We start from the raw sequence: 55,156 nt of genomic DNA, 5'->3' as shown, positions 1-55,156 counted from the left end.
AGCAGGCTCAGGGCGTTGATCAGGTCGTCACGCCGGGCTTCCAAGGTGGGCAGGCGGGCCTCGATGGAGGCCACCTGGGCGCTGGCCTGGGCCACGTCCAGGCGCGTGGCGACGCCTTCGGCCTGGCGATCCTGGGAAAGCTTGAGGCTATGCTGGGCGACCTTGAGGTTGTCGTGGGTGATCTGCAAGGTGTGTTGCACCGCACGCAGCTGGATATAGTCACCAGCCGTTTCGGCCAGCAGCGCCAGCAGCACGCCACGACGATCGTTCTCGGCCACTTCCACCGTGGCATCGGCGGCCTCCACCTGTCGGCGCACCCGCCCCCAGAGGTCCAGCTCCCAGCCTGCCACCAGGTCGCCCTGCCACAGATTGAAGGCCGACTTGCCCGCTTTGCCGGACGGGTCGTTCAGGCCTTCGGCACTGTTGCGCGCACGGCTGTAGCCGGCATTCACGTCCACCGAGGGCACCTCGTCGGCAGCCACGGTACTGCGCAAGGCACGGCTTTGCAGCAGGCGTGCGCTGGCCATCTGCAGGTCGAGATTGCGCTCGGCCACGCGCTGGATCAGCGCGCTCAGCGGGGCATCGTGGAAGCTGTCCCACCAGCGCAGCTGCAGAGGGTCGGCAGTGGGCTGGCTGGCAGCGGCCTCGCCCTGCACCGGCGACCACGCCTGCGGTGCCTGACTGTCAGGGTGCAGGAAGTCCGGGCCCAGGGTGCAACCGGCCAGCAGCACCGCCAGCAACAACGGGCTCAAGCGGGATGCAGGTTTCATCGCGCGCTCACCTCTTTGCCTTCGAGCATGTCGCCGTGGGTGTCGATGGTCGCTACCACCGACATGCCCACCCGCAGACGTTCGAGCAGCGGCTGGCCGTCATCGAAGACGATCTTCACCGGAATGCGCTGGACCACCTTGGTGAAGTTGCCGGTGGCGTTGTCCGGCTTCACCGCAGCGAAGGTCACGCCGGTGGCTGGGGCAATGCTCTGGACGTGACCACGCAGTGTTTCGCCGGAGAAGGTATCGACACTGATGCTCACCGGCTGACCGGGTTGCACGTGGGTCAGCTGGGTTTCCTGGAAGTTGCCGACCACATAGGCCTGTTGCAGCGGCACCACCGACAGCAGGCGCGCGCCCGGGTTGACGTAGGCGCCCACGCGCAGGGCGCGCTCGCCGACCATGCCGTCCACCGGGGCGGTGATCTGGGTGTAGGAAAGGTCCAGCTGGGCTTTCTCCAGCCCTGCCTCTGCACGCTTGAGCTGGCCGTCGGCACTGGCCACCTGGGCACTGAGGATATCCACCTGTTTGCGCGTGGCCACCAGCGCCGCCTGGGCATTGGCCAGGCGTGCACGGGCCTGGTCGACCCGGCTGCGCGCCTGCTGGGCATTCTGCACGGTACCGGCGCCCTGCTCGGCCAGGCGGCTGTAGCGCTTGACCTCATGCTCGGCGAAGGCCATCTCGGCCTGCGCCGCCTTCACCGCAGCCTCGGCCTGGGCGATCAGCGAGCCCTGACGCTCCAGGGTGGCGCGGGCATCGGCGCTCTGTGCCTTGGCCACCAGCAGCTGGGCCTGGGCGGCATCCAGGGCGGCCTGGTAGTCACGGGCATCGATGGTCGCCAGCAACTGCCCGGCCTTGACCTGCTGGTTGTCCTCGACCAGTACTTGCTTGATGAAACCGGCAACCTTGGGCGCGACCACGGTGTAGTCGGCGGTCACGTAGGCGTCGTTGGTGCTCTGCTCGTGGTCGCTGCCCAGCATCCAGGGCATCACCAGGGCAGCGAGCACGGCCACGGCCAGTGCCGAGCCGATCACGAGGGTCTTGCGGCTGTTCGTCATTTCAGTGGTCTCGAATTTCATCCAGGGCTCAGGCCACCGCACGCGGTGGATAGACCCGGGTAGGCACGAAAGGAATCAGGCAGATCAGGGCCACGGCGATGCCGGCCAGGACCAGGTACAGGTCGGCCGAGGTCAGTACCAGGGCCTGTTCATGGATGCGCTTGGCCAGGCCGGCAGCGTTGTCGTCGACCAGCGGGGCGTTGCCCAGGCTGTCCACCAGGTGGTTGGAATGAAAATGCCGGCGCAGGGTGCCGAGGGCGTCCAGCAGGCCGGCAGCGACCACCGAGGCCAGGCCCTTGACGGTGTTGAACCAGCTCGAGGCGAACGGGCCTTCCTGCGGCGTCATGCCATTGGTGGACAGCATCAGCAGCGGCAGCACGGCCATCGGCTGGCCGAACACCTGCAGCAGGTAGAACGGATAGAAGTCGCCCCGGATCCATTGCGAGGTCAAAAGGCTGCTGCCCACGCAGCTCAGCGCCAGCATGCCCAGGCCCACGGCCAGTACCCAGCGGCAGTCCACCGCGCGGATGTTGCACAGCGCGGCCGTCAGCGGCAGGGCGATCAACTGCGGCATGGCCACCAGCAGCATCAATGGGCTGGTCTGCGCCGGGCGGTAACCCTGGATCTGCGCCAGGTACGCCGAAGGGATGCTGCCTACGCCCGACAGCACGATCAACACGCCGGCCAACGTGACCAAGGCAAAGCTCAGGTTGCGGCGCGACAACAGGCGCAGCTGGAAGAACGGCAGCGGCTCGGACCATTCGTTGTACATGAACAGCACCAGCAACAGCAGGCCACCGCCCAACAACCAGCAGATCAGCAGCGAGTCGAACCAGCCCCAGCGGTCACCCAGCGACAGGCCCAGGACGATGCAACTGATGGCCGGCAGGCCAAGCACCACGCCACGCCAGTCGAACTGCTTGAAGCGCTCCAGGCGCAGGGGGTCCTGGGGCAGGCCCCAGCCGACGCAGAACATGGCCAGGCCCGACGGCAGGATGATCTGCCAGAAGGCCCACTGCCAACCGACGTACTCGGTCCACAGGCCCGCCAAGGGCGTGCCCAGGTTGGGGCCGAAGGTGGCGGTCAGGGCGTAGCAGGCCAGGCCGTAGACTTTGATGCCCGGCGGCAGAAAACGCAGCGCCACGGTCATCAGCATCGGCGGCAGGGCGCCAGAGGCCAGGCCCTGGACGATACGCAGCAGCATCAGGCTGTGCAGGTTGGGAGCGAAAGGTTGTACCAGGCCAAGCACGGCGAACACGCCGATGGCGCACAAAGTGAAGCGACGCAGGGAAAACGTGCCGGCCATCCACGGCGCGAAGGCCATGGCCGAGACCGAGGCCGCCGAATACACCGCCAGCAGCCAGGCACCCTCGTCGGCGCCGATGCCCATGGCACCGCGGATATCGGCCAGGGAAATCTTCGTCACCGCCTCGTTGAGGCCGGCACAGAGCACCGCCAGCAGCACGCCGAACAGCCCGACCACCACCCGTAGGCCGAACGCCGTTTGCGCCGGGGCGGCTGGCGCAGGGGCAGCGGCGACCGCAGAAACAGGCGCGGACAGGGAACTCATGGGCAGACATCTCCAGCAACAATTTAGCGCAGAGGAGAAGTCTAAAAAGGTCGAATGCTGACGAAAACTGACTTATTGGCAGTTTTAAGTTGCGTCAGGCGCAATCCATGCCAAGCGCTTACCGCCCCCATCGCGGGACAAGCCCGCACACAGGGATTTCGCTAGTCTTGAGAGCGGCGCAATCTCGGTGGGAGCTGGCGACAGCCTGCGATGGGCTGCAAAGCAGCCCCAAGCCCTCAAACGCTGGAGCCCCTCCAGACTCAAGGGGCCGCTTTGCGACCCATCGCAGGCTCCGCCAGCTCCCACGAAGCAAGCGGAGCCTGGGCCGTATTTGCACGGCTGGCTTGTTTAGCACCATAGAATCACCCACAGGTACCGCGCCGTTTTAGAAAGCCGTAGAGAACCTGTAGGAGCGGGCTTGTCCCGCGATGGGCGCACAGCGCCCCCTCTTCACGGATCGACGCTGCAACAGGCCTTCAGCGTCTGGCGCAACCAACGATGCGCCGGGTCGTTCTGAAAGCGCGGGTGCCATGCCTGCATGACAGTCACCTGCTCGAGCGGCAATGGGATCTGGAACGAGCGCAGCGGCAGCCCCAGCTTGTTCACACTGTTGAGGATGTTGGCCGGCATCGGCAGGAGCAGGTCCGAATCGGGCAGCGAAAACATCGCCGAGTGGAAGCTTGGGGTGATCAACGCCACGCGCCGCTGCACCTTGTGGTTGGCAAGCTCCATATCGATCGGCCCGTTGGCCCGGCCACGTCGCGATACGCTGATCTGCGGGTAGGCGGCAAAGCGTTCAGGCGTGATTTCGGCGTCGAAGATCGGGTGGTCGCGCCGGGCCAGGCCGATGTAGACGGTCTGGAACAAGCTCTGCACCTTGATCTCTGGCCCCAGGTCGATGGTCGAGCTGATGATCAGGTCGGTGCGCCCATCCCGCAGTACGCTGTCGTCATCCCCGCCTGGGCTCTCCGGGACGAACCGGAGCACGGTACGTGGCGCCTGCTCGTGCATCATGCGCAGCAACTGCGCGCCATACAGTGCGATGAACAGGTCGTTGGTGCGGATGTTGAAGGCCCGCTCCAGATTCGGCAGGTCGACGTCGTCACCACTGCGAAATACCTGCCCGGCCTGCTCCACCAGGGCCGAGACCTGCTCGCGCAAGGCCTGCGCCCGGGGTGTGGGCACCAGGCCGCGACCGGCGCGGACCAGGATCGGGTCGCCCAGAGCATCGCGGATCCGGCCGAGGGTACGGCTCATCGCCGCCGGGCTCAGGTTCATGCGCCGGGCCGCACCGACCACACTGCCCTCGTCGAGCAGCGCATCAAGGGCGACGAGCAGGTTCATGTCTGGCAGTTGCATGGCCGTTTTCCGTGACAGCTGTAGGAAATGCGATGTTAGCAGGTTGGTGGATTGCGTCTGACGCAACGACGCCGTGCGTGGCAGGCCATTTATTCCCTGGCGCAAAGCTTGAACAATGGCCTGGCCCTCATCGCCGGCAAGCCGGCTCCCACAGGTGCTGCCCATGCAACGCAGGGCCGCTGGGAGCTGGCTTGCCAGCGGTTGGCCGGAACTGCCAACCCAGCCTTTGCAGCCTGAAGGAACCCCCATGCCCCGCCCGGTCCTGATCGCCATCGACGCCTCCCCCGCCAGCCACACCCTGCTCGACCTCGCCCACCGCTACTGCCGCCCCGGCGAGCATGAACTGCATGTGCTGTTGGCCATCGACACGACCTTCGCCGTGCATGAACGCCCGGCGAGCTACACCGAGCAGGAACAGGCGGAATACCCCGCCGCCTGCGAGGAGCAGCGCCTGGCCGAACAGGCCGTGGCCGGTGCCGTGCGCACCTTGCGCGAGGCAGGCTTCGATTGCCATGGCAGCGTGGTCGCCGCGGAGCCGGTCGATGCCATCGTCGAAAAAGCCCAGGCGCTGGCGTGCGAGTTGATCGTCATGGGCCACCGGCACCTGTCCAGGCTGGGGCGGTTGCTGGACCCTTCGGTCAGTGCGAAGGTGATCGATCGGGTGCAGGTGCCAGTGTTGGTGGGGGTGGCCTAACGATTGGGGACGCGTTGCGCCCCTTTCGCGGCGCAAGGCCGCTCCTACAGAACGCTCGGCTTGACCACCACCGTGCAGGTCGTGCCCGCAGCCAGCAGGAAGCCGTCGGGCACTTCGTCGATGTGAATCCGCACCGGCACCCGCTGGGCCAGACGCACCCAGTTGAAGGTCGGGTTCACATCGGCAACCAGTTCGCGGCTCTGCGGGTTGTCACGGTCGTAGATGCCCCGGGCGATACTCTCCACATGGCCCTTGATGCGCTCGCCGCTCATCATCTGCAGTTCGGCCTGGTCGCCCACTTTCACATGGGGCAGCTTGGTTTCCTCGAAGAAGCCGTACACCCAGAACGAGTGCTCGTCGACCACCGCCATCACCGCCTCGCCGGTGCGGGCGTAGTCCCCTTTGTGAACGTTCAGGTTGGTGACGTAGCCATCGACCGTGGCGATGATCCGCGTGCGCTCGAGGTTCAGCTCGGCGGCAGCCAGCTGGGCCTGGGCCTGCTGGTAGTCGGCCAGGGCGGCGCTGGCGATGTTGCTGGCGTCGTCGCGGTTTTCCTTGGAGATCACCAGGTTGTCCAGGTCGGCGCGGCGCTTGGCGTTGACCTTGCGCATCTCCCAGGTGGCCTTGCGCGAGGCGACCAGGGCCTTGGCCTGGTTCACCGCCAGCTGGTAATGCTCGGGGTCGATCTGGATCAGCAGGTCGCCCTTCTTCACCCGCTGGTTGTCCCGCACCGGCACGTCCACCACATAGCCCGGCACATCGGCGGCGACGTTGATGATGTCAGCGCGCACCCGGCCGTCGCGGGTCCAGGGCGTGGTCATGTAATGCAGCCACAACTGGCGGCCGATCACCACGGCGCCCGCCAGCACCAGCAAGGTGGCGATCAGGCTGAAGAACTTTTTCATCGAAGGTTTCTCACCAATACAAGGACAGCGCCATGGCGCCGAAGAGGCAGATGAACAGGCACAGGCGCAGCAACGCCGGGTGCCAGAAGAAGCGGTAGCCGTCGATGCTCGCGATGAAGCGGTCCAGGCCCCAGGCCAGGCCCGCGGCGAACAGGAACATCAAGGTCATGGAGGGCATGTACACGCCATGGAAGGCGATTTCGCGGGGCATGATTTCACGGAGCACGGTGCAGTCCTTTCGCCGGGGCCAACGGCGACTGTGGGTCGAGCAGGGAGGTACGGATGAAATGCAGGTAGCTCTGCACCCGGCGCAACACCGAGGTATCGAAGTGCCGGGCGAAGGGTTCGTCGGTGGCTTGCACGCGGCTGATGGCGTGGTCCACGGCCACCAGGGCGCGTTCGTGGTTGCTGGCGTTGGGCTGCAGGAACAACCGCGCCAGGGCCCGGCCCATGACGCGGATGGCCTGGCGCCAGGGCTGCGACTCGGCATAGGCCGGATGCACCGGCGCGCGCACCTGTTCCTTGCGCAACTCGATGATCGCGTGGCCGATCTCCAGCACGGTGAACATCCAGCGCATCAGTTCGCTCTGTACCTGGGGCTTGCCGGCGGCCAAGCCATAGGCCTGGTGCAGCAGGTCCCGGGTGCGGCTTTCGAAGGCCGAGCCGAGCCCGCGCAGGCGCCCGGTGATGGCGAACAGCACCTGCTCGCGCAGGTCCTGCTCCAGGCGGCTCCAGAGCCAGCGGCTGTTGGGCGGCAGGATGATCGCCCCGGCGGCGGCGCAGACCAGCATGCCGATGACCATGCCGATGTAGTCGTTGATGAAGGTGTACGGGTTGTAGATCGTCAGGTTGTTGGGCACCGAGCCGATGGCGAAGAACACCAGCAGGCCGATGCCATAGCCTGCGTAGGCCGGGCGTGAGGACAGGAACGCGCCCAGCACGAACACCGGCGCCAGCACGGCGCACAGCAGCGGGAAGCCGTCGATCCAGGGAAACACGAAGAAGGTTTCGAAAAAGCCGACGAAGGCGCCGATCATCGTCCCGCAGGCCATCTGGAACGACATGCGCTTGGGATTCGGCGAGGCGGCCGACAGGCCCACGGTCACCGTGGCGATCAGGCTCATCATGGCGCCGCTGGGCCAGTCGCTGAGCAACCAGTAGCTGCCCAGCAGCAACAGTACCGCCGAGGCCCGCACGCCGGCAGCCAGGGACACCAGCCAGTTGGTCTGGGCCACGTAGGGTTCGTCCCAGTGTTCGCGCTCATGGTTGTGCGCAGACAGCGAGGCGTGGGTCTGGACGTAGCTGTACATCTCGTCGACGAAGCGGTACAGCAGCTCGAAGGCGGTGTGGAAGTCGAGCAGGTCGGCCTCGCTGGGGTCGGTCTGGACATACTCGGCGCGCAGCGTACGCACCTGGGCTTGCAGGCCCTCCTTGTAGGCGGCCAGTTCCAGGGTCAGGCGCAGTGCATCGGCATCGGTCAATGCCCGCCCGACATAGGGCTCGAGCAGTTCGGCGAGCGTCGCCAGGCCCGGCTCGATGGCGCCGACGATCTGCAGCGGGCCGCGGGCGCGCAGGCGCTCGAGCAGGCGGTGCAAGGCGTTGAAGCGCGTGGTGATGGCCATGAACTCGCTGTTCATGCGCACCAGCCGGCCCGAACGCCTGCGCATGTGCGGGTCTTCGAACGCGGTGACGTTACGCAGGCTTTCAAGGCCCACGGCCTCGGCGATGAAGCGTACATTGCTGGTCTCGAAGCGATCACGCTGGCTGTCGCCGCGCAGGGCTTCGACCACCACCCCGGCGAACACGCCAAAGCGCTGGTACAGCGCGTTGCGCATGGCGGCGCTGGCCGACTGCGGCAGGATCGCGGCACTGACAGCGGTCGACACCAGAATCCCCAGGGAGATCTCCAGCACCCGCCATACCGCCGCCATGAACGCCTGCTCCGGGTGCTCGAGCACCGGCAGGCCGATCATCGCCGCGGTGTAGCCGGCCAGCACGAAGCCATAGGCGCGGAAGGTGCGATAGCGCATGGCACCGGCCGAACACAGGCCTACCCACAGGGCCAGGCTGGGCAGGAACAGCTCGGTGTTCTGCGGGAAGATCGCGATCAGCGCGACCATCATCGCCGAGCCGGCCAGGGTGCCGAGCACCCGGTAGAAACTCTTGGCGAACACATGCCCGCTTTGCGGCTGCATGACGATGAACACGGTGATCATGGCCGTGCGCGGCTGCGGCAGCTCCAGGCGCATGGCCAGCCACAAGGTGACGAAGGCGGCGACCAGGATCTTGAAGATGTAGACCCAGGTCACGCCGTCGGTGCGCGCCCAGGCGAAGAAGCCCCGGCGCCACTCCAGGCTTTGCAGCCAGCGCAGGGGTAGGCTCGTGGTACTCATTCGGCGTGGCCTGGCGTGTCGAAGATGGCCAGCGTGGCAGGCGTTTTCGGGGCCGCCTGGCGCTGTTCGTCGGGCACGTCCCGGCCGGCCTCCAGGCCCCCGCCCAGCGCGGTGACCAGCTCGGCATGGGCGGCCAGTTGCGCGGCCTGGACCTGCTGCTCGATCTGCTGCTGGCGGAACAGCAAGGTCTGGGCGTTGAGCACGTTGAGGTAGTCGGTCAGGCCACGCTGGAAAGCGACCATGGCGATGTCGTAGGTCTTCTGCGCAGCGGCCACCGACTCGGCGGCGAAGTGCGCCTGCTCCTTCATCGACTCGCGGCGGATCAGCTGGTCGGAGATGTTCTTCAGTGCACCGATCACGGTCTGGTTGTAACGGGCCACGGCGATGTCATAGCCCGCCGAGGCCACGCCCAATTGCGAGCGCAGGCGGCCACCATCGAAGATCGGCAAGCTGATCGCCGGGCCTACGTTGTAATTGAACTTACGCCCGGTGAGAAACTCCAGCGCGCCGCCACCGGTGGCCATGAAGCCCAGGCTGCCGACCAGGTCGACGTTGGGAAAGAAACCAGCATGGGCGACATCGATGCCACGGGCCTGCGCGGCCACCTGCCAGCGGCTGGCGACCACGTCGGGGCGCTGGCCGATCAATTCGGCGGGCAGGTTCGAGGGCAGCTTCAGCGGTGCGCCCAAGGCCAAGGTCGGGCGCTGGAGCTGCGCCCCCTCCCCTGGCCCCTTGCCGGCCAAGGCGGCCAGCTGGTTGCGGGTCAGGGCGATTTCTTCGTTGAGGCTGTCGAGCTGGCGATGGGTCTCAGGCAGCGGCGCCTCGGCCTGGCTGACTTCGAAATGGGTGCCCAGGCCGCTGTCCAGGCGACGCTGGGCCAGCGCCAGGATCTGCTCCTGCTGCTCCAGTTCGGCCTTGACGATATCGCGCCGGGCGAAATGCAGGCTCAGCTGGATATAGGCGCGCACCACGTTGTTCACCAGCTCGAGCTGGGCCTGGCGGGCCTCGGCGACGCTCATGTGCGCTTGGTCCACGGCCTGTTCGCTGGCATTGCGCTCGTGGCCCCAGAGGTCCAGGGCGTAGCTGAAGCCGATGGCGGCGTTGTTGTCCCAGGTGTTGGCCCCAGAGAGCGCGCCAGGGCCGTAGAATTGGTCCTCAGGCCAGTTATGGCGCTTGAGCGTGGCCTGGCCATCGGCTTGGAGCTTTTCCGCCGATTCCACCACACCCGCCATGGCCTTGGCCTCGCGCACTCGCGCCGCGGCCATGGCCAGGCTCGGGCTGCCGGCCAGGGCCAGCGTGACCCAGCGGTCCAGCTGCGGGTCGCCATAGGCGCGCCACCACTGCTGGGCCGGCCAATGGGCGTCGGTGGCCGCTTCGCGGATCGCATCGTCGGTGGTCAGGGTGTTGGCTTGCAGCGTCTTGCTTTGCGGGGCGATGCCCCAGGTTCCGATACAGCCGCTCAAGGTGAGGCTAAGGGCACAGGCACTGAGCGCATTCAGCGCTCTGATGATGCGACGCGGCACAGCTGCGATTTCCCGAGGAAGAGGTGGATGAGGCCGGGCAATTCTAGGGGGCGGTCGCACTGGCGATAAGCGTATATTCCTGCGAATCTTTGTTACCAAAACAGCGATAATCCGGCTTTAGTCTGAAGACCGCTTCGGTTACTTCATGTCACAATTTTGTCCTCTACCTTGAGAGTGACCCATGGACACCCTGCAAAACATGCGTGCTTTCAGTTGCGTGGCCCAGCTCGGCAGCTTCACTGCCGCCGCGGCGCAACTGGATACGACCACCGCGAACGTCTCGCGGGCGGTCTCCAACCTGGAAGCCCATCTGCAAACCCGGCTGCTCAACCGCACCACCCGGCGTATCGCCCTGACCGAGGCCGGCAAGCGCTACCTGATGCGCTGCGAACAGATCCTGACCTACGTCGAGGAGGCCGAGGCCGAGGCCAGCGACGCCCATGCCCGCCCCGCCGGCCAGCTGAAAGTGCACTCGATGACCGGCGTGGGCCAGCACTTCGTGGTCGATGCCATCGCCCGCTACCGCGACTCGCACCCGGACGTGACCTTCGACCTGACCATGGCCAACCGCGTGCCGGACCTGCTCGACGAAGGCTATGACGTGTCCATCGTGCTGGCCAGCGAACTGCCGGACTCCGGCTTCGTCTCCCAGCGCCTGGGCATTACCTACAGCATCGTCTGCGCATCGCCCGACTACGTGGCCAAGCATGGCACCGCGCACAAGCCCGCCGACCTGCTCAAGCATTCGTGCCTGCGCATGGTCAGCCCGGTGATCCCGCTGGAGAAATGGCTGTTCGACGGCCCGGAAGGCCAGGAAGTGGTCAACATCACCAGCTCGCCGTTCCAGGTGAACTCGGCCGATGCCATGAAGACCGCCATCCGCAGTGGCATGGGCGTGGGCGTGCTGCCGATCTATTCAGCCATCGACGGCCTGCGTGACGGCAGCATCGTACGGATCATGCCCGACTACCGCCTGCAGGAACTGAACCTGTATGCGATCTACCCGTCGCGCCAGTACCTGGATGCGAAGATCAAGACCTGGGTCGAGTACCTGCGCAACTCGTTGCCGGAGATCCTCGCGGCGCACGAGGCGGACCTCAAGACCCACGAGCTGTTGATCGCCAACTGAGAAAGCTGCTGCACGAGGACCAGAGACAATGGTAGGTTGCCGGTCACTCGTTCCAGGCAGGTGAACCTGGGGGGCTTTGCCCCCCATCGCGGCACAAGGCCGCTCCTACAGCTACAGCGCCCCCTGTAGGAGCTGCCTTGTGCCGCGAAAGGGCCGCAATGCGGCCTCGTCTTCCTGCCTGACTCCGTTCCCCTGCCTTGCAGAGAAGTTGCCGATGAAAAAGACCGTCCTGGCCTTCAGCCGCATCACCCCGGCCATGGCCGAACGCCTGCAGCAAGACTTCAACGTGATCGTGCCCAACCCCAAGCTCGGTGACGTTGCCGCCCAGTTCAACGAAGCCCTGCCCGAGGCCCACGGCCTGATCGGCGTCGGTCGCAAGCTCGGCCGCGCGCAACTTGAGGGCGCGGCCAAGCTGGAGGTGGTGTCCAGCGTCTCGGTCGGCTACGACAACTACGACCTGGACTACTTCAACGAACGCGGCATCGCCCTGACCAACACCCCGGACGTACTCACCGAGAGCACCGCGGACCTTGCCTTCGCCCTGATCATGGGGTGTGCTCGCCGGGTCGCCGAGCTGGACGCCTGGACCAAGGCCGGCCAGTGGCAGGCCACCGTCGGGCCGGCCCATTTCGGCAGCGATGTGTACGGCAAGACCCTGGGCATCGTCGGCCTGGGCAATATCGGTGCGGCCATTGCACGCCGCGGCCGCTTCGGCTTCAACATGCAGGTGCTGTACAGCGGCAACAACCGCAAGCCGGCGCTGGAGCAGGAGCTGGGTGCCCAATACCGTAGCCTGGAGCAACTGCTGGCTGAAGCCGACTTCGTGTGCCTGGTGGTGCCGCTGTCACAGGCCACGCGCAAATTGATCGGCGCCCGCGAGCTGAAGCTGATGAAGCCCAGTGCGTTCCTGGTCAATGTGTCCCGTGGGCCGGTGGTGGACGAGGCGGCGTTGGTCGAGGCGTTGCAGAGCGGCACGATTCGCGGTGCCGGGTTGGACGTGTACGAGAAGGAGCCGCTGGCAGACTCGCCGCTGTTCAAGCTGCCAAACGCCCTGACCCTGCCTCACGTAGGCTCGGCCACCGCCGAAACCCGCGAGGCCATGGCCAACCGGGCGATCGACAACCTACGGGCGGCGCTGCTGGGGGATCGACCGCGTGACCTGGTGAACCCGCAGGTCTGGAAGGGCTGAGGCCTCGCAGATCCTGTGGGAGATTACCCAGCCCTTCGGGCTGCGCTGTGGGAGCGGGCTTGTCCCGCGATCAAGGGCGAAGCCCTTGCCATGCCGCCGCGATGGCAGGGCCGGCCCAATCGCGGGACAAGCCCGCGCCCACCGGCCCCCGCTGAACCGACCCGTTATGTACCCTGCCCTCACCTGACAGCAACCGCATCGCCCACCTTGCTTGCCCTGGGCTTGCGAAACACCAGCACATTCCCCGCCATCACCGCCACCAGCCCCAACAGCGCCGGCGCCGTCCACTGGTACCCTTCGGCCACCGCCGACACGTTCAACGCCACCAGCGGGAACAGCACCGTGCAATATGCCGCCCGCTCCGGCCCCATACGCCCCACCAACGTCAGGTAGGCGGTAAAGCCGATCACCGAGCCCGGGATCACCAGGTACAGCAGCGAGCCGATATAGCGGGTGTTCCATTCCATGTCGAAGGGAATGCCGCTGGACAGGCAATAGACCGCCAGCATCGACGCACCGTATACCATGCCCCAGGCATTGGTGGTCATCGGCCTGAGGCCGGCCTTCTGCTGCAGGCTGGACAGCATGTTGCCTGCCGAGAAGCACAAGGTGCCAAGCAACGCCAAGCCCAGGCCATAGAGCGTCTGGCGGCTGGCACCATGGCTGGCCAGCTCCGGCCAGAACAGCAACCCCAGGCCCAGCAACCCCAGCGCGCCGCCACCCACTACGTTGGCGGCGATGCGCTGGCCGAAGAAGATTCGCGCATTCAGGGCGTTCCACAGGGTCGCGGTGGAGAACACCACGGCGATCAGCCCGCTGGCGATCCATTGGCTGGCGGTGAGGAAACACATGAAGTTGACGCAGAACAGGCACAGCCCCTGCGCCAGGCAGACCAGGTGCCCACGCTTACCCATCGGCTGCAGGCGGCGGCTGAGCACAAGGATGACGAATAGGATCAGGCCGGCCAGGGCGAAGCGGTAGACGATCGATACCGGGATGGCGACCACGCCCAACTGCAGTTTCAGGGCGATCCAGGTGGTGCCCCAGATCAGGACGGTGAGCAAATACAGCGACAGATTCATGAGGTTTCTCCAGGCTATCTGGACGGGGCCGCGCTGCAGCCCTCGCCGGGTACCAGTCTCTGCCCGCCTTCGATTGCCCCGCTTGCACAAACTTGCGCTTTTCCCGCCACGGGGGCTGCCAGCCACCCAGCGCCGCAGTAGGATGGCATCGAGAGGAATCGCCCATGACGCCACTGACCCAGCTGCAAGTCTTCAATGCCATGCACGCCTCGCCCCATGCCCGCCTGGAACTGAGCGCGCAGCTGGGTGACGGCCTGGCTGCAGCCTTGTGGAGCAACCGCAACGACGCCCGCGACTACCAGTCGCCCAGCCACCATACCCTGTCCTGCTACATCGCCGACGGCACCGGAATCTTCCGTCGCCAGCGCCCGTCGGACAAAGGCGCACCGGACAAGCTGTGCATCATGCCCGCCGGCCACGAATCCAACTGGGTAGTCAACGGTGCGGTCCGCCTGGCCCATCTGTACGTCAGCGAGGCACAGTTCGCCCTCGGCTGCATCCGCCTGCTCGACCGCGAACCCCGGGAGATGCAGTTGCAGGAGGCGACATTCCTCGACGACCCGCTACAGGCCCGACGCTTCCGCCAACTGGTAGCCATGGACTGGGACGAACCTGGCGAACGCCTGCTGGCCAGCAGCCTGGCCCATGAAATCATCGACCATGCCGTGCTCTGCCAGGCCGGGTTGCGCCAGGGGCTGCGCTTGAAAGGCGGGCTGGCCCCGCATCAACGTCGACAACTGGTCGATTACATCGAAGCGCACCTGGAGCAGCCCATCACCCTGGGGGAGCTGGCCCTGCGCTGCAACCTGTCCGAATACCATTTCGCCCGCATGTTCCGCGCAAGCTTCGGCCTGCCGCCGCACCAGTACCTGCTGGCGCGGCGCCTGCACCGGGCCTGCGGGCTGCTGCGACTGGGCCCGTTGCCGCTGGGCGAAGTGGCGCTGCTGTGTGGGTTCGCCAGTGCCAGCCATTTCAGCAACCGGTTTCGCCAGGCGTTGGGGGCGACGCCAGGGGAATACAGGGCGGCATTCACTCGCTAAAGGTGCGATCGCGGGGCAAGTCGGACCGCCGCTCCCACAAGGGATGCGTATCACCGGCTCGCGGGCTGGATTTGCAACAGGAAATTTATTTTCCGGAGGGGGTTGATTTCGCTTCGCCGTTGCCTGACTTTAGAGTCAAGAGGCGAAGAAATTCCAAGGGCCTCAGTGGCCTAGGCGCGCCTCTTGCGAGCAAGCTGAATAAGGATTGAATCATGCAAATCCAGGTCAACAGCAGCAACCACATCGAAAGCAACATCCGGCTCAATGAGTGGGTCCGCAGTACGCTGGAAAGCAGCCTCGAACGCTACGAGGACGACCTCACCCGCATCGAGGTCCACCTGCGCGACGAGAACGGCACCAAGCCCGGCCCGCATGACAAACGCTGCCAGATGGAGGCTCGCCCGAAAGGCCATCAACCGATTTCCGTGACCCATACCGCCACTTCGTTGGACCAGGCGGTCGATGGCGCCGCCAGCAAGCTGAACAATGCGCTGGAACACTTCTACGGCAAGTTGCGCAGCAAACGTGGCGTGCTGCAGCTGAGTGACCCCGAAGCCTGACCCCCTGTAGGGCACGGCAACGCCCGGCTACATGCCGGGCGTTTTCGTTTCCGCTGGTCAGCCTTCCTGAACCAACCTGGCGTTCACCCGGTCAACCCCTGCAGTCATTCTTCGCAGACAACGACCATGCACAATCCATTCGACCAGATCAGCGACGCCTTCGCCCCCGACTATCGGGTCAACCTGAGTATCGAAAGCCTGGATGGCAGCATCATGCTCACGCTCTCGGACGACAATGGGGTAGCGGCCAAGCGGTTGATCACCCCCGCCCAGCGCAACGACCCGCAGCGCCTGCAGCGTGTCATCGACAGCATCCGCCTGGGCCTGGCCACGGAGCACCACGGCAGCGCGGTTAAAATCCTGGCCAGCCTGCCACGCACACAGTCGCAGGCTGCCACGCATTCAGCGCGATAGCAGCAGGCTGTCTATGGCTCGCTCGAAGTCGGACAAGCGCAAGCCACGTACACGCGATGCCGGGTCGAAGGTGGCCGGTGCGTGGAAAAAGCCGACCAGCCCTTGGTCGTAGGTTGGGACTTCCTCGCGCTCGACCCAGTATTCAGCCTCCTCGACCAAGGTGCGGACACTCACCACTTCTTCGTCGATGACATCGGCGATTTCGTTGAGGTAGGTGGCGTCCGGGTCAATGCCCAGGGGGAGAAAGAACGCGCTCAGGTATTGGCGGATCTCGTCGGTCAGCAGGTAGTCGTCAAAGCTCATGTTGATATCCAGGGCGGCGCGCAAACCTCACGCCCCCTTGGCGTGATCCCAGGCCGCGGCCACGCCCCGGATTTCACAGCCCTGCCCGCCCCGACCGGCGTTAGCGGCATACCACCCTTACTTGCCGTCTTCCACTTCCTTGCCGTTGGCATCGAGCACCTTGGTGGAGGGATAGCGGTACGAGGCGTAACGCACCACCAGGATGGAAAATGCCAGCAACAGGATGCCACCGCACAGGTACAGCAGCCCAACGTCGGGCGCCTTGTGGTGCGAGACGTCGCCGATCAGCAGGCGGGTCAAGGCGGTGATCGCCACGTACAGCAGGAAGCGGATCGGCATGTGGTTGGTCTTGAAGTAAATCCCGACCATCGCCCCCAGCTCCAGGTAGATGAACAGTAGCAGGATGTCATCGACGCTGACCCCACCCTTGCCCAGCATGTCCAGGAAGGTCATCACCGCCGCGTAGGCCGTGATGGCACCGATGCCGAACAACGCCAGGTAGTGGAAACCCTCGACACACAGGTTGCCCAGCGAGTCGGCGGAGCCGTGCAGGCCCTTGCGCAGTTTTTCTGCCCATTTGATGTTCACGATGTTCGATTCCCCGATACGAGCTGAAGGATGATGCGTCACGCCTGTGACGCTTTTTGCATGCAGTTAAAAGGCCAGGCCCTTGGCTTGGAAGGCGACCGATTGCCGCAAGGCACGCTAGTGGAAAAAAGGCCATCACCGTGGTTGCATCTGCATGGCCTGACCGGATACTGTATATGCATACAGCAAACCGCAACCCACAGCAAAAAGGCACAGAGGTGATGAATGGCCGTCGAAGTGGTGTACCGCAGCAGCCGCGACCCGGAGCGCTTGTTCATGGATAAGGCCGAGGCAGATCGTCACGACAAGATGCTCGAACTGGCCGAGCGCCTGGCCGACGTGTTGCACAAGGCGGTGCCGTCGCTGACCGAGCAGCAGGTCGAGGAGGCCGGTATCTACATGGCCAAGAACCGCGATGTATTCGCCCGGGCGTTCAAGAACCAGCCGGATGCGTTGGCGGAACTGCTTGAGGGCGGTACGGAGTAGTAACTGGAGTGTACAATTGCGCCCGTACAGGCAACACCGGCTCACCCATACAGCAACCGCTCCGCCAGCATCTGCGCCACCCTGGCCGGCGAGCGTTTTTCCGCCTGGGCATGGGCGAACACTTCGGTCAGCCGCGTGGGGATGCGCGCCAGGTGCGAGGTGATCGTCCCCAGGTTCTCGCCTCGGTGGGTCAGCGCCACGTAGATCAGGCCTCCGGCATTGATCACATAGTCCGGGGCATAAAGGATGCCACGTTTTTCCAGTTGGTCGGCCACCTGCAGCGTGGTCAGCTGGTTGTTCGCTGCCCCGGCCACCGCCGCACAGCGCAACTGCATCACGCTCTGGCCGTTGAGCACCGGACCCACGCCGCACGGCGCGAAGATGTCGCAAGGGGTGTTGACCAACGCTTCGCTGGCGACCGGGTGGGCCCCCAACTGCTCCACGGCCAGGCGCACACGCCCAGGGTCCAGGTCGCTGACCAGCAACTCCGCACCCGCCGCATGCAGCTGTTCGGCCAGGGCATAGCCGACATTCCCCAGACCCTGCACCGCTATCCGTAAACCTTCGAGGTTGTCGCTGCCCAGGCGCGCCATGGATGTGGCGCGGATGCCGGCGAACACCCCCATGGCCGCGTGCGGTGAAGGGTCGCCCGAGGCGGTGGTGCTGGTGACGTGGGGGGTGCTCTGGGCGATGCAGTCCATGTCCAGGGTCGAGGTGCCGCTGTCCACGGCCGTGATGAAACGCCCTTGCAGGCTGTCGACGAAACGACCGAACGCCTCGAACAGCGCCGCACGGTTTTCCACATGGGGGTTGCGCACGATCACCGCCTTGCCGCCCCCCAACGGCAAGCCGGCCAATGCCGCCTTGTAGCTCATGCCCTGGGCCAGGCGGATGGCATCGATCATGGCACTTTCGTCATCGGCGTAAGGCAGGTAACGGCAGCCGCCCATGGCAGGCCCCAGTTGCTCACTGTGAATCACCACCACGGCCTTCAGGCCCGTGGGCGGATCGATGCACAGGTGCAGCGACTGGGTACGGGTGCTTTGCATGAGCGCGAACATCAACGGGCTCCCCAGAGAGGTGCTCCTACCAGTATAGGCAGCCCGCCAAGGCCTGATCCCCCGGCGGACCACTGGACGAAAGCACCCGCCAGGGCTAAAAGATAAGCGTATGTGGAGATGCCCATGAACCCACGCCAAGCCTGCCTGGCCTGCCTGGATCGCGAACCTGTCGCCCTGCTGGAAGCCACGCTGTGGATAGCTGCCGAACACGACCGGGCGCTGGACCCGGCGGCGAGCCTCGCCCATCTGCAGGACTTGCAACGGGAGATCAGCACGCAGTTGCCGCTCCTGCCCCTGCACGAGCTGGCCCAGCCGCTGCTGCGTCAACTCAGCGCCCTGGGTTTCCAACAGGACGAGTACCACCCCTTGCGGCCTCAGGTGGCGTTGATGGACAAGGTCCTGCAACGTCGTCGTGGCCAGCCGCTGACCCTGGCCATCCTCGCCCTGGAGCTGGCGCGACGCCTGTCGATACCCTTGGAAGGGGTGAACTTCCCGGGCCATTTCCTGCTCCGGGTGCCCGGTGCCGACCACCTGCTCGACCCCTGCGGCGGCCGGCGCCTGTACCCGGCGGACTGCCGTGAGCTGCTGGCCCGCCAGTTCGGCCCGCACATGCCGCTGACCGCCGAACACATGCGCAGCGCCACCCCCGCGCAGATGCTCCAACGCCTGTCGCGCAACCTGCGCCACCTGCACGGTAGCAACGACAATGCCCTGGCCGCGCTGGTCGATGCCGAACGGGTGATGCAGCTGGGCCCTGTGCTGGTCAGCGACTATTTGGCCCGGGCCACGCTCTATCAGCAACTGGACTGCCCCCAGGCCGAACGCTACGACCTGGAGCATGCCCTGCTACTGACCGACGACCCGGTACAGCGCCTGAAACTGAGTGAACGCCTTGGCCAACTGCCGTCGGCCAAGCGTTCGATTCACTGAACCGGCGTGTCCGGTTGGCGGGAAGGATGCGCCTTGGCAAAGGCCGGGTGCGCCTCGGCCAAGGCTTTCACCCGGCGAATCCGCGGGTAGCCCGCGAGGTCGACGTTGAAGCGCTCGGCAGCGTACAGCTGCGGGATCAGGTACACATCCGCCAGACCCGGCTGGTCGCCGAAGCAGAAGCCCTCGTCACCGATCAGTTGCTCCACCGCGGCAAGGCCCTGGCCGACCCAATGGGCGATCCATTGGTTGACCTGGGTTTCGTCATGCCCCAGCTGGCGTAGCTGGTTGAGCACGCTGACGTTGTGCAGCGGGTGGACATCGCAACCGATGATCGCCGCCACGCCACGCACCTTGGCCCGCGCCTCGGCCGCCGTGGGCAGCAACGGCACCTGTGGATAGGCCTCCTCCAGGTACTCGATGATGGCCGGCGACTGCACCAGCAGCTCGCCGCCGTCGGTGCGCAGGGCCGGCACGCGCCCTTGCGGGTTGAGTGCCAGGAAGTCTGCACCACGCTGTTCGCCCTTGAGCAGGTTGACTGGCAGGGCCTGGTAGTCCAGGCCCTTGAGCGCCAGGGCGATGCGTACCCGGTACGACGACGTGGAACGGAAATAGGTGAACAGCTCCATCGCCCTGCCCCTCAGTTGGCCGAGATGACTGTGCCGCGGCATTCGCCGAAGCCGATGCTCGCCACACCTTCACGGGTGCAGCGAGCGCGCAGGATGACCTCGTCGCCGTCCTCGAGGAACTTGCGCACCTCGCCGCTGGCCAGCTCCACCGGGTGCTTGCCGCCCTCGGTGATCTCCAGCAGGCTGCCGAACGAACCCGGCGCCGCGCCGGACAAGGTGCCCGAACCGAACAGGTCGCCTGGCTGCAGCTGGCAGCCGTTGACGCTGTGGTGGGCGACCATCTGCGCCACGGTCCAGTACATGCTGCGGGCGTTGCTCAGGGTCAGGCGATGGGCCGGCAGGCCCTGTTCGCGCATGCGCTCGGTGAGCAGCAGCACTTCCAGTTCGATGTCGAAGGCGCCAGCGGCCTGGTCACGCTCGTCCAGCAGGTAGGGCAGCGGCTGCGGGTCGCCTTCCGGACGCTTGGCCTGGGCACAGCGGAACGGCTCCAGCGCCTCGGCGGTGACCACCCATGGCGAGATAGTGGTGATGAAGCTCTTGGACAGGAACGGGCCCAGCGGCTGGTATTCCCAGGCCTGGATGTCGCGCGCCGACCAGTCGTTGAGCAGGCAGTAGCCGGCCACGTGCTCGGCGGCGTCGCCTACCGGAATGGACTGGCCCATGTCGTTGCCCTGGCCGATCCAGATACCCAGCTCCAGTTCGTAGTCCAGACGCGCGCAGGGACCGAAGCTCGGCTCGGCCTGCCCGGCCGGCAAGGTCTGGCCCTTGGGCCGGCGCACGTCGGCGCCGCTGGGGCGGATGGTCGAGGCGCGACCGTGGTAGCCGATAGGCACGTACTTGTAGTTGGGCAGCAGCGGGTTGTCGGGGCGGAACAGCTTGCCGACGTTCTTGGCGTGCTCGATGCCCACGTAGAAGTCGGTGTAGTCGCCGATCTTCGCCGGCAGGTGCAGTTGGCACTCGCTGGCCGGATGCAGCGCAGCCTTCAGCGCGTCCTGGTGTTCGCTGTGCTCGCCGAGCAGGGCCAGCAGGCGTTCGCGCAGGGCGACACGGGCTGGGCGGCCGAGTGCGAAGAAGGCGTTCAGCGCACCGCCACGGGTGGCCTCCACGGCAGCCTTGGCCTGGCCCTCGAACAGGCCGGCAGCCAGCACCGCTTCCAGGTCGAGGATGGCGTCGCCGATGGCCACACCGCAACGCGGTGCCTGGCCCGGGCGGCTGAAGATGCCCAGGGGCAGGTTCTGCAGCGGGAAGTCGCTGTGCCCATTGGCGTGCTCGACCCAGCTACGGGCGATGGCGGTCTGGTTCATGGGTTATCTCCGATTCGGGTTGAAGGTGCTCGGCAAGGTGGCCCAGCAACTATCGTAGTCGGCCTGCAACTGCGGGCACTCGAGGGCGTGCAGGCTCGGACGCAGCACCTGGCTGGTCTCGAACATGAAGGCCATGGTGTTGTCGATCTTGTGCGGCGCCAGGTCGGCGGCGATGGCCTTCTCACAGGTTTCCGCATCCGGCCCGTGAGCGCTCATCACGCCGTGCAGCGAGGCCCCACCGGGCAGGAAACCTTCTGCCTTGGCATCGTAGGCCCCCTGGATCAGGCCCATGAACTCGTTCATCAGGTTGCGGTGGAACCATGGTGGACGGAAGGTGTTCTCGGCCACCATCCAGCGTGGCGGGAAGATCACGAAGTCCATGTTGGCCAGGCCGTGGACGCTGGTCGGCGAGGTCAGCACGGTGAAGATGGACGGGTCCGGATGGTCGAAGCTGACCGTGCCGATGGTGTTGAAGCGGCGCAGGTCGTACTTGTAGGGCACGTTGTTGCCATGCCAGGCGACCACGTCCAGCGGCGAATGCTGCAGCTCACAGGCCCAGTGCTCGCCAAGGAACTTCTGCACCAGCTGCACGGGCCCTGTGGCCTCTTCGTAATGCGCTGCCGGGGTGAGGAAGTCGCGCGGGTTGGCCAGGCCGTTGCTGCCGATCGGGCCCAGGTCCGGGAGGCGCAGCGGTGCGCCATGGTTCTCGGCGATGTAGCCGCGGGCCTGGCCGTCGAGCAGCTCGACCCGGAACTTCATGCCACGCGGGATCACTGCGATCTCCAGCGGCTCGACCTGCATCACGCCCAGCTCGGTGGCGATGCGCAGGCGACCGTGCTCCGGCACCAGCAGCAGCTCGCCGTCGGCGTTGAAGAACACCCGCTCCATGGAGCGGTTGGCGCGATAGATGTAAATGCTCACGCCGGCCGGCTTCTCGGCGACCGAGTTGGCCACCATGGGCAGCCAGCCGTCGATGAAATCGGTGGGCTCGGCCGGGATCGGCTGCGGGCTCCAGCGCAGGCGGTTGGGCGTGGAGGCGCCCAACGGGCCGGCCAGCGGCTGGCGCTCGAGGCGCTCGAAGCGCGGGTGCAGCGCAGAGGGGCGGATGCGGTACAGCCAGGTACGACGCTGTTCGCTGCGGGCCATGGTGAACGCTGTGCCCGAAAGCAGTTCGGCGTACAGGCCGTAGGGCGCTTTCTGCGGAGAGTTCTGCCCGACCGGCAGTGCGCCGGGCAGCGCTTCACTGGCGAATTCGTTGCCGAAGCCGCTCAGGTACTGAAGGTCTGGGGAAGAGTCGCGGGTCATCGGTGCCTCCGGGCTCGATGGGAGCCGTTGTGGGCAGCTGGCTGTGGGCCTGCTGCTGCATTCGAGCGAGCGATCCAGGCATGGCAGCACGTCTGCATTGTTTTTATCGTAATCAGATTACGAATAACGTAATTTGATTGCCGAAAGGCGTCAAGCTATAAAGACGCCCACCTGTCTCCCTGGATACCCGCACCATGACCAAAGCCAGCTCCCCTGCCGACAACGGCAAGCAGAAGGTTCGCTCGGCGGAAGTCGGCACCGACATACTCAAGGCGCTTGCCGAGCTCTCCCCGTCCACCTCGCTGTCACGCCTGGCCGAACATGTGGGGATGCCGGCGAGCAAGGTGCACCGCTACCTGCAGGCCTTGATCGCCAGCGGCTTCGCCGAGCAGGACCCGGCAACCAACCACTACGGCCTGGGCCGTGAGGCGCTGCGGGTGGGCATGGCGGCGCTGGGCAGCATCGACGTACTGAAGGTGGCGGCACTGCCGCTGTCGCAACTGCGCGACGAGCTCAACGAAAGCTGCTTCATCGCCGTGTGGGGTAACCAGGGGGCGACGGTCGTGACCATCGAACCTGCAGTGCGGGCGGTGACGGTGGTGACCCAGATCGGCTCGGTGCTGCCGTTGCTGAGCTCGTCCACCGGCCTGGTATTCGCGGCCCACTTGCCGGAGCGGGAGACGGTGGAACTGCGCGAGCAGGAGTTGGCGGCGATGAACCAGGTGTATGGCGACTACGAGCCGTTGCTGGCGCAGATTCGCGAGCGCGGCCTGCACCACGTGCATGGCCTGCTGATGCCGGGCGTGGACGCCCTGTCAGCACCGGTGTTCAACGCCATGGGGCAGATTGCAGCGGTGATGACCGTGGTCGGCCCGACCTCGATCTTCCATGCCGATGAACACGGCCCGGCGGCCAAGCGGCTGCTGGCGGCGACCCAGGCCACCAGCTGGCGGATGGGTTATGCGCCCTGCCCTGTTAAACCGGCCAGCACTGCGTCCCTGTAGGAGCGGGCTCGCCCCGCGATCGGCTGCGCAGCAGCCGTAAAATCAGACATCCCGATATAACAGGCCGACCGAGCCCGGCGGAGTTTGCGGCTGCTTTGCAGCCGATCGCGGGACAAGCCCGCTCCTACAGGTAATCACTTTTACCCAAAACGTAAAGGTGAATGTCCGAAGCAGCTATTTTTCCTACGCCATCAAGCGCTTATTCTGATCTCACTGGCTGGCACGAAGGGCTCTACCCCCTGCCTTTCGCGCCTGCAAGGTTCACCGACGTTGATTTTGAAGCTCCTTGATCTAACGTCTCGATTGGCCGCTGCGTCTGCAGCGGCCTTTTTTATGCCCGCAAGAATCACCCCGCTACGACCAGGCGACCTTCTGCGGGGCATAACTCACAGGCTGCTCGCGAAACGCCAGGTAGTGCCGCAACACCTGGTGTGGTGCCTCGGTATGCGGGTAATGCCCGATACCCGGCAACGCTACGGTGTCCGCCGCCGGCACCAATTGCCGGTAGCGCTCGAGCATGCGCGCGCCGGAGATCGGGTCGGCCACACCGTTGATGAAGCGCAGCGGCACACAGCGGCGCAGCAACGCGCCGACCCAACGCTCGCGGTGCTGCCTGCGCTCGGGCAGATAGCCGATCAGCTTGTGCAGGATGCGCGTGCCCTGGTTGGCGACGATCAGGCTCCAGTAATCGTCCAAGGCGCTTTCGCTGGGGTGGGTGCACGGGCCATAGATATGGCTGACATTGCGCACCAGGTCGTCGCGCCCGAAGCTGCGGCCCACCAGCCAGCCCAACGGGCTGAGCAGCAGTTTCTGCACCAGCAGCACCTGGTAGCACTCCGGGAACAGGCCGCTGTTGAGGAACGCGCAACTGGCGATTTCGATGCGCAGCTCGCAGTGCCGCGCCAGCAGCTCCTGGGCGACGCTGCCGCCATAATCATGGGCCAGCAGGTGCACGGGCTGGTCGACGTCCAGGTAGGCGAGCAGTGCCTGTTGCAGGTCGGCCTGCTCCATGAGGCTGTAGTCATGGTCCAGAGGCTTGGCTGAATCGCCGAAGCCGAGCATGTCGCAGGCGATCACGCGAAAACGTTGGGTCAAGGGCGTCCACAGGTAATGCCAATCCCAGCTGGCCGTGGGGAAACCGTGTAGTAGCAGCAGTGGCTCTCCTTGCCCTGCGGTCCAATAGCGGATGGTCTGGCCCCGAAAGGCAAAATTCTGGGCTCGGGTACGCCAGACGCACAAAGGTATCTCTGCCAGTGGCATCAGAATTGTCCCGGTGGTTACGTGTTGGCGAAAAGGCAGGCGGCGTTCGCGGCCCGCCCTTGGGCACTTGGATGTGCGCTCTATGTAGAGCCTCAGTCTAGTCAGCCCACCGGGTGGCGGAACTTGCGTTGGCAGCCAGCTTGCTGGCTTTGCGGGTCAGGGGTACGAACGGTCAGAGCAGCATGGCCAACAATGGGGCGGCGAACAGGTTGAGCAGGCCGGTCAGGACCATGACCAGGCCGGCGACCGAGCCTTCCTCGCGCCCTACCTCCTGGGCCCGGCTGACGCCGGCGCCATGGGCCCCCACGCCAAACAGCGCACCGCGGGCCAGGGGCGTGCGCAGCGGCAGCACACGCAGCAGGATGCCGCCGAACATCGCGCCCAGCACGCCGGTGAACATGACGAACACGGCCGTCAGTTCCGGCACACCGCCCAGGTCCTGGGCCAGCGGCATGGCGAAAGGCGTGGTGATCGAGCGCGGCACCAACGACAGGCTGACCGCATCATCCAGCGCCAACAAGTGCGCCAGGCTCCAGGAGCTGCCGATCGAGGCCAGGCTGCCGGCGAGCATACCGACCAGCAAAGCTGGCCAATGGCGCGCCAGCATTGCCCGTTGCTGCCAGATCGGCACGGCGAAGGCCACGGTCGCCGGGCCCAGCACCCCCATCAGCCAGTGGGTGTTGCGGGCGTACTCGGCGTAGGCGGTGTGCAACGGCACAGCGACGGCCAACAGCACCGCCGGCACCAGGATCAGCGGTGACAATACGTAGCTCCCGCTGCGGCGGTACAACCAACGGCTGCCGAAGTAGGCAAGCACTGTCAGGGCAAGCCAGAACAGCGGCATGGGTTCAAGGCTCATGACGCAACCTCCAGCGGCATACCAGCTCCACCGTGACGGCCGTGACCACCATCACCAGCACGGTGCTCATGGCGATCACCAGCAGGATGCGCCAGCCCTCGCTGCGCAGCAGGCTGCCATAGTCGAGCAGGCTCATCAGGGCGGGAATGAAGAACAACAGCATCTCCGCCATCAGCCAGCCAGCACCCAGCTGGAGCATGGACGGCTTGAGCACGCCGAAGGCGAACAACAGCAACAGCAGCGCCAGCCCCATCACCCCACCGGGAATGGGCCAGCCAAGCCAGGTGGACAGCTGGCCGCCGAGCAGGAACAAGGCCAGTAACACCGCCAGTTCGGCGAGCAGGCGCAGGCTTTTTTTCAGTAACGCAGGGTTCATCAGACAGGTCCTCGAGAGGCTCCCATTCTAGATTTGCGCTGCCCAGGCCAGAAGCGAATTGTTAGACTTGCATCCATTCCAAAATGGAATTCGATCATGGAATTCAAACAGCTGCGTAGTTTCATCGAAGTGGTCCACCGCGGCGGCTTCACCCAGGCGGCAACGACCCTGCACATCAGCCAGTCTGCCGTGAGCAAGCAGGTCGCCCAGCTCGAACAGGACATCGGCCAGCCCTTGCTGGAACGCCAGGGCTCGCAATTGCACCTGACCGCGGCCGGGCGCATTGTCCTGGAGCGGGGGGAGGCCTTGTTACGCCAGCGTCAGGAACTGCAGAACGAACTCGACGACCTCAGCCACATGGCCCGCGGCGAGCTGCGCCTGGGCCTGCCCTTGCTGGGCAGCGATGCGTTGTTCGCAGGGCTGTTCGCCGAGTACCGCCGCCGGCACCCGAATATTGCGATCCAGCTGCTCGAAGGCGGCAGCCGTACCGTGGAACAGGCGGTGAAAAGCGGGGAACTGGAGCTGGGCGGCAGCCTTACGCCCAGCGACACGGCGTTCGACTACCAGCCGTTCTGCAACGAGCCGCTGGATGCGCTGCTGCCCCAGGGGCATGCCTTGGCAGGGGCTGCGCAGGTCGAGCTGCAGCAACTGGCCGATACGCCGTTTCTGCTGTACCAGCGCAGCTTCGTGCTCAATGATCGGCTGCTGAGCGCGTGCCAGCAGTTGGGGTTCACCCCGAAGGAAGGGGGGCGCAGTGGGCAGGCGGACTTCCTGGCGGCGCTGGTGGCCGCCGGGCAAGGGGTGGTGCTGTTGCCCAGGGTGGTGGCCCGGGCGCTGGAGCGGCCTGGGGTGGTGCGGGTGCCACTGGGCGCGCCGCGCCATTTGCGCTGGGACATTGCTTTCATCTGGCGGCGCGGGGCGTACCTGTCACGAGCGGCACAGGCGTGGTTGCAGTTGGTGCGCGAGCATCCGGCGATCAGTGACTAGCCTGGGCTCTGGAACATCGCCGCTCCTACAGGGAAGGCGGTGTAGGCCAGGCGTGCGATGGCTGGGGTCAGGCTCTGAGCGCGGCCATGAACTCCGCCAGCCAAGGCTCGGCATCGGCCTCGGGCGTCACGGTCTCGCTGGCATCCAGGCGCAGCATCGGCTGCACTTCCCGTACGCCCAACTCAGCGAACAGCTCGCGCATCTGCTCGCCGCCGCCGCAGAAGGTGTCGCCATAGCTGGAATCGCCCAGCCCGATCACCGCCCCCGGCAAGCCACGCCAGGCGGCCGGCAGGGTATCGCGAATGCTGCTGTACAGCGGCATCAGGTTGTCGGGCAGCTCGCCCATGCCGGTGGTCGAGGTCACGGCCAACAATGCCTCCGGGGCGAAGCCCTGCAGATCCTGCAAGGTGGCGCGGGCAGCATGCCAGGCTTGGAAACCGGCAGCCTTGAGCAGCGACTCGGCGTGACGGGCGACTTCTTCAGCGGTGCCGTACACGGAGCCGGAAATAATGGCGACTTTCATCGGGCAGAGGATTCCGAAACTGAGTGAAAACGTAGGATACTAGCATTCACCAGTGGCAAAAGGCCGCCTTCCACCAAAGTCCCCTCACGCCAATGGCCCGGACATGATCAACGCGCAACTGCTGCAATCGATGGTCGATGCCTCGAACGACGGTATCGTGGTCACCGAACGGGAAGGCGACGACACCATCCTGATCTACGTGAACGCAGCCTTCGAACGGCTGACCGGCTACACCCGCGACGACATCCTCTACCAGGACTGCCGCTTCCTCCAGGGCGACGACCGCGACCAGCTCGGCCGCGCCCGGATCCGCCGGGCCCTGGCCGAAGGGCTACCGTGCCGGGAAGTGCTGCGCAACTACCGCAAGGATGGCACCGCGTTCTGGAACGAGCTGTCGATCTCCCCGGTCTACAACGCCGCCGACCAACGCACCTATTTCATCGGGATCCAGAAGGACGTCAGCCGCCAGGTCGAGCTGGAACGGGAACTGGCCGAGGCCCGGGCGCGACTGGGCCGGCAGGAACCCGACGAACGTAGCTGAACGAAGCGCCTTGGACGCTGTCCATCACCTTGAAGAAATCACCGCCTTCGAGCCCGATCATGCAAGCCGACGCCCTCCTGACCCAGGACGAACTGGATTTCATCCAGGACATGCAGCATTCGCCCCAGTTGAACCTGGCCGACCCCATGTCGAGCCTGCTGGTCAATGGCGACCGTCGAATCCAGGCATTGCTGACCCGCCTGGTGGCCAACGAGCAGGTCCAGCTCCAGGCGCAATTCAACAACCAGCAGATCAGCTTCCCGCTGCAATTGGTCGAGGATGAATTCCATGCCCTGCACCTGCAGCTGGGCTCACCGGAAATCTACGAGAACGGCCCCAAGCCACGCCCATGGCGCATGACCTTGGAACAACCGGCAGCCCTGCTGGATGCACAAGACCAGGCCAGCGGCCTGTGGGTACGGGAAATTTCCTCAAAAGGCGTGCTGGTACAGATCCGCGACCTGCCCACGACCCCCGCTGATTTCGACTTGCGCTTCGCCCCCGAGGGCATCCCAGACATTCACCTGCATGGCACGTTGCGCCGTCGCATCGGCCCGGACCTGGCAGCCTACGACCTGGGCAACAGCCCGCAGGAAGAGATCGAACGCCTGCGCGAATACATTCTCCAGGCACACCGCCAGGCGCACCCGGAACTACACGTTCACGTATCCAACTGACCGGCCAGGTACTGTCGCAGGCGCCTGCGCATCAAGCTACCCTCAGCCCCCAGGCAGGCCACCGGGCTGCCCGCCAGGTTGTCCTGGGCCAGCTCCGCCGCCTCTCCCGCCAACAACACCGGGCACGCAACGCCCAGGCTCAGCTTGGCCAGGCACTTGCCCAGCTGTGCCGTGGGCTGCTGGTTGGAAAATACCACCAAGGCGTGGGGCCCCAGGCGCTCGCAAACCACCGTCAGCTCCTCCAGGGGCTGCCCGGCTGACAGCACCGTGACGCCCACTTCCTCGCTGCCCAGCAGCAGCCCAGCCACCAACAGCTCCAGTTCCTGGCACTGGCCCGACAAGGGCGCCAGCACCACGCGGCGGCTCAAAGGTTCCCGGCCCAGTTGCAGGCGCAACAACACCCGGGCCCGCAGAAACTGGTCGAGAAACAGCCATTCGCTGGCACGCCCGAAACCGTTCTGCCCCGCACGCAAAGCCTGCCAGGCAGGCATGAACACCTCACCGAACACCTGGTCCAGGGCATAGTTGGCGAATACCTGGTCGAACAGTCGCTCCAGCGCTGCACCATCGAAGCGCTGGGCCGCCTCCTGCACCTGCATGCGCCAGCGCACCCGCTCATTTTCACCGCCGATGCCCCGAGCCTCCTGCGCCAGCGCCTGGTCGCGCGCCAGGATGCTGCCGACCTTGCTCACCGCCACGCCACGCTCCAGCCACCCGAGTATGCTGCGGATACTGTCGATGTCGGCCTGGGAATACAGCCGATGGCCGCTGTCGGTGCGCGTCGGCTGGATCAGGCCGTAGCGACGCTCCCAGGCTCGCAAGGTCACGGGGTTGACGCCTGTCAGGCGGGCCACCTCACGAATTGGAAACAGCTCCTGGTGCTCCAGGCCCACGACGCCCAGAGGCGTTTGAAGCTGACTGATCATGTGCATGAGCACCCTGTCTCCTGATGATTGAACGCATTCTACGATGGCTTGGGTCGAGGTCCAGCACAGCCCGCCCACCGGTGGGCGGTCAGCGGACCACGCTCAGAGGCAATTGCAGCCCGATTCGTTCATAAAAAGTTGCGCACACAGGGTGCGGCCGCCTGGTTCCGGGCGCGAGCGCACAAGAGGGAAACAGTTCGGGTATGCTGGGGCCATCAATGCACGGACAGACAAGTTGACTGCCTCGAACATGAACAGCCCAATCCTCGTTACCGGCGCCAGCCAGCGCGTCGGGCTGGCCCTGGCCCTCGAACTGGCACAGGCCGGCCATACGGTGGTCAGTGCCAGCCGCAGCATCCACCCGCACACGCCACACCCGAACATCGTCCAGTTCCGGGCCGACCTCTGCCAGGAGGCCGACCGACAGGCCCTGATCGACTACCTGCAGGCCAATCACGATGGCCTGCGGGCGATCATCCACAACGCATCGCTGTGGCTCGACGATGGCCTGGACAACCTGCAGACCATGTTCCGCCTGCACGTCGAGGCGCCTTACCACCTCAACCTGGCCCTCGGCGAGCTGCTGGCCAAGGTGGAAAAGGCCGATATCATCCACATTTGCGACGAAACCTCCTCGCGAGGCAGCAAGAGCCATATCGGCTACGCCGCGACCAAGGCCGCGCTGCAGAACATGGTGCTCTCGTTCGCTGAAAAATACGCGCCGAAGGTGCGCGTCAACGGTATCCTTCCTGGCCTGCTGATCCTCAAGGAGGGCGGCGACGACGCCTACCGCCAGCAGACCTTGAAGAAAGCCTTGCTGGAATTCGAGCCCGGCGCCCGCCCGCTGATCGAGGCGGTGATGTTCCTGCTCGAAAGCCATTACAGCACCGGCAGCCAGGTGGTCATCAACGGTGGCCGCCACCTGAAGAACCGCATGACCTGAGGGAAGCCCCATGACCCCGCAACAACAGCTCGAACTCGAAGCCGCTGCGTTCCGACGCCTGGTCGAACACCTGCAAAAACGCACTGATGTGCAGAACATCGACCTGATGAACCTCTCCGGATTCTGCCGCAACTGCCTGTCCAAGTGGTACAAGGCCGCCGCCGACGAACGCCAGATCGAGGTGAGCCTGGATGACGCCCGCGAGCGCGTGTACGGCATGCCCTATGCCGACTGGAAGGCCCAGTACCAGAAAGAAGCCAGCGCCGAGCAACAAGCTACGTTCGAAAAAGGAAAGCCCCGTGACTGATCTCACCAGCCTGCGCGCCAGCCTCGCCAGCGGCGAGCATGTATTTGCCGATACCCTGGCCTTCGTTGCCACCCACTACAGCTACCAGCCACAGGCCTTCGACAATGGCGGCGTGGCCAACGCCGCCGGGCAGAACGAAGGGTCGTGCAAGACCCTGGGCCTGGCCTTGCTCGAAGGGTTGAGCGACCAGGAAGCGTTGCTGGCGTTTGGCGAACACTACCGCAGTGTGCTGGCCACCCCGGAGGGCAGCGACCATGCCAATATCCGTGCGCTGATCAAGCATGGGTTGGCCGGGGTGAAGTTCGCGGCGCAGCCACTGACCCGTAACGCCTGACATTACCGCCCGATCGCCGGCAAGCCGGCTCCCACTGGTCTTGTGGAGCGTGCCGGCGGTTGGGAGGGCACAGCCCTCCCCTGCCCCTTGGATAGACCTGCATGCAGACCGAGCACCCTATCCCCTTCCGCCAGGCCATGCTGTTCTGGCTCAAGCTGGGCTTCATCGGCTTCGGTGGCCCCGCCGGGCAGATCGCCCTGATGCACCGCGAGATCGTCGAGCGACGCCGCTGGCTCAGCGAGTCGCGCTTCCTTCACGCCCTCAACTACTGCATGTTGCTGCCCGGCCCCGAAGCCCAGCAGCTGGCCACGTACCTCGGCTGGCTGATGCACCGCACCTGGGGCGGCATCGTCGCCGGCGGGTTGTTCGTACTGCCGTCGCTGTTCATCCTCATTGGCCTGTCATGGATCTATGTCGTCCACGGCCAGCAGCCGGTGGTGGCCGGCCTGTTCTACGGGCTCAAGCCCGCGATCACCGCCATCGTACTGCAGGCTGCGTGGCGCATCGGCTCGCGTGTGCTGCACAACGCCGCGCTGTGGGCTATTGCCCTGGCGGCGTTCGTGGCCTTGTTCGGCCTGGGCCTGCCGTTCCCGGTGATCGTCATCGGTGCCGGGGTGTTCGGCTACCTGGGTGGGCGCTGGCAACCCCACCTGTTCCAGACCGTGCGCACCAGCGCCGGGCACCCACCGATGGCGGAGGAACCTTCGCAGCAGCCGGAGCACACCCGCTTCCGCTGGCCACGCCTGCTGTGGCTGGTGGCCTGTGGCGCTGCACTGTGGTGCCTGCCGATGGCCGCGCTGACGTTGCTGTTCGGCTGGGAGGGTACCTTCACGCAAATGGCCTGGTTCTTCACCAAGGCCGCCTTACTGACCTTTGGTGGCGCCTATGCGGTGTTGCCGTATGTGTATCAGGGAGCGGTGACCTACTACGGTTGGCTGACACCGACGCAGATGATCGATGGGCTGGCCTTGGGCGAAAGCACGCCGGGGCCGTTGATCATGCTGGTGGCCTTCGTCGGCTTCGTGGGCGGCTACGTGCAGGCACAGTTCGGCGCCGACCAGGCGTTCCTCGCCGGCGCCCTGGCGGCGTGCCTGGTGACCTGGTTCACCTTCCTGCCTTCGTTCCTGTTCATTCTGATCGGCGCGCCGCTGGTGGAAAGCACACGGCGGCAGCTGCGTTTCACCGCGCCGCTGACGGCGATCAGCGCGGCGGTGGTGGGGGTGATCCTCAACCTGGCGCTGTTCTTCGGCTATCACGTGTTCTGGCCCCATGGGTTCGGCGCGGGGGTCGATTGGCTGGCGTTGCTGATTGCGGTACTGGCGGCGGTGGGGTTGCTGCTGTTCCGCCGCGGGGTGCTGGAGGTGTTGATCGCCTGTGCGTTGGCGGGGTTGCTGGCGACGCTGTATGGGTATCACGTTTGAAGTCAGCAGGGCCGGCCCAATCGCGGGACAAGCCCGCTCCCACAGGGGCCGCAGCAACTCCGAAAATGTCGCAAGGCAGTTGCACGGCAAGTTGCAACCACGGGCCTCGTGGGAGCGGGCTTGTCCCGCGATTGGGCCGGATCAGGCCCCCTCAACCGATGACTCGTCCCGGCACCTGATCGGGCAGCCCGCCCTGCTGCAACCAGGCCAAGGCAATCGGCCACAGGCTTTCGCGGAAACGGTCGTGGAAGAAGGCGAAATGGCCGATCTCACCCGCCGCGATATCCCCAGGCGCCAGGCGCAGGTGCCGACGCTCGGCGCCTTGCAGGTACCCCAACAGACGCTCGGTGGCGGCCACGGTGCCGAACGGGTCGTCGGTCAGGCTGATCGCCAGGGTCGCCGCACGCACCCTGGCGAACGGCAGCTCGGCCAACGCCCGGCCACTGGGGCGATGCTCGTAGCGCGGCGTGCGGGTGGTCCAGTCGTGCACCACCCCGGCCGGGGTGTCTTCCATCCAGCCCAGGCGCTTGCCGGGAAAGTAGCCGCACAAGCGGGTCAGCAGCGGCATCACCAAGTGCCATTTGCCGAGCAGGCGCCAACGCTGGTCGGCTGCGTAGTCGCGCCAATAGGCGAACTGCGCGCCCACCATCACCACCCGCCGCAACCGGCTGCCGGACGGCGCCAGGCCCACCGCACAGCCGCCGAAACTGTGGCCTACCACATCCACCGGCTGGCCGGGGAAGGCTTCAGCGGCCAGGTGCAGCATGGCTTCGAAGTCCAGCCGCCCCCAGTCGCTCCAGGACGCCTGGAAGCCGCGCAGCGATGCCGGGCGTGATTCGCCGATGCCCCGGTAGTCGTAGGTCAGCACATCGAAGCCCTGGGCGAAAAGGTAGTCGGCAAAGCGCGCGTAGTAGCGGCAGCGCACCGAGGTGGCGGCGTTGATGATCACCAGCGGGCGCTGGGCGTCGGGTTCGGCATGGCGCCAGCAGAAACCGCCGAGGGTGTAGCCGTCGGCAGCGGTGTGGCGAAAGGCGGTGGCGGGTTGGATGAGGCTGCTCATGGCGCGCTTCCTGTGCTGGTGCGCCAACGCTAGCAAAAACAAGCGGCTCGTGTGGGGCTTTTCGGACCGCTCCACACGATCAAGGGTACGGTTGCACTTCACCTGTGGGAGCGGGCTTGCCCCGCGATCAAGGGCGAAGCCCTTGCCATGCAATCGCGTGGGTAGGGTCGGCCCAATCGCGGGACAAGCCCGCTCCTACAGGGACAGTGCGACCGGCGTCACAGCTCGATGCAGTCGAACTTCACGTCGGTGGCCACGTCTTCGTCGTAGTTGACGTCAGCGCGCTCGAAGCCGAACAGGTTGAGGAACTGCTTCTTGTAACCGGCATAGTCGGTCAGCTGGAACAGGTTCTCGGTGGTCACCTGCGGCCACAGGGCCTTGCAGGCGTCCTGTACGTCGTCGCGCAGCTCCCAGTCGTCCAGGCGCAGGCGGGCCTTCTCGTCCACCGGCATCGCAGCGCCATCGGCGCGGTACATGCGGTCGCGGAACATGCGGTCCAGCTGGTCCTGGGTGCCTTCGTGCACGCCCTTCTCCTGCATGATCTTGAAGACCATCGACAGGTACAGCGGCATCACTGGGATGGCCGAGCTGGCCTGGGTAACGACCGACTTGAGCACCGCCACGTTGGCGCCGCCCTTGACCTCGGCGGCCAGTTTCTTGTCCAGGCGCAGGGCGGTTTCGTCCAGGTCCTGCTTGGCCTGGCCCAGGGCACCGTGCCAGTAGATCGGCCAGGTGATTTCCGTGCCGATGTAGCTGAAGGCCACGGTACGCGCGCCTTCGGCCAGCACACCGGCGCCGGCCAGGGCGTCGATCCACAGTTGCCAGTCCTGGCCACCCATGACGGTGACGGTGTCCTGGATTTCCTGCTCGGTGGCCGGCTCGATGCTGGCCTCGATGATGGTGTCCTTGTTGGTGTCGATGGCGGTCGACTTGTACGGCTGGCCGATCGGCTTGAGCGCCGAGCGCACCAGTTCGCCGGTCTGCGGCAGCTTGCGCACCGGGGAGGCCAGGGAGTAGACCACCAAGTCGACCTTGCCGCCCATTTCGTTCTTGATCAGCTCGATGACCTTGGCGCGGGCTTCGTCGGAGAAGGCGTCACCGTTGATCGACTTGCTGTACAGGCCTTCGGCCTTGGCGAACTTGTCGAAGGCGGCAGCGTTGTACCAGCCGGCGGTACCGGCCTTGGTCTCGGTGCCCGGCTTTTCGAAGAATACGCCCAGGGTGTCGGCCTTGAAGCCGAACGCTGCGGTAATACGTGCAGCCAGGCCGTAGCCGCTGGATGCACCGATCACCAGGACTTTCTTCGGACCATCTTCGCGCACACCCTGCTTGCGGGTGGCTTCGATCTGGTCACGGACGTTGAGCTCGCAGCCCTTCGGGTGAGTCGTGGTGCAGATGAAACCGCGAACCTTGGGATGAATGATGGCCAATGTCTGTACCTCTTCAGGTTTGTGCCGAGGAAGCGCGCCGCAGGGGACGATTCCGTTTGATCAGAGGGTGAGACTACCCCCGCAGGTTATCCGACACATATTACGGAGGTGATTGGCGCGATTCAAAACAACCTGGGGGTCAGCGCTGGTCGTCCGGCAGGCGGCGACGGCCGGTGAGCATCGACAGCGGCAGGTTCTCCCGCAGGCGCACGCTCTCCACCACCGCGGCCAGCAGGTGCACGCAGACCAACGCCAGCAAAGTGTTGGCCAGCACGCTATGTACGTCCGTAGGCCAATCCACGCCCCACAGGGCATCGACCTCCTGGGACAGCCAGCCGGTCACGCCCAGCCCGACGACACAGGCAAGCATCAGCAGCATGACCAGCGCGCCGATCGGCGAATGGCCGAGGCGATGATAAGGCGCGCCCGTCATCAACGCCCTGGCGTGTGCCGCCAGCCGCGACGGCGTCGGCCAGAAGTCCGCCCAGCGCGCGCTGGGCGGCCCTACGAAGCCCCAGACCAGGCGCACGACCACGCAGGCCAGGGCGTAGTAGCCCAGCCATTGGTGCCAGTCGTCACCCTCTTCGTTGAAGAACGAGTTGGCGAAGAACACCAAGGCCAGGGACCAGTGGCAGCACCTGAGCAACGGGTCCCAGAGCCGCACGCTGGCCATCAGTCATGGATCTCGGTCTTGACCGCCTTGCCGGTCACTGGGTCGTGGTAGATCTCGACCTTGCGGCCGTCCTTGTCGAAGCCGTAGATCTCGTAGCAGTTGCCCTTGGTGACCTTGAACTTGTTGATGCGATAGCCCTGCTCCTTGAGCTGGGCCTGGAATTTCTCCTGGTCTTGCCAGGTGCTTTTGTCGGCAGTGGTGCATTCGGTGGTGGCGAAGGCGGCGCTGCTTGCGAGCAGCAGGCCGACGGCGATCAGGGTCCGCATGGTGGTTGGCTCCAGTGGAAAGCAATGAACAGAACAAGCTTAGCCAGCCGCGGCGCATTTGCCCGAGGGCCTGGGCATTCTCCACGCCCGCCGGCCATTCATTTGCTTTTCGGATCAATCGTAAAGAAAAACAAACTTAACAAATGAACCCAACCCGCCGATGCTGGTGCAATCCGCCGACCTGGCGCCCACCCCTTGCACGGAGAACAACAAGATGAACGACGTGGTCATCGTCGCCGCAACCCGTACCGCCATCGGCAGCTTCCAGGGGGCCCTGGCCACTGTGCCGGCCGTGGACCTGGGCGCTGCGGTCATCAAGCGCCTGCTGGAACAGACCCAGCTGGACCCGGCCCAGGTCGACGAAGTGATCCTCGGCCAGGTGCTAACCGCAGGTGCCGGCCAGAACCCGGCGCGCCAGGCCGCGATCAAGGCCGGCCTGCCCTACAGCGTGCCCGCCCTGACCCTGAACAAAGTGTGCGGCTCGGGCCTGAAGGCCTTGCACCTGGCGGCCCAGGCCATCCGCTGCGGCGACGCCGAGGTGGTGATCGCCGGCGGCCAGGAGAACATGAGCCTGGCGCCCTATGTGCTGCCCTCGGCCCGCACCGGCCAGCGCATGGGCCATGGCCAGATGGTCGACACCATGATCAGCGACGGCCTGTGGGACGCCTTCAACGACTACCACATGGGCATCACCGCCGAGAACCTGGTGGAAAAATACGCCCTCACCCGCGAACAGCAGGATGCCTTCGCCGCCGAATCCCAGCGCAAGGCCGTAGCCGCCATCGAGGCCGGCCGCTTCAAGGATGAGATCACCCCGATCGTGATGCCGCAGAAAAAAGGCGAACCGCTGGTGTTCGACACCGACGAACAGCCACGCCCCGGCACCACCGCCGAGGCCCTGGGCAAGCTGCGTGCGGCCTTCAAGAAAGACGGCAGCGTCACCGCCGGCAACGCCTCGAGCCTGAACGACGGCGCCGCCGCCGTGCTGCTGATGAACGCCTCCAAGGCCAAGGCCTTGGGCCTGCCGGTACTGGCGAAGGTCGCGTCCTATGCCAGCGCGGGCGTGGACCCGGCGATCATGGGCATCGGCCCGGTGTCCGCTACCCAGCGCTGCCTGGACAAGGCCGGCTGGCAACTGGCGGATGTGGACCTGATCGAAGCCAACGAGGCCTTCGCCGCCCAGGCCCTGGCAGTGGGCAAGGCGCTGGAGTGGGATGCTGCGCGCGTCAACGTCAACGGCGGCGCCATCGCCCTCGGCCACCCTATCGGCGCCTCTGGCTGCCGCGTGCTGGTGACCCTGCTGCACGAGATGATCAAACGCGATGCCAAGAAAGGGTTGGCGACCCTGTGCATTGGCGGTGGGCAGGGCGTAGCGCTGGCGATCGAGCGCTGATCTCAAGGCCCAATCGCGATCCGCGCTTGTCCCGCGATTGGGCCAGAACAGGCAACACCGGCCCCGGCGCCTTACACCTTCGCCCCACCAACCAAGCCAGCACCACGCAACTCCCGGGCGGCCGCCACCATGTTCACCAACGCCGCCTCGGTCTCCGGCCACCCGCGGGTCTTCAACCCGCAATCCGGGTTGACCCACAGCCGCTCGGCCGGAATACGCTGGGCCGCTTTGCGCAACAGCTGGACCATCGCCTCCTTGCCCGGCACCCGTGGCGAGTGGATGTCATACACCCCAGGGCCGATCTCGTTGGGGTAGTTGAAGCGCTCGAAGGCCGCCAACAGCTCCATGTCCGAACGCGAAGTCTCGAGGGTGATCACATCAGCGTCCATCGCCGCGATCGACTCGATCACATCGTTGAACTCGCTGTAGCACATGTGGGTGTGCACCTGGGTTTCATCGCGCACACCCGAGGCGCACAAGCGGAACGCTTCGGTGGCCCAGTCCAGGTAGTGCGGCCAGCCGCTGCGACGCAAGGGCAGGCCTTCGCGGAACGCGGCTTCGTCGATCTGCACGATGCGGATACCCGCCGCCTCGAGGTCCAGCACTTCGTCACGAATGGCCAACGCCAGTTGCCGAGCCTGGGCCTCGCGGCTCACATCCTCACGCGGGAAGGACCACATCAGCATGGTCACCGGGCCCGTCAGCATGCCCTTCATCGGTTTGTCGGTCAGGCCCTGGGCATAGGTGCTCCAGCCTACTGTCATGGCCTTCGGGCGGCTCAGGTCACCGACGATCACCGCCGGCTTCACGCAGCGCGAACCGTAGCTCTGCACCCAACCGAAACGCGTGAAGGCATAGCCGTCGAGCTGCTCGGCGAAATACTCGACCATGTCGTTGCGCTCGGCCTCGCCATGCACCAGCACATCCAGGCCCAGCTGCTCCTGGATCTGCACCGCCTGGCGGATTTCGTTCTGCATCGCCTCGATGTAGTCGGCCTCGGCCAGCGTGCCTTGCTTGAACGCCTGCCGCGCCAGGCGGATCGCCGGGGTTTGTGGGAACGAGCCGATCGTCGTGGTCGGAAACGCGGGCAAATTCAGCCCAGCACGCTGCTTGACGATGCGCTGGGCAAAAGGCGACAGACGCTGGCTGTCCGCCGGCTGGATCGCCGCCACCCGGGCCTGCACGGCCGGCTTGTGGATACGTGGCGAGGCGGCGCGGCTGGCCTGCACGGCGCGGCTTTGCGCCAGGGCCACGAGCACCTCCGGGGCCTGCGGCGCATCGATGGCCTTGGCCAGCACAGCCACTTCCTGGCATTTCTGCACAGCGAAGGCCAGCCAGCTTTGCAGCTCGGCGTCGAGCTGGTCTTCACGGGCCACGTCCACCGGGCTGTGCAGCAGCGAGCAGGACGGCGCGACCCACAGCCGGTCGCCCAGGCGCTCGGCAGCGTGACGCAACACGTCCAGGGCCTTTTCCAGGTCGCAGCGCCACACGTTGCGGCCATTGACCACGCCCAGGGACAGGACTTTGTAGGCCGGCAGGCGATCGAGAATCGTTGGGAACTGCTCCGGCGCACGCACCAGGTCGATGTGCAGGCCATCGACCGGCAGGTTGGCGGCCAAGCCCAGGTTGTCTTCCAGGCCGCCGAAATAGGTGGCGACCAGCTTCTTCAGCGGCGCGCGCTGCAGGATGTTGTAGACGCGCTCGTAGGCGTTCTTCCAATCCTGAGGCAGGTCCAGCGCCAGGATCGGTTCGTCGATCTGCACCCATTCCACGCCTTGGGCGGCCAAGCGGTTGAAGATGGTGTCGTAGAGCGGCAGCAGGCGCTCGACCAGCTCCAGCTTGTCGAAGTCGGCGCCCTTGGCCTTGCCCAGCCATAGGTAGGTCAGCGGGCCGATCACCACCGGCTTGACCGCATGGCCCAGGGCCCTGGCCTCGTCCACTTCCTCGAACAGCTGTTCCCAGCTCAGGGTGAAGGCCTGGTCAGCCGTGAATTCCGGGACCAGGTAGTGGTAGTTGGTATCAAACCACTTGGTCATTTCCTGGGCATGAGCACCGCAGCAAGTATCGCTGACGCCCCGGGCCATGGCGAAGAGGGTGTGCAGGCTGGGCTTGGCATCCTGTTCTGCGCGAAAACGTGCCGGAATCACGCCGAAAGTCAGCGAATGGGTGAGCACTTGGTCGTACCACGCGAAGTCGCCGACCGGCAGCAGCTCGATACCCGCGTCCTTCTGCACCTGCCAGTGCGCGGCGCGCAACTCGCGGCCCACCGCGCGCAGGCCGGCTTCATCCAGCTCGCCCTTCCAGAAGGCCTCCTGGGCCTTCTTCAGCTCGCGGTCCCGGCCGATACGCGGAAAGCCCAGGTTGTGCGCCAGTGCCATGTCTTGTCCCTCAGAAACGTAAAAATGAATGAGGGGGATTTTCCTAGGCACGCATCCGTGAGACAAACTCATTTAATTTAAGGACAACTCAAGATTTTCTCATGATGCCCCACCCTATGGGCGCAGGCTTGCCCCCGCGATAGGACCCTCAAGACCAACCCCATGTCTCATTCAAAGCAATTCCCTACGCATCCGGACATCCCCCAACCTCCGCCCTGCCCCACAATGCCACGGTGCCCAAACCAGATACCCGACCGCCCATGAGCCAGCTGAAAACGGCGCTGCACGACAACACCTTCGTCTGCGTCATGGAGTTCGTCCCCAAGTCCTCCAGCGAGCGCTTCGCCAGCATCGAAGCCCTCATGGCGCGCAAGCACCTGTGCGGCTGGCCCATGACCGTGGCTATCGCCGACCGCGTCGGCAGCCCCTTCGAAATGTCGCCGCTGGACGCCTACAGCAGCTTCCGACAGCCCCATCCCACCCTACTGCACTTCTCCGGCAAGGACCGCGAACGCCATCACCTGCTCGACCAACTGCAGCAGATGGACGCCGCCGGCCTCGACCAGCTCTTGCTGCTGACCGGCGACCGCCTGCCCGGGCACGTCCCCGGCCAGCGCCCGGTGCGCTACCTCGAGTCGGTTTCCGCCCTGCAGATCGTCCGCCAGGCCCGCCCCGACTGGCTGCTGGGCGCTGGCATGCACCCGTTCAAGTACCGCGAGGAAGAAGGCGGCGCCCAGTACTTCAAGGCCGAAAAGAAACTCGCTGCCGGCGCGGACTTCCTCGCCCTGCAGCTAGGCTTCGACGCCAGCAAGCACCTTGAAGCCCTCCAGTGGATGCAGCGCCAGCCCAACCCCAAGCCCCTGATGGCCTGCGTGATGGGGCTGACCTTGGGCCGCGCGAAGATCTTCGAGCACGTCGCCGGCATCGTCGTCACCCCCTCCATGCACGACCTGCTCGCCGCCGAAGCCGCCGTCTCCAAGGCCCACGCCCAGGCCCGCAGCCTCGAGCGCCTGGCCCTGCAGATCATCGGCCTGCGCCTGATGGGCTATGCCGGCATCCACCTCTCCGGCATCCACGACCTGGAGCAACTGCAGGCCCTGGAAAACGCCATCAACGACTGGCAGGCCCGCCTCCAGTCACTCGAACAATGGGCCCCCGCCTGGCACGCCTGCTGGCAAATGCCTGGCCTGCCCGCCGTCACCTTCCACCCACCCGGCGCCAACTGGCGCCTGGGTGAGTCCCAGGTCACCGCCTCGCCCAAGGAAACAGCGCGTTACCACCTGCTGCACGGCGCGCATTCATTGCTGTTCAGCCGCACCCACTGGCTGAGCCAGGCCTTCGGCTGGGCCGTGCAACGCCCCCTCTGGGCAACGCCCACCGGCGCCCGCGTGCTCCATCGACTGGAGCGCAGCGTGAAAAGGCCATTGCTGGGCTGCGACACCTGCGGCCGCTGCCGCCTGGAAGACACCCTCTACATCTGCCCCGAAAACTGCCCCAAAGGCCTGGCCAACGGCCCCTGCGGCGGGACCACGCTCAACCGCTGCGAGTTCGGCGACCGCGAATGCGTGCACAGCGTGAAATACCGCACCGCCAAAGCCGTGCAACAAACCGCCGTGCTGACCGAACGCCTCATCCCCTGCATCGAAGAAAGCACCCGCCATCGCAGCTCATGGCCAACCTGGTTCGAAGCTCCGGCCGCTGCGCCCCTATGTGGGAGCGCGCTGGCCCCACGATCAGGCCCTCAGGCCGAACCCAAATCGCCAACCCAGCCGGCCAGCGACCGAGCAGGAACACTACCCCCTCCCCAAAAACAACGCTGCCCCCTGTAGGAGCGGGCTTGTCCCGCGATGGGCCGCACAGCGGCCCCATCTCCGCCAAACCCACTATTTCAGCGCCAACACCTACACCTTGTCCTCTGCCGGCTCCTCACCCAGCAGCTTCCCGCACTGCTCACCCGCCAAACGGCTAATGATCTTGATCGCCTGATGAATCCCCGCCGTGGCGCGGAAACTCAGTTGCGGCTGGTGATCACATTCCAATCGCTCGTCGTGATGCACCAGCGATTCGCCGAGCAGTTCGAGGGTCCAGACATAGCTCTGGAGGGTGGCAATGCGTTCGTGCTCAGTCATGAGACACCTGCCTTTGCGCAGGCTTTGGGTTGCCCTGGGTATGGATGGGGTAGAAACGGTGCGGTTCAGGTGCCGGCGAGGTTAGGCGGCGGAGAACGGATGCGAGGATCCGCGACGGACTTATGATGGTCATGCATGAGGTCCTTTTCAGTTAATGCACCACGCCAACCGTCGCCAAACGATTAGGGTGGCAGCTGTACGCAGGTTGGCGAACCGAGGAAAAGGAACTCGGCAGACCCGAAGGTCTCCCACGCACAGCCGCCATTACACGAGACTGCGGACACAAAAAAAGCGCCTGCAATCGTGATCTGGGCGCCGATGCGCCTTTTCGTTCGAGTCGCCAAACCCGGTCGCGGAATTGGCCGCGACCCGGGCAATTTATCCCTGTGTTTCAGCAAGCGCAAGGTCTAGCCTGTCTGAAAGGGTCGGGATCTATCGTAGGAAATGGCTCGATAGCATCTGGTTATGATCGCCGCCGTGCAAGGAGCAAACCTCGTCTCCTAGGTGCTTCTCGTATTGCCCAACAAAAATCAACAGAGTGGGTTGCTGTGCAGCCACTGCTAGTGAGAACAACACGGACAGCATCAAGCCGCTAATGAATCGACTAACGATGGCCACAATGAGGTCATAAAGAAATTTACGCATGGGGGAAGTCCCGTTTCGTTAAGGGACTCCCATTAAATTGTCACGCCCCACGTGCCAGAACCACCCGGGCGCATTTTTTTCGCCGTTCTGAAGGCCGCCAATGCAGATACCCTAGCGTGCCACCAGCGGGTTGTTCCAAGAGGCTTGTTACCCTTCATGACCAAGCAAGTCAGGGTGGCAGCAATACGCGGGTTGGCCGACCGGGACGAAAGGGGCCCGGCACACCGAAGGTGTCCCGCGTACCACCGCCATGACACGACCTTAGAGGCAGCGAAAGCGTCTGCTGGGGCGGGTTATACGATTTTGCAGGTCCATCGAAATGTATCGCCGAGGCGTAGGACGATCAAACAATAGGGTGACAGCCGGACGCAGATTGGCGAACCGAGGAAAAGAACCCGGCAGACTCAGTCTCCCGCGCCTGGCCGTCATCAACAGTCCCCAGCAGGCTATCGCGAGCAAATTGGGTAGCGGTTCAATGGCAAGATAACAGGCTTGCCCGTGGGGCCGCTTTGAATCAATGTAAAAAGCAATGTCTTTGCAGCGAGGCCTATTCCGTGGCATCAATCAAGGTTCGTATCGACGAGGATCTGATAAAGCTTGCCTATCCGAAGCTTCAAACGCTAGGGGTGACGCCATCTGAACTGATGCGTCAGGCGTTGCGATATGTGGCTGAACATGGGCAATTGCCTTTCGAGCTAGCTCAATCAACAAAGGAAGAAATTCAGCTTGCTAAGATCCGCGACCGCATCGCAACTCCTCAGCGAGTAAAGGTTTCACTGGAGGACTTATAAGGTACGTAGGTCGGCAGCGGAAAAACGGGCAAAAAAAACCGCACTAGGCGGGTTTCTTTCTTGGCGCCAGATAACAAAAGTTGTCACTGGCCAATCTGTATGGTGCCGGAGACAGTCGGACGGTTGTTGGTCGGGAGGGCCCGGTTTTCGCGGGGCTGGAATTTAGTGGATTTTTTGATGTACCTCATAGGGTATCTATAAAAAAATCAGCTATTTATGGCCTTCAGTGGAATCGAATCGAGATTTTTGGGACTTTAGTGAGAGCTACTACCACCCGTTTCAAATCCTATAGAACGGCAGAAAACGACCAATAAGCTGCCCCTCGTTATCTCCACAACGCCTCTGCGCTTTTTCTAAAGCTCAAATTACGCATAAATCCAAGCGCAACAACTTCCGTATCGTTGCGATGAGCAATCATCTCCAAGTTTAGAGATTGATCAATCTACTGCATGGTTTTCCAGAGCTTCAGCTTGCAACTATCTGGAATATCCATCGCGTCTCAACCATCCCCGTGTACTACTGGTTTGGGCAAAGGATAGAAATCCAATGGTGGGGGAGCGCAACGGCTGCCCTGCTAGGGCCTAGCTTTTGCCCTCCTGACACACCCCATTGGATTTCGGTTTTGCGGTGGGCTTGCCCTCAGAGCAAGGCTGCCGAGCCATCCTTCTGGTGCTTGAACGACTGTCCGTAACAGACCCCAGATTGGCATACCAAATCCGATGGGCCTTTCTCATGAAGCAACATGATGAGGATGAGAGCCAGTACCCTGCCTGCGTAGGCTGCCCAGGTTAGGAAGGAGAGGTAGCGCAGGTGGAACCATGACCCTCTGACACCGATGGACGGCATGTGGTGCCGTAAAAAAATTACGGCAGGCCGGTTAAGGCTACGATATGATGCAGGATAATTGTGTGTTGACTCGGAGATTTTAACATGTTGAAAAAATTCGCAGTCAAAGGTTTTAAGGGTTTTCGTGATCTCTTTACTTTTGATTTGACGCAAAAAAATGATTACCAGTTCAATGTAGATGCAGTTGAAAATGGGGTAATTAGAAACAGTATCGTTTATGGGAAAAATGGTTGCGGGAAAACCAACCTAAGTTATGCCTTATTTGACATAGTATATAATCTTGGCGCTAAGCAGACAAATACCAGGCAGTATTCAAAAAATTATTTAAATGCAGCCAACTCTGAGCGAAAGTCTTGGTTCAGCTACACATTCAAATTCGGGGACGACGAAGTAACTTATATCTACGAAAAAGAATCGGCGACAAAAATCCTGAAAGAAACTGTAGTAATCAATGACAAAACGTGCATCATCGCAGACCGAAGTGGTCCTGTGGAAATAATGATTGACTTGCCTGGCACTGAGACTCTGAACAAAAACATAGGCGAAATTACTGATCTTGCTGGCACCTCCGTTTCGATTGTCTCTTACATACGTTCCAATACAATCCTTCCAGACACAGGTAATTCGGCAATCTTCAAAAAGTTTACCGATTTTGTACATGGAATGTTAATGGTTCGATCAATCGAGGGAAATTTTTATGCTGGATTGGTCGAATCCGATAAAAGTATATGCGAAGATATTGCTGAGAGAGGAAAGACTGAAGAATTTGAAGAATTCCTCAACAAGAACGGCATAAAATGTAAGCTTGTCGAAATTTCCGATAATGACGGAAAAAACATTGCGTTCGACTTTGATGGAAGCCTCATCCCATTCGCCGAAATAGCATCTACTGGCACGCGCACATTAGGCCTGTTCTACTTCTGGTTTATACGAATTCAAGAAATTGGCCGAATCAGCTTGGTATGCATAGACGAATTTGACGCATTCTATCATCATGAGTTGTCGATCAATGTAGTAGAGCTACTTAAAAAATCTGGCATCCAAGTTATTTTGACCACCCACAACACTGCCATCATGAGCAATGACATTTTGCGAGCTGATTGTTATTTTGTGATGGATGAAACTCGTATCGTTTCTCTTGCAGATACTACTGACAAGGAAATAAGGCAAGCCCATAATCTTGAAAAAATCTACAAAGCTGGCGGCTTTAGTTTGGCGAATGGCAGAAAATGATTAGTTCAGAGCATATTCTATTTGTTTTCGAAGGTGAGAGAACAGAAAAAGATTTCACCCGAAAATTCATTGAATACTATTTTTCCGAACCCCAGGGAAAGGTAGTAACTACTGCATTCTGTGGCGAGATTTACCAACTCCTCGAAAAGATGACGGACGATTTCGGGCTTGGCAGTATCGACTTATTTCCGCTTTTGCAGGAGATTCCTCAAAATAAGTTTCTGCAAGATTTCAAACGAGATCAGTTCTCACAGATTTACTTGTTTTTCGATTATGACCCTCATGCCAGTACCGCGAACGATGACAAGCTGAGAGAGATGTTAGCGTTCTTTGACCAGGAGACTGGTAATGGAAAGCTGTTCGTTAGCTATCCTATGGTCGAAGCCACTCGTTGTCTACATGAGGATTGTAGCTACGATTGTTTCGCCAATTTGGCCGTGCCCCTGCAATATGGCCAAGCGTTTAAAGGCTTTTCGTCTGATTACGCTTCCCATACATTCAGGAGAGTTGTGTCATGGCCACGCCAATACTGGGATGAAATTATCATAAGACATTGTGAAAAAGCCAACTTTATATCCACGGGCCAAACAGGACTACCAGAGAAACCTATTGCTTCACAAAGCATCTTTGAAGGGCAGCTACGTCACATCGGAGGCAGCGGACATATATATGTATTGAGCTCTTTTCCAGTGATGTTTGCCGACTACTTTGGAATGGCTTACATTCGAGGGTTTGCTCGTGGAATAGCCAGTGGAAATAATTGCCCTCATCGCACCCTACTTGATAGTTTGATTTCATAATAGGCATGACTTCAGAAAGAGAACTGGTGGGGTTTTCGAGTCAAGCCCGATTCATTGCGACCGATTAACCCACCAATTCAGTTGAGGAAAGCTTGGATGCACATGCCTGCAGCGATTAAGCAAACCGGTGAATATCTGACTCAGGAATCTGAAGAAATGGATTTATTGGAACGAATTCTTTTTTATGATAATGGGTACGAAATTATTGCAAATTACGACGTAGGTCATGGCGTAAAAACACATCTAGATGATAAAGGGATTTGCCGATTTTGCGGACTGGCTCATCCCTATACTAAATTCAGCAATGAATCGCATGCAGCTCCTGAATTCTTGGGCAATCATCAGTTAATACTGAATTCGGAATGCGATAGCTGCAATAAGTACTTCTCAGACCATCTTGAAGACAGTCTTGATAAATACACTCGACATCACCGAACGATAGGCCAAATCAAAGGAAAAACTAGAAAAGTTCCCAGTTATAAATCCAAGGATTGTCGAGCTAGACTTGATGTAAAGAATGACGAAAACCCTAGGATTTTGGCTCGCCGGGATGAGCCTCATTTCTCGTTGAATACTGATACAAGAACCGCCACATTGAGATTTCAGATACCTGCATACATCCCTGTGGCTGTCTATAAAGGGCTTGTGAAAATCGCACTATCAATAATAGATAGAGAAGAATTGTTGGATTTTACTGGCGCCATTAAATGGATTAGGGAACCTGACCACACATATATCAAGGACCGTCCATTGCAACCACTGCAGATACTCAAGGGATATGTGCCTGGCCCACGCCCCTTCCCGAAACTTAAATTGATGATTTACAAGAAAAAGGACCTTGTTTCTTTACGCTTTAAATATATGTTCTTGATAGCATTCGGCAATGTCGTATACCAACTGATAATTCCGTCAAATGATGATCGTGCTTTACCGCTCAGAAATCTGGGTTTTGTAGCCATACCCATCCCTCAAGAAATGATATCGAAATATGGTCGTGTGGAGTGGAAAGTCATTGATTTGGAAAAAACGACAAGAACAAAAAGCTCCGAAGAAGAGATTAGCTTTTCCTTCGCACGAATTGAGGAAAAGCCTGAGTTTATTGGGATGAACCTAAAAGACCTAGGCTATAAATTTTCTACGCCCGAGTCTCATGATAATTCAAAGCATTGATTTTTGTACAGACCAACTAATATAGGGAATCTTTTTTAGGCTGATGATTCCCTTTGACGGATTGCTCAAGGCAGGCAGCAACTGTGAAAAACCACGTATGCGAAGAGCACACGAAGGTCAACGCTAAACGCAAAGTCTTGAAATGTTTAGATCCCCAAAAATGATCGGACAGACCCAGTATTTATATATCGACCAAGTTCTGATGATAGTTGGTATGACAGTCTTTTCGAGCTGATTACTGAAACGATCTAGACGGCCGTCTTAGCTTCTGTTGCTGGAGGGCATAACAGCTGTAACCAGCCCTGCCTAGTACCGTACACCTAACTCTGCCTAAGCACGCTCTTATTAGTATTCGATATCATTCGTCTGGACTAACATATCAGTCTTCTAATGCTCGACCCGACGACCGCTTCTCATTGCTGTCATCGACTTGGCCGCAAAACGCAAATTTCGTCGCTTGTGCGCAGCTGATCCTTGCGACGAGTACGCCCCTACTTTAAATTCAAACTATTTCTGGCCAAAAGCGCTTTATGCTTGAATTTAGGATCAAGATATGAAGCCTCGTTAAGCACACCAGCTAGTTTTTCCATTAGTTTCTGTTCGCTAAAACCGTATCGATCAATTTCCCCATTGATGGCGGCCTCCAACCTTCTTACTGATACAATCCTTGCGTATGGCACGTGAACTTTATTGTTGATAATTACTGTTCCAGTCACGTGCTTAGGCTGTTTTTCAGTAAAAATCCGGGTTTTCTTATCATTGATAACATGACCATGTCGCCTGACCACTGACTTCACCTCTCTCTCAAGAGATCGCGGAATTAAGTCACCAGAGAATGTCAGATCGTCCACATAGCACGTAAATATTAGGCCATGCTTTTCTGCGAGAGTATTTAACTCATCATACATCGGACGAGATGAATGAAGTGCAAGTAGCGGACTGAGCGGACTTCCAGTTGGCAAACAATTTCGAAAAGTTGTCAGCGCGGTAAGGATTCCCGATACGTCGCCCACGCAATTCATTTGAGTTGAAAAAAATTCGTTAACATGAAAGCTTTTGACCTGACCGTAAAAATTACTCAAGTCAAAAGTTGCTACAGTCTTCGATTTTTCATGAGCTAGTGCATTTGACCGATAGGAGCGCTTTTTGACTCCAGCGTGTGCGTAACCTGGATGTTCCATTCGTTGCAAAAGCTTAAGTATACGCTCATGGATAGCCCGCAGCTTACGAGCAGGCGTCTGTACAAGCCGTCTCTTGGTTACCTTTTGTGAAAAAGGATTATAATCTTCCAATAGAGTAAATTCCCGGTAGTTTTCATTACTACCAAGAATAGAGTCTATTTCCTCTTGCTCGCTATCAAGCACATGATATAACTTACCTGGAGATGTTAGCTTGTACAGTGCGCTCTGATTTATTGGGTAAAGCTTAGAAGATTTTCGCTTTCTTACCGAAATTTTTAGCGGTCTCATTCCTAGCCTGATTCCATTCAAATATTGATACTATTTTTTTTGCGACATGCATCCTGAACTTGTCACTTGGCTTAGCACCCTCTAAGTTCTCCGAAAAAAACAATATCGATGAGAGAGGAATGTCAAACTGCTCGCTGTATCTGGACAATATGTCCATGGTTGGTTGTTTTTTTCCTGACTCTATCTCGGATAAATAGGAGTTGGAAATTCCAAGCCGGGCAGAAAGGTCTGATTGAGAAACGTCGTAAAACGTACGGATCAGCTTAAGCGCTTTATTTAACATGGCGAATGCCTATAGTAGAGCTGGTGAAAACAGCGGGGTAGGTCTTATTCAGAATCGATTCCGAGGAAGCTAAGGATTTTCGGCCCGTATTTATCGATCAGCGTGCAGAGGTTTACGAAAAACCGTACTACCTGCCAACCAGCCATGAAAACCTTTACAACGCTCCACTTCTTCTTTTCTGGACTGACCAGACATTGCTCTGCGGTTTTTTCTTCACTCTTGTGCATCTTTCGAAGCTCCTATCTAGGTTATGACACACTTATGTGTGCCTCTCGGGCATAACCAGATAGCAAGTAGTGAAACGGGTTGAGCAATGCTTTTCCCCCTCCGATACACCGGCTTCGTCGCTCTCGACGAAGCCGCTTTTGTCCTTGAAGGTGTGGAGGCGCCTGACGCGGCATTCCGCCTTCTCCGGCCAAGGGTTAGAGACCTAGGTCTCCACGGTGCTTTGGCACCAACAGCAACGAGATGAGTCTCCGTCCGCCGGACAAATATGCGAAATAAATTCGCAGGTGTCAAACATTTTTCGCTGACAGCGAAAAATAATCGCTAGATACGAAACATTTATTTCTATAAATATCAATAAAATCAATCTGATAGATCAAAAAACCTCTTTTGGATCTGTCCCTGTGAGGGTGTATTGGTGTACAACCTAAGGATCTAGGCAGTACCTGCAGGCATTCCCACTCAGCCTCAACCTAACGGTTCAAGCGATCTGCTTAGTGGGTTCACGGTCGCGGCCTTGCGGCATGAATTTCGAACCTCTGCGCGCTGCATACCTACGCCTTACTCGGACTTCGGCAATTTCATGCACCGATCAACACGAAGCTTCGCCATGATTCTGTTGGCGCTGAACAATCTGTTTTTGCAGTAATGGCAGCTAGATCACCGCGCCTAACCACGTCGCGCAGGCATTCCGCGCATTATTGATGCCAGGCCACTCATTCGGATGGCACCACTTCACGAGTGCCTGCCACCTGTCACAGTGCGCCTTGACCGTGCCGTAGTGGCCACCGCCGAACATGTCTTTCAGCGCCTGAGGTCCTGCGTAACTCAATTGCCTGCCGTAGCCGAAATTACGGCCATCACGTCTACCACCAATGCCATGTCGGTCACCTCATCTTCCGATCTCCGATCCTCGCCCCACGTCATCCCGCCAAGGATGCTGAGTGTTATCAGGGATCAAGGCCCCTGCGACCTGTGGGGATGTCCTCTACGCGGGACTGGCGGCTCCTTACGTCCGGGAGCAAGGGCATCTCATGATCTGGCCTCCTGAGCACCGTTACCGGTAGGCGGGTGGAGGCTGCATTGGCTGACGAGACCAGCGCCTGTAGATCCTGAGCCAGGTGCAAGCAGCAATGCGATGACCGGGGCATGCCTGACTGTCAGTCAGGTGCAGTCCATTCCTTGGTCTGCGGCACCATCATCTACATGGCTGTTGCGGGTGACATCGGCGTTTGTCACGCCGATTGTCACGAGGGGGTTGCCGCAAAACCAAGTGGGATGAGGGGTGCAGCAGTGTTAAAAGCGCCCGGTTATGCACAGGAGAGAGACAGCGCAGGCTGGCGTATTTGAACAAGGCTGCGTGTCCGACAGTAGGGATCAGACAAGTTGGAAACCTAAAGCGCGCCAGCTCTTCTAGAAAAATGACGGCGAACGTGAGGCTTTTTATCTGCGAGGAAAGCTGAGTGGGCTGCCTGTAAGGCGTAATCAGACACATGGGAGTCAACCGAGAACACCAACGCTTTCATAAGAATGCGCTCTGGAAAATGCATCAGCGGTCTTCCCTTCCAGATTGAGGTTCTGAGTCATAAATGTGCTTGGCCAGATGCTCAGGGTTCGGCCAGTCATTTTTAGATTTTGGCAGCGTAATCTTAACTCCTTCATACTGCCAGTAGTCGGTACCTCTCATGTCACTGGCAAGACGAACAGTCATGGTATCGGGGTCAATCCACAGTCGCCCAAGATCAAATAGTGTGTGGATGTCAGATCTTAGAAGCAGGCCATTATCAACGCGGTTTGTATGGATACCCCTATAAGGAACGATGTGGGCTGCCTCAAGCACATCGACCGTAGAGCATCCTGTGACTGCGCATGTCTCTCCATACGCAATCAGCATCAGCGAACGGAAATTAAATTGCCCTTGGCGCATCGCAACCTGCATCAAAACCCGCTTCCGACCATCTAGCTCGCTATCAATCGGTGTCAGCTCGATCGCATCGGCCTCTCGACGAGCTAATACCGCAGCATGTGCGATCAGGGTTTGCGGCACCTCGTACACCCTGCCAACGCCTGAAGAGTCATACTCCAACATCCAAACTCCATGAGCCTCGGGAACATAGGGCTCATACCGAACAGTTGTCCCAGATGACGTTTTAAAAAGCCGGTCGGCAGGATGGCCAGAATCACTCCGGCGTCCTTTTTTTACACCTTGATAGTGAGCCCTGATATCGCTGTTGACTGACATTTTCTCTAGGTCGGGCCTGATATTTTCTGGATTGAACTGCGGATCTCTCATGCTGATCAGGGCTCTGACCTCTGCCACAGAAACAGGACGTCCTAGATCAAAAGCTGCCTCTCTGACAAGCTCCCATCTCAACCTTCCATGCCTGCCTTGCCGCCCCCCTGAGCGTGCCTGGATCTTACCAATGATTTTCTCAGCCTGCGCCTCCGAGGCGACGCTCTCTTTGGTTTGACGGGGTTGCTGCCGATCAGCTTCATGGATGCTGACTGCATCATTTACATCCTGCACAAAATATCGCCAGTCGACGGCACGTTCGTGCCGATGGTCCGACAGGGAACCATCAGGAAGCTCCGGGTGTAGCCGATAAGTCTCACCGCCCAGAATAACCCCCGCCCCCACATAACCATGTTGGTTGACATAGGCGATGACCCAATCGCCTGCAGCAAGTTGATTCAGGATTACATCACCACGATCCCCCGGTAGCCCTTTGAAGCCTGCTGTGATGACTTTACGATCCAGATTTTGCAACCACCATTCGGAGGTTGCGGGCAGGCCGATGTTGAAGACGTAATATGCCAATTTCTGACTCCACTCGGATTCCAATTTCTGAAACGACGCAAGAAAGATCTCAAGCCGAGCCATCTTTCCAATTCGCTACTGAGATACGTATCACATCAACGGCAGTGGTCCAACCCACCGCGCCGTATGTCACCACCACCATCGTTGGCGTGGGTTTGAGAATTCGGTACCACGCGTTAGCTAGCTAAGTTGCACTTCCACCGTTTTTCTTATGCACTCAAGCCGGGCCAGTTTTGTAGTGGATGGCACGGGCTCCGCCCGTGTTCGCGGGCGCGCCCGCTCCCACAGGGATCACGCTATCCATTTTCGTATTGAGCACGACAGTTGCCTTTGCAGGTATGGCATGCCCCTTGGCCTGAGGCTATCCCTGGAGGACTGGGTTATCCGGGAAGAAAGCGCCTCAGTGAATGGCACCGGCTTCGCCGGTGTTTGCGGGTGAACCCGCTCCCACAGGGTAATGCGGAGTGTCTGCTGGCTATGGTGACCAGGCAGGCCATCTGAGATATCTCTAACCGGTGAAAACACTATCTAAAAAAATTTTGCCCAACACCCTGAAAACACGGGGCGAAAGCCAAATGCCACTAACCCATTATCTTGAAACCCGTACAACCGGAAGTGAAAAACCGCTGACTATTCACTCTGCCGAGATGCGGGGCTGAAGGTGGCCTGATCGGCCAAAAGCAGAACACGGAAGAAACAAAAATGCCCGCACAAGGCGGGCATTTTAGAGGAGCCGAAACCAGGAAAACCTGCATCGTGCCAACAAGATCTGGTGCCGGAGACAGGAACCAAACAGCAGCACTATTAGCCAATGAAATTGGGGAATATAGCGAGAGCATTTCGAAACGTATCCCTAAACGTACCCCTAAAACTAAAACCACCGCTCTCGTACCGAAGGCAGCGCATCAGCGCTGCCTTCGGCTATCTCATGAGGATTTAGCTTGTGTGGCACGGACGGCAGCAGTAGTAACACCCATTGATCCTTGCATTGGGCCAGTTCTGCTTAGCCTGACGAACAGCGCTTGCGCAGTCGGTATGGATACCCAACGCAATCTGGTTGGCGACCTGAGGCATGAAGCTACACCCGGTCGTGGTGTTGTGGACCTCATAATCCCCGTTCTGCTGCTGGTTTTTGTTGATGATGAAAGAAGGCAAGCTCTTACTCCCTGTGTCGTGACGTTGGCCGCTACGACCTAATGGCTTAATGATGGCCATCAGGGCCTAGCGACGAAAGTGTAGACACTCCCCGTGATAATGCTTACAAGCAGGACATCAGGGCAGCCTGCACCGAACCGGTTCACTCAGTTTACTAGTTCACTAAGCTGGTGAACCGTCCGCTAACAAAGAGCCGCGGGTTTCCTGCCCCGTATCTGGCCACATCTCTCAGGGTCCCCGGCGGCTCCTAGGATCCGGGAGGTGGGGAATGCCTCAGCCGCTGAAGGCACGACCAGATAGGGGGCATGGGGTCGCTAGATGACTACGAATCCAAAGCGGTGTAACAGGTGTAATGGGTGTAACGAATACGCGCAAACCATTGTTCTTAAAGGAAAAATAGCGTTACACGCTCAAATCTCCGCCTTGCCCAAGCAGTGTAACAACAGATCCGGTGTAACCATGGTAGACCGCTATCGACCCTTTGCAGCCGTTCGCGGTGTCTACGAAACCGAGGTCGATTCAGTTCGACATCTTTCGGGGGGCACAGGACTCGTTCCTGGGACACCTGAGAACGAACTCACTGACGTTCGTGGAGGCGAGTTACCTGTGGTGACTCCGAGGCCACACCAGCAAGCTCCTTCACCATGTAGACCGCTGACGCCGGGCAGAGACTTTTGAACTCCTCCGAACTGGAAATTGCCTTTGGGGCTTGGGATCGGTCTCTGTGCTCATATCCCCGAGCCTCGAAGAAGTCGGGTGCTGTAGTGGTCAGCAGATGAAGGCTCTGGGCTCCGTCAGCTTCCGCTATTCGCTCAAGTGCTCTGAGCAGCAGGGTACCGACCCCTGACTTCCGCTGGGCCGGGACGACAACCAGTGAGCGAATCAGACGAGTCCGACCACTTCCTTCAATGCCCCCGTATCCCAGCTCCGTTTCTCCCCGGTGAAAGGAATAGAACATTCGGTCGGGCTGCAAAAGGTCTTGGGTCGGCAAGCCCGCTGCAGTCAGATGCGCAGCCAGACCTTGGATTTGGTCGGTACCAAGCAATCGGACAGAGATATCAGACTGGTTCATTGGGGACTCTGGGGATGCTATCGAAGGCCAGTATAGGGCCCAGAGCACGGGCTTTTTCCAGTTTTATGACGTCCCGTAAGGCGAGGCGATTGTGAATATCTGCTTTACCACATATTTGAATCGGCATATATTCGGATTTCCAGATATTTGACGTACACGCATTCCCCAGGAGGTCACATGCGGCAAACACTGACTCCCCCCATCGTTTTCAAATGCCTGGCTGATGACACCCGGGCCCGGATGACCCTGCTGATCGCCCGTGAAGGCGAGCTCTGTGTCTGCGAACTTACCCACGCGCTGGAGCTGAGCCAGCCGAAGATCTCCCGGCATCTTGCCCAGTTGCGCGAGGCTGGAATCCTGATGGATCGCCGCAAGGGTCAATGGGTGTACTACCGACTGCACCCCGAACTGCCGCAGTGGGTGGACGGGATGCTGAAGGGAGTGGTCGATGCCAACCAGGAATGGTTGAGCTCTGATGCATTGCGCCTTGCCGAAATGGGCGAGCGGCCGCAGAGCCCTGTTGCTTGTGCTTGAGACTTCCCTTCGCTGATTGAGTTGTAGTCATGCTGATCGCATTTTTGATTTTCCTGGTGACGATCGTTCTCGTCATCTGGCAGCCCAAAGGCCTGGGTGTGGGCTGGAGCGCCGCACTGGGGGCCGTCGTGGCGCTGCTGGCGGGCGTCGTGAGCCTGTCCGATATCCCAGTGGTCTGGCAGATCGTCTGGAACGCTACCGCCACTTTCATCGCCGTAATCATCATCAGCCTGCTGCTGGATGAGGCGGGGTTCTTCGAGTGGGCGGCATTGCACGTGGCCCGCTGGGGCAATGGCAGCAGCCGCAAGCTGTTCGCCTTCATCATCCTGTTGGGCGCCG

Annotated in this window: 54 protein-coding genes and 1 pseudogene (2 of these 55 running past the window's edge); 24 read left to right on the top strand and 31 right to left on the bottom strand. The window is 61.6% G+C overall.

What is annotated here, in order from left to right:
• The 4 genes from ACXHGZ_RS02770 to ACXHGZ_RS02755 form a co-directional block, all read right to left on the bottom strand.
• Window positions 1-770, bottom strand: the 5' portion of a protein-coding gene (locus tag ACXHGZ_RS02770; RefSeq protein ID WP_480462274.1) for an efflux transporter outer membrane subunit. The gene continues 670 nt to the left of window position 1, outside the view; 770 of the gene's 1,440 nt are visible here — the first part of the coding sequence; the start codon lies at window positions 768-770; its stop codon lies beyond the left edge, outside the window.
• A complete protein-coding gene (locus tag ACXHGZ_RS02765) occupies window positions 767-1,828 on the bottom strand; it encodes an HlyD family secretion protein (RefSeq protein ID WP_480463983.1) in 1,062 nt (353 codons plus the stop codon). Before ACXHGZ_RS02765 ends, ACXHGZ_RS02770 begins: the two co-directional genes overlap by 4 nt.
• Window positions 1,829-1,856: 28 nt before the next feature.
• Window positions 1,857-3,398, bottom strand: coding sequence for an MFS transporter (locus ACXHGZ_RS02760; protein WP_084857147.1), 1,542 nt, complete (start codon window positions 3,396-3,398; stop codon window positions 1,857-1,859).
• Window positions 3,399-3,848: 450 nt separating this feature from the next.
• Complete coding sequence (locus ACXHGZ_RS02755) at window positions 3,849-4,757, bottom strand: LysR family transcriptional regulator (RefSeq protein WP_084857144.1); 909 nt, start codon at window positions 4,755-4,757, stop codon at window positions 3,849-3,851.
• 247 nt (window positions 4,758-5,004) lie between these two features.
• Here ACXHGZ_RS02755 and ACXHGZ_RS02750 point away from each other — a divergent pair, with 247 nt between their 5' ends.
• Complete coding sequence (locus ACXHGZ_RS02750) at window positions 5,005-5,451, top strand: universal stress protein (protein ID WP_480462273.1); 447 nt, start codon at window positions 5,005-5,007, stop codon at window positions 5,449-5,451.
• Window positions 5,452-5,495: 44 nt separating this feature from the next.
• Here ACXHGZ_RS02750 and ACXHGZ_RS02745 read toward each other — a convergent pair whose 3' ends face one another.
• From ACXHGZ_RS02745 to ACXHGZ_RS02730, 4 genes are read right to left on the bottom strand one after another with little or no spacing between them, the layout of a single operon-like run.
• Entirely contained in the window at window positions 5,496-6,356 is an 861-nt protein-coding gene (locus ACXHGZ_RS02745; protein WP_480462272.1) for an efflux RND transporter periplasmic adaptor subunit, read from the bottom strand.
• A 10-nt stretch (window positions 6,357-6,366) separates the two neighbouring features.
• The gene (locus tag ACXHGZ_RS02740) at window positions 6,367-6,567 is read right to left on the bottom strand and encodes a DUF1656 domain-containing protein (RefSeq protein WP_084857307.1); all 201 of its coding nucleotides are present in this window, start codon (window positions 6,565-6,567) and stop codon (window positions 6,367-6,369) included.
• 4 nt (window positions 6,568-6,571) lie between these two features.
• Window positions 6,572-8,749: an FUSC family protein gene (locus tag ACXHGZ_RS02735; RefSeq protein ID WP_480462271.1), complete on the bottom strand. Its 2,178-nt coding sequence runs from the start codon at window positions 8,747-8,749 to the stop codon at window positions 6,572-6,574.
• Complete coding sequence (locus ACXHGZ_RS02730; protein ID WP_480462270.1) at window positions 8,746-10,272, bottom strand: efflux transporter outer membrane subunit; 1,527 nt, start codon at window positions 10,270-10,272, stop codon at window positions 8,746-8,748. Before ACXHGZ_RS02730 ends, ACXHGZ_RS02735 begins: the two co-directional genes overlap by 4 nt.
• 181 nt (window positions 10,273-10,453) lie before the next feature.
• Here ACXHGZ_RS02730 and ACXHGZ_RS02725 point away from each other — a divergent pair, with 181 nt between their 5' ends.
• Window positions 10,454-11,401, top strand: a complete 948-nt coding sequence (locus tag ACXHGZ_RS02725) for a LysR family transcriptional regulator (protein ID WP_084857133.1) — start codon at window positions 10,454-10,456, stop codon at window positions 11,399-11,401.
• 214 nt (window positions 11,402-11,615) lie between these two features.
• The gene (locus ACXHGZ_RS02720) at window positions 11,616-12,590 is read left to right on the top strand and encodes a 2-hydroxyacid dehydrogenase (protein WP_480462269.1); all 975 of its coding nucleotides are present in this window, start codon (window positions 11,616-11,618) and stop codon (window positions 12,588-12,590) included.
• Window positions 12,591-12,769: 179 nt separating this feature from the next.
• Here ACXHGZ_RS02720 and ACXHGZ_RS02715 read toward each other — a convergent pair whose 3' ends face one another.
• Window positions 12,770-13,672, bottom strand: a complete 903-nt coding sequence (locus ACXHGZ_RS02715) for a DMT family transporter (protein WP_480462268.1) — start codon at window positions 13,670-13,672, stop codon at window positions 12,770-12,772.
• A 164-nt stretch (window positions 13,673-13,836) separates the two neighbouring features.
• On the opposite strand from ACXHGZ_RS02715, the gene ACXHGZ_RS02710 reads away from it, so the two are divergent.
• The 3 genes from ACXHGZ_RS02710 to ACXHGZ_RS02700 all read left to right on the top strand — a co-directional run bounded on the left by ACXHGZ_RS02710 (window position 13,837) and on the right by ACXHGZ_RS02700 (window position 15,686).
• Window positions 13,837-14,712, top strand: coding sequence for a helix-turn-helix domain-containing protein (locus tag ACXHGZ_RS02710; protein ID WP_480462267.1), 876 nt, complete (start codon window positions 13,837-13,839; stop codon window positions 14,710-14,712).
• Window positions 14,713-14,924: 212 nt separating this feature from the next.
• The gene (locus ACXHGZ_RS02705) at window positions 14,925-15,272 is read left to right on the top strand and encodes an HPF/RaiA family ribosome-associated protein (RefSeq protein WP_084857125.1); all 348 of its coding nucleotides are present in this window, start codon (window positions 14,925-14,927) and stop codon (window positions 15,270-15,272) included.
• A 126-nt stretch (window positions 15,273-15,398) separates the two neighbouring features.
• On the top strand, window positions 15,399-15,686 hold the full coding sequence (locus ACXHGZ_RS02700; protein ID WP_480462265.1) for a DUF3509 domain-containing protein: 288 nt from the start codon (window positions 15,399-15,401) through the stop codon (window positions 15,684-15,686).
• Here ACXHGZ_RS02700 and ACXHGZ_RS02695 read toward each other — a convergent pair.
• Together ACXHGZ_RS02695 and ACXHGZ_RS02690 are read right to left on the bottom strand one after the other, a co-directional pair.
• Window positions 15,675-15,989 (bottom strand): hypothetical protein, encoded by a 315-nt coding sequence (locus ACXHGZ_RS02695; protein ID WP_143515213.1) that lies wholly within the window; start codon window positions 15,987-15,989, stop codon window positions 15,675-15,677. The two genes, ACXHGZ_RS02700 and ACXHGZ_RS02695, sit on opposite strands and share 12 nt — an antisense overlap.
• 117 nt (window positions 15,990-16,106) lie before the next feature.
• Window positions 16,107-16,577, bottom strand: coding sequence for a phosphate-starvation-inducible protein PsiE (locus ACXHGZ_RS02690; protein ID WP_084857119.1), 471 nt, complete (start codon window positions 16,575-16,577; stop codon window positions 16,107-16,109).
• 225 nt (window positions 16,578-16,802) lie between these two features.
• Between ACXHGZ_RS02690 and ACXHGZ_RS02685 the strand changes: the two genes are divergently transcribed.
• The gene (locus tag ACXHGZ_RS02685) at window positions 16,803-17,063 is read left to right on the top strand and encodes a YebG family protein (RefSeq protein ID WP_224457978.1); all 261 of its coding nucleotides are present in this window, start codon (window positions 16,803-16,805) and stop codon (window positions 17,061-17,063) included.
• 41 nt (window positions 17,064-17,104) lie between these two features.
• On the opposite strand, the gene ACXHGZ_RS02680 is transcribed toward ACXHGZ_RS02685, so the two are convergent.
• On the bottom strand, window positions 17,105-18,124 hold the full coding sequence (locus tag ACXHGZ_RS02680) for a Leu/Phe/Val dehydrogenase (protein ID WP_480462262.1): 1,020 nt from the start codon (window positions 18,122-18,124) through the stop codon (window positions 17,105-17,107).
• A 123-nt stretch (window positions 18,125-18,247) separates the two neighbouring features.
• On the opposite strand from ACXHGZ_RS02680, the gene ACXHGZ_RS02675 reads away from it, so the two are divergent.
• A complete protein-coding gene (locus ACXHGZ_RS02675; RefSeq protein WP_480462261.1) occupies window positions 18,248-19,054 on the top strand; it encodes a SirB1 family protein in 807 nt (268 codons plus the stop codon).
• Here ACXHGZ_RS02675 and maiA read toward each other — a convergent pair.
• Genes maiA through hmgA form a run of 3 tightly spaced genes read right to left on the bottom strand, consistent with a single transcriptional unit; the run spans window position 19,048 to window position 22,289 of the window.
• Window positions 19,048-19,680, bottom strand: coding sequence for a maleylacetoacetate isomerase (gene maiA / locus ACXHGZ_RS02670; RefSeq protein ID WP_480462259.1), 633 nt, complete (start codon window positions 19,678-19,680; stop codon window positions 19,048-19,050). The genes ACXHGZ_RS02675 and maiA overlap by 7 nt on opposite strands.
• A gap of 11 nt (window positions 19,681-19,691) precedes the next feature.
• On the bottom strand, window positions 19,692-20,984 hold the full coding sequence (fahA, locus tag ACXHGZ_RS02665; protein WP_480462258.1) for a fumarylacetoacetase: 1,293 nt from the start codon (window positions 20,982-20,984) through the stop codon (window positions 19,692-19,694).
• Window positions 20,985-20,987: 3 nt separating this feature from the next.
• Window positions 20,988-22,289 (bottom strand): homogentisate 1,2-dioxygenase, encoded by a 1,302-nt coding sequence (gene hmgA / locus ACXHGZ_RS02660; protein WP_324816122.1) that lies wholly within the window; start codon window positions 22,287-22,289, stop codon window positions 20,988-20,990.
• 194 nt (window positions 22,290-22,483) lie between these two features.
• Here hmgA and ACXHGZ_RS02655 point away from each other — a divergent pair, with 194 nt between their 5' ends.
• Window positions 22,484-23,293: an IclR family transcriptional regulator gene (locus ACXHGZ_RS02655; RefSeq protein WP_084857105.1), complete on the top strand. Its 810-nt coding sequence runs from the start codon at window positions 22,484-22,486 to the stop codon at window positions 23,291-23,293.
• A gap of 354 nt (window positions 23,294-23,647) precedes the next feature.
• Here the strand turns inward: ACXHGZ_RS02655 and ACXHGZ_RS02650 are convergent, their stop codons facing one another.
• The 3 genes from ACXHGZ_RS02650 to ACXHGZ_RS02640 all read right to left on the bottom strand — a co-directional run bounded on the left by ACXHGZ_RS02650 (window position 23,648) and on the right by ACXHGZ_RS02640 (window position 25,788).
• Window positions 23,648-24,553, bottom strand: coding sequence for an alpha/beta fold hydrolase (locus tag ACXHGZ_RS02650; RefSeq protein ID WP_084857103.1), 906 nt, complete (start codon window positions 24,551-24,553; stop codon window positions 23,648-23,650).
• Window positions 24,554-24,725: 172 nt separating this feature from the next.
• Window positions 24,726-25,412, bottom strand: coding sequence for an LrgB family protein (locus ACXHGZ_RS02645; RefSeq protein ID WP_480462256.1), 687 nt, complete (start codon window positions 25,410-25,412; stop codon window positions 24,726-24,728).
• Window positions 25,402-25,788, bottom strand: coding sequence for a CidA/LrgA family protein (locus ACXHGZ_RS02640; protein WP_084857097.1), 387 nt, complete (start codon window positions 25,786-25,788; stop codon window positions 25,402-25,404). Before ACXHGZ_RS02640 ends, ACXHGZ_RS02645 begins: the two co-directional genes overlap by 11 nt.
• Window positions 25,789-25,884: 96 nt before the next feature.
• On the opposite strand from ACXHGZ_RS02640, the gene ACXHGZ_RS02635 reads away from it, so the two are divergent.
• Window positions 25,885-26,775: a LysR family transcriptional regulator gene (locus ACXHGZ_RS02635; protein WP_084857094.1), complete on the top strand. Its 891-nt coding sequence runs from the start codon at window positions 25,885-25,887 to the stop codon at window positions 26,773-26,775.
• Window positions 26,776-26,842: 67 nt separating this feature from the next.
• Here the strand turns inward: ACXHGZ_RS02635 and ACXHGZ_RS02630 are convergent, their stop codons facing one another.
• On the bottom strand, window positions 26,843-27,298 hold the full coding sequence (locus ACXHGZ_RS02630; protein ID WP_480462254.1) for a flavodoxin: 456 nt from the start codon (window positions 27,296-27,298) through the stop codon (window positions 26,843-26,845).
• A 103-nt stretch (window positions 27,299-27,401) separates the two neighbouring features.
• Here ACXHGZ_RS02630 and ACXHGZ_RS02625 point away from each other — a divergent pair, with 103 nt between their 5' ends.
• Both ACXHGZ_RS02625 and ACXHGZ_RS02620 read left to right on the top strand, forming a co-directional pair.
• Window positions 27,402-27,839, top strand: a complete 438-nt coding sequence (locus ACXHGZ_RS02625; protein WP_480462253.1) for a PAS domain S-box protein — start codon at window positions 27,402-27,404, stop codon at window positions 27,837-27,839.
• Between the two features lie 59 nt (window positions 27,840-27,898).
• A complete protein-coding gene (locus tag ACXHGZ_RS02620) occupies window positions 27,899-28,516 on the top strand; it encodes a hypothetical protein (RefSeq protein ID WP_480462251.1) in 618 nt (205 codons plus the stop codon).
• Here ACXHGZ_RS02620 and ACXHGZ_RS02615 read toward each other — a convergent pair.
• Window positions 28,501-29,442, bottom strand: a complete 942-nt coding sequence (locus ACXHGZ_RS02615; RefSeq protein ID WP_480463982.1) for a MerR family transcriptional regulator — start codon at window positions 29,440-29,442, stop codon at window positions 28,501-28,503. The two genes, ACXHGZ_RS02620 and ACXHGZ_RS02615, sit on opposite strands and share 16 nt — an antisense overlap.
• A 250-nt stretch (window positions 29,443-29,692) precedes the next feature.
• Here ACXHGZ_RS02615 and folM point away from each other — a divergent pair, with 250 nt between their 5' ends.
• The 4 genes from folM to chrA all read left to right on the top strand — a co-directional run bounded on the left by folM (window position 29,693) and on the right by chrA (window position 32,447).
• The gene (folM, locus tag ACXHGZ_RS02610; RefSeq protein WP_480462249.1) at window positions 29,693-30,385 is read left to right on the top strand and encodes a dihydromonapterin reductase; all 693 of its coding nucleotides are present in this window, start codon (window positions 29,693-29,695) and stop codon (window positions 30,383-30,385) included.
• A gap of 10 nt (window positions 30,386-30,395) precedes the next feature.
• Window positions 30,396-30,692, top strand: coding sequence for a DUF1244 domain-containing protein (locus ACXHGZ_RS02605; protein WP_084857080.1), 297 nt, complete (start codon window positions 30,396-30,398; stop codon window positions 30,690-30,692).
• Window positions 30,685-31,026, top strand: coding sequence for a HopJ type III effector protein (locus ACXHGZ_RS02600; protein ID WP_084857078.1), 342 nt, complete (start codon window positions 30,685-30,687; stop codon window positions 31,024-31,026). Before ACXHGZ_RS02605 ends, ACXHGZ_RS02600 begins: the two co-directional genes overlap by 8 nt.
• Window positions 31,027-31,127: 101 nt before the next feature.
• Window positions 31,128-32,447: a chromate efflux transporter gene (gene chrA / locus ACXHGZ_RS02595; protein ID WP_480462247.1), complete on the top strand. Its 1,320-nt coding sequence runs from the start codon at window positions 31,128-31,130 to the stop codon at window positions 32,445-32,447.
• 151 nt (window positions 32,448-32,598) lie between these two features.
• On the opposite strand, the gene ACXHGZ_RS02590 is transcribed toward chrA, so the two are convergent.
• The 4 genes from ACXHGZ_RS02590 to ACXHGZ_RS02575 form a co-directional block, all read right to left on the bottom strand.
• On the bottom strand, window positions 32,599-33,507 hold the full coding sequence (locus ACXHGZ_RS02590; protein WP_480462246.1) for an alpha/beta hydrolase family protein: 909 nt from the start codon (window positions 33,505-33,507) through the stop codon (window positions 32,599-32,601).
• Between the two features lie 218 nt (window positions 33,508-33,725).
• Window positions 33,726-34,937 (bottom strand): enoyl-ACP reductase FabV, encoded by a 1,212-nt coding sequence (gene fabV / locus ACXHGZ_RS02585; RefSeq protein ID WP_084857073.1) that lies wholly within the window; start codon window positions 34,935-34,937, stop codon window positions 33,726-33,728.
• A 139-nt stretch (window positions 34,938-35,076) separates the two neighbouring features.
• The gene (locus ACXHGZ_RS02580) at window positions 35,077-35,610 is read right to left on the bottom strand and encodes a cytochrome b/b6 domain-containing protein (RefSeq protein WP_480462244.1); all 534 of its coding nucleotides are present in this window, start codon (window positions 35,608-35,610) and stop codon (window positions 35,077-35,079) included.
• The gene (locus ACXHGZ_RS02575) at window positions 35,610-35,876 is read right to left on the bottom strand and encodes a PepSY domain-containing protein (protein ID WP_084857069.1); all 267 of its coding nucleotides are present in this window, start codon (window positions 35,874-35,876) and stop codon (window positions 35,610-35,612) included. Before ACXHGZ_RS02575 ends, ACXHGZ_RS02580 begins: the two co-directional genes overlap by 1 nt.
• Before the next feature lie 214 nt (window positions 35,877-36,090).
• Here ACXHGZ_RS02575 and ACXHGZ_RS02570 point away from each other — a divergent pair, with 214 nt between their 5' ends.
• Window positions 36,091-37,269: an acetyl-CoA C-acetyltransferase gene (locus ACXHGZ_RS02570; RefSeq protein WP_480463980.1), complete on the top strand. Its 1,179-nt coding sequence runs from the start codon at window positions 36,091-36,093 to the stop codon at window positions 37,267-37,269.
• A gap of 71 nt (window positions 37,270-37,340) precedes the next feature.
• Here ACXHGZ_RS02570 and metE read toward each other — a convergent pair whose 3' ends face one another.
• Window positions 37,341-39,647, bottom strand: a complete 2,307-nt coding sequence (gene metE, locus ACXHGZ_RS02565) for a 5-methyltetrahydropteroyltriglutamate--homocysteine S-methyltransferase (protein WP_480462242.1) — start codon at window positions 39,645-39,647, stop codon at window positions 37,341-37,343.
• 260 nt (window positions 39,648-39,907) lie between these two features.
• Here metE and ACXHGZ_RS02560 point away from each other — a divergent pair.
• Window positions 39,908-41,395: pseudogene (locus tag ACXHGZ_RS02560) on the top strand (methylenetetrahydrofolate reductase C-terminal domain-containing protein); the annotation flags it as partial.
• A gap of 153 nt (window positions 41,396-41,548) precedes the next feature.
• Here the strand turns inward: ACXHGZ_RS02560 and ACXHGZ_RS02555 are convergent.
• The gene (locus ACXHGZ_RS02555; protein WP_480462240.1) at window positions 41,549-41,776 is read right to left on the bottom strand and encodes a hypothetical protein; all 228 of its coding nucleotides are present in this window, start codon (window positions 41,774-41,776) and stop codon (window positions 41,549-41,551) included.
• A gap of 1,199 nt (window positions 41,777-42,975) precedes the next feature.
• On the opposite strand from ACXHGZ_RS02555, the gene ACXHGZ_RS02550 reads away from it, so the two are divergent.
• The 4 genes from ACXHGZ_RS02550 to ACXHGZ_RS02535 all read left to right on the top strand — a co-directional run bounded on the left by ACXHGZ_RS02550 (window position 42,976) and on the right by ACXHGZ_RS02535 (window position 47,261).
• Window positions 42,976-43,212, top strand: a complete 237-nt coding sequence (locus ACXHGZ_RS02550; RefSeq protein WP_480462238.1) for a type II toxin-antitoxin system RelB/DinJ family antitoxin — start codon at window positions 42,976-42,978, stop codon at window positions 43,210-43,212.
• 930 nt (window positions 43,213-44,142) lie between these two features.
• Window positions 44,143-45,291 (top strand): AAA family ATPase, encoded by a 1,149-nt coding sequence (locus ACXHGZ_RS02545; RefSeq protein WP_480462236.1) that lies wholly within the window; start codon window positions 44,143-44,145, stop codon window positions 45,289-45,291.
• Window positions 45,288-46,091: a hypothetical protein gene (locus ACXHGZ_RS02540; RefSeq protein WP_480462235.1), complete on the top strand. Its 804-nt coding sequence runs from the start codon at window positions 45,288-45,290 to the stop codon at window positions 46,089-46,091. Before ACXHGZ_RS02545 ends, ACXHGZ_RS02540 begins: the two co-directional genes overlap by 4 nt.
• 96 nt (window positions 46,092-46,187) lie before the next feature.
• Window positions 46,188-47,261: an HNH endonuclease gene (locus ACXHGZ_RS02535; RefSeq protein ID WP_480462233.1), complete on the top strand. Its 1,074-nt coding sequence runs from the start codon at window positions 46,188-46,190 to the stop codon at window positions 47,259-47,261.
• A gap of 491 nt (window positions 47,262-47,752) precedes the next feature.
• Here the strand turns inward: ACXHGZ_RS02535 and ACXHGZ_RS02530 are convergent, their stop codons facing one another.
• The 5 genes from ACXHGZ_RS02530 to arsN2 all read right to left on the bottom strand — a co-directional run bounded on the left by ACXHGZ_RS02530 (window position 47,753) and on the right by arsN2 (window position 54,283).
• Window positions 47,753-48,730, bottom strand: a complete 978-nt coding sequence (locus ACXHGZ_RS02530; protein ID WP_480462231.1) for a reverse transcriptase family protein — start codon at window positions 48,728-48,730, stop codon at window positions 47,753-47,755.
• The gene (locus ACXHGZ_RS02525; protein WP_480462229.1) at window positions 48,687-49,013 is read right to left on the bottom strand and encodes a helix-turn-helix domain-containing protein; all 327 of its coding nucleotides are present in this window, start codon (window positions 49,011-49,013) and stop codon (window positions 48,687-48,689) included. The genes ACXHGZ_RS02530 and ACXHGZ_RS02525 overlap by 44 nt, the downstream gene beginning before the upstream one ends.
• Before the next feature lie 44 nt (window positions 49,014-49,057).
• Window positions 49,058-49,240, bottom strand: coding sequence for a hypothetical protein (locus tag ACXHGZ_RS02520; protein ID WP_480462228.1), 183 nt, complete (start codon window positions 49,238-49,240; stop codon window positions 49,058-49,060).
• Window positions 49,241-50,787: 1,547 nt separating this feature from the next.
• Window positions 50,788-52,056, bottom strand: a complete 1,269-nt coding sequence (locus ACXHGZ_RS02515) for an HNH endonuclease (RefSeq protein WP_480462226.1) — start codon at window positions 52,054-52,056, stop codon at window positions 50,788-50,790.
• A gap of 1,732 nt (window positions 52,057-53,788) precedes the next feature.
• Window positions 53,789-54,283 carry an arsenic resistance N-acetyltransferase ArsN2 gene (gene arsN2 / locus ACXHGZ_RS02510; RefSeq protein ID WP_480462225.1) on the bottom strand — a complete coding sequence of 165 codons (495 nt, stop codon included), beginning with the start codon at window positions 54,281-54,283 and terminating at the stop codon, window positions 53,789-53,791.
• A 177-nt stretch (window positions 54,284-54,460) separates the two neighbouring features.
• Here arsN2 and ACXHGZ_RS02505 point away from each other — a divergent pair, with 177 nt between their 5' ends.
• Window positions 54,461-54,817 (top strand): metalloregulator ArsR/SmtB family transcription factor, encoded by a 357-nt coding sequence (locus tag ACXHGZ_RS02505; RefSeq protein WP_480462223.1) that lies wholly within the window; start codon window positions 54,461-54,463, stop codon window positions 54,815-54,817.
• A 29-nt stretch (window positions 54,818-54,846) separates the two neighbouring features.
• Window positions 54,847-55,156, top strand: partial view of an arsenic transporter gene (locus ACXHGZ_RS02500; RefSeq protein ID WP_480462222.1) — the start only. Its footprint extends 974 nt past the window's final position; only the first 310 of its 1,284 coding nucleotides appear in the window; the start codon lies at window positions 54,847-54,849; its stop codon lies beyond the right edge, outside the window.

This window comes from Pseudomonas shiyinii (genome assembly GCF_056725765.1).
Note: the sequence above shows the minus strand (reverse complement) of the source record. Positions and strands in the feature narration are given on the sequence as shown.

Bases quoted from the DNA above. Each gene is read 5' to 3' on its own strand.
- maiA (WP_480462259.1), bottom strand. From the start codon at position 19,680: ATGGAGCTGTTCACCTATTTCCGTTCCACGTCGTCGTACCGGGTACGC.
- ACXHGZ_RS02620 (WP_480462251.1), top strand. From the start codon at position 27,899: ATGCAAGCCGACGCCCTCCTGACCCAGGACGAACTGGATTTCATCCAG.
- ACXHGZ_RS02695 (WP_143515213.1), bottom strand. From the start codon at position 15,989: ATGAGCTTTGACGACTACCTGCTGACCGACGAGATCCGCCAATACCTG.
- ACXHGZ_RS02540 (WP_480462235.1), top strand. From the start codon at position 45,288: ATGATTAGTTCAGAGCATATTCTATTTGTTTTCGAAGGTGAGAGAACA.
- ACXHGZ_RS02755 (WP_084857144.1), bottom strand. From the start codon at position 4,757: ATGCAACTGCCAGACATGAACCTGCTCGTCGCCCTTGATGCGCTGCTC.
- ACXHGZ_RS02580 (WP_480462244.1), bottom strand. From the start codon at position 35,610: ATGGCCAGCGTGCGGCTCTGGGACCCGTTGCTCAGGTGCTGCCACTGG.
- ACXHGZ_RS02735 (WP_480462271.1), bottom strand. From the start codon at position 8,749: ATGAGTACCACGAGCCTACCCCTGCGCTGGCTGCAAAGCCTGGAGTGG.
- hmgA (WP_324816122.1), bottom strand. From the start codon at position 22,289: ATGACCCGCGACTCTTCCCCAGACCTTCAGTACCTGAGCGGCTTCGGC.
- ACXHGZ_RS02635 (WP_084857094.1), top strand. From the start codon at position 25,885: ATGGAATTCAAACAGCTGCGTAGTTTCATCGAAGTGGTCCACCGCGGC.
- ACXHGZ_RS02570 (WP_480463980.1), top strand. From the start codon at position 36,091: ATGAACGACGTGGTCATCGTCGCCGCAACCCGTACCGCCATCGGCAGC.
- ACXHGZ_RS02685 (WP_224457978.1), top strand. From the start codon at position 16,803: ATGGCCGTCGAAGTGGTGTACCGCAGCAGCCGCGACCCGGAGCGCTTG.
- ACXHGZ_RS02710 (WP_480462267.1), top strand. From the start codon at position 13,837: ATGACGCCACTGACCCAGCTGCAAGTCTTCAATGCCATGCACGCCTCG.
- ACXHGZ_RS02640 (WP_084857097.1), bottom strand. From the start codon at position 25,788: ATGAACCCTGCGTTACTGAAAAAAAGCCTGCGCCTGCTCGCCGAACTG.
- ACXHGZ_RS02680 (WP_480462262.1), bottom strand. From the start codon at position 18,124: ATGTTCGCGCTCATGCAAAGCACCCGTACCCAGTCGCTGCACCTGTGC.
- ACXHGZ_RS02545 (WP_480462236.1), top strand. From the start codon at position 44,143: ATGTTGAAAAAATTCGCAGTCAAAGGTTTTAAGGGTTTTCGTGATCTC.
- arsN2 (WP_480462225.1), bottom strand. From the start codon at position 54,283: ATGAACCAGTCTGATATCTCTGTCCGATTGCTTGGTACCGACCAAATC.
- fahA (WP_480462258.1), bottom strand. From the start codon at position 20,984: ATGAACCAGACCGCCATCGCCCGTAGCTGGGTCGAGCACGCCAATGGG.
- ACXHGZ_RS02605 (WP_084857080.1), top strand. From the start codon at position 30,396: ATGACCCCGCAACAACAGCTCGAACTCGAAGCCGCTGCGTTCCGACGC.
- ACXHGZ_RS02655 (WP_084857105.1), top strand. From the start codon at position 22,484: ATGACCAAAGCCAGCTCCCCTGCCGACAACGGCAAGCAGAAGGTTCGC.
- folM (WP_480462249.1), top strand. From the start codon at position 29,693: ATGAACAGCCCAATCCTCGTTACCGGCGCCAGCCAGCGCGTCGGGCTG.
- ACXHGZ_RS02700 (WP_480462265.1), top strand. From the start codon at position 15,399: ATGCACAATCCATTCGACCAGATCAGCGACGCCTTCGCCCCCGACTAT.
- ACXHGZ_RS02590 (WP_480462246.1), bottom strand. From the start codon at position 33,507: ATGAGCAGCCTCATCCAACCCGCCACCGCCTTTCGCCACACCGCTGCC.
- ACXHGZ_RS02650 (WP_084857103.1), bottom strand. From the start codon at position 24,553: ATGCCACTGGCAGAGATACCTTTGTGCGTCTGGCGTACCCGAGCCCAG.
- ACXHGZ_RS02760 (WP_084857147.1), bottom strand. From the start codon at position 3,398: ATGAGTTCCCTGTCCGCGCCTGTTTCTGCGGTCGCCGCTGCCCCTGCG.
- ACXHGZ_RS02675 (WP_480462261.1), top strand. From the start codon at position 18,248: ATGAACCCACGCCAAGCCTGCCTGGCCTGCCTGGATCGCGAACCTGTC.
- ACXHGZ_RS02525 (WP_480462229.1), bottom strand. From the start codon at position 49,013: ATGTTAAATAAAGCGCTTAAGCTGATCCGTACGTTTTACGACGTTTCT.
- ACXHGZ_RS02625 (WP_480462253.1), top strand. From the start codon at position 27,402: ATGATCAACGCGCAACTGCTGCAATCGATGGTCGATGCCTCGAACGAC.
- ACXHGZ_RS02745 (WP_480462272.1), bottom strand. From the start codon at position 6,356: ATGAAAAAGTTCTTCAGCCTGATCGCCACCTTGCTGGTGCTGGCGGGC.
- ACXHGZ_RS02720 (WP_480462269.1), top strand. From the start codon at position 11,616: ATGAAAAAGACCGTCCTGGCCTTCAGCCGCATCACCCCGGCCATGGCC.
- ACXHGZ_RS02505 (WP_480462223.1), top strand. From the start codon at position 54,461: ATGCGGCAAACACTGACTCCCCCCATCGTTTTCAAATGCCTGGCTGAT.
- ACXHGZ_RS02555 (WP_480462240.1), bottom strand. From the start codon at position 41,776: ATGACTGAGCACGAACGCATTGCCACCCTCCAGAGCTATGTCTGGACC.
- ACXHGZ_RS02575 (WP_084857069.1), bottom strand. From the start codon at position 35,876: ATGCGGACCCTGATCGCCGTCGGCCTGCTGCTCGCAAGCAGCGCCGCC.
- ACXHGZ_RS02535 (WP_480462233.1), top strand. From the start codon at position 46,188: ATGCACATGCCTGCAGCGATTAAGCAAACCGGTGAATATCTGACTCAG.
- ACXHGZ_RS02615 (WP_480463982.1), bottom strand. From the start codon at position 29,442: ATGATCAGTCAGCTTCAAACGCCTCTGGGCGTCGTGGGCCTGGAGCAC.
- ACXHGZ_RS02725 (WP_084857133.1), top strand. From the start codon at position 10,454: ATGGACACCCTGCAAAACATGCGTGCTTTCAGTTGCGTGGCCCAGCTC.
- ACXHGZ_RS02765 (WP_480463983.1), bottom strand. From the start codon at position 1,828: ATGACGAACAGCCGCAAGACCCTCGTGATCGGCTCGGCACTGGCCGTG.
- ACXHGZ_RS02750 (WP_480462273.1), top strand. From the start codon at position 5,005: ATGCCCCGCCCGGTCCTGATCGCCATCGACGCCTCCCCCGCCAGCCAC.
- chrA (WP_480462247.1), top strand. From the start codon at position 31,128: ATGCAGACCGAGCACCCTATCCCCTTCCGCCAGGCCATGCTGTTCTGG.
- metE (WP_480462242.1), bottom strand. From the start codon at position 39,647: ATGGCACTGGCGCACAACCTGGGCTTTCCGCGTATCGGCCGGGACCGC.
- ACXHGZ_RS02530 (WP_480462231.1), bottom strand. From the start codon at position 48,730: ATGAGACCGCTAAAAATTTCGGTAAGAAAGCGAAAATCTTCTAAGCTT.
- ACXHGZ_RS02740 (WP_084857307.1), bottom strand. From the start codon at position 6,567: ATGCCCCGCGAAATCGCCTTCCATGGCGTGTACATGCCCTCCATGACC.
- ACXHGZ_RS02715 (WP_480462268.1), bottom strand. From the start codon at position 13,672: ATGAATCTGTCGCTGTATTTGCTCACCGTCCTGATCTGGGGCACCACC.
- ACXHGZ_RS02705 (WP_084857125.1), top strand. From the start codon at position 14,925: ATGCAAATCCAGGTCAACAGCAGCAACCACATCGAAAGCAACATCCGG.
- ACXHGZ_RS02645 (WP_480462256.1), bottom strand. From the start codon at position 25,412: ATGAGCCTTGAACCCATGCCGCTGTTCTGGCTTGCCCTGACAGTGCTT.
- ACXHGZ_RS02630 (WP_480462254.1), bottom strand. From the start codon at position 27,298: ATGAAAGTCGCCATTATTTCCGGCTCCGTGTACGGCACCGCTGAAGAA.
- ACXHGZ_RS02520 (WP_480462228.1), bottom strand. From the start codon at position 49,240: ATGCACAAGAGTGAAGAAAAAACCGCAGAGCAATGTCTGGTCAGTCCA.